Source organism: Pseudomonas sp. GW821-FHT07F05, from assembly GCF_059418765.1.
The window spans coordinates 1-46399 of record NZ_JBWKQL010000023.1; the positions used below are offsets into that span (position 1 = coordinate 1).

38 protein-coding genes are annotated in these 46399 nt (G+C 61.3%); 1 reads left to right on the forward strand and 37 read right to left on the reverse strand.

Translation table 11 applies throughout. The features are described from left to right. Positions 1–84 precede the first annotated feature (84 nt). The 32 genes from fliJ to AC07RO_RS26665 all read right to left on the reverse strand — a co-directional run bounded on the left by fliJ (position 85) and on the right by AC07RO_RS26665 (position 40220). The gene (gene fliJ / locus AC07RO_RS26510; RefSeq protein WP_192174142.1) at positions 85–534 is read right to left on the reverse strand and encodes a flagellar export protein FliJ; all 450 of its coding nucleotides are present in this window, start codon (positions 532–534) and stop codon (positions 85–87) included. Between the two features lie 6 nt (positions 535–540). Beyond that, entirely contained in the window at positions 541–1899 is a 1359-nt protein-coding gene (gene fliI / locus AC07RO_RS26515; protein ID WP_192174141.1) for a flagellar protein export ATPase FliI, read from the reverse strand. Next, the gene (gene fliH / locus AC07RO_RS26520) at positions 1889–2704 is read right to left on the reverse strand and encodes a flagellar assembly protein FliH (RefSeq protein ID WP_192174140.1); all 816 of its coding nucleotides are present in this window, start codon (positions 2702–2704) and stop codon (positions 1889–1891) included. The genes fliI and fliH overlap by 11 nt, the downstream gene beginning before the upstream one ends. Before the next feature lie 15 nt (positions 2705–2719). Further along, positions 2720–3736, reverse strand: coding sequence for a flagellar motor switch protein FliG (gene fliG, locus AC07RO_RS26525; RefSeq protein ID WP_065987292.1), 1017 nt, complete (start codon positions 3734–3736; stop codon positions 2720–2722). Further along, complete coding sequence (gene fliF / locus AC07RO_RS26530; protein ID WP_192174139.1) at positions 3729–5507, reverse strand: flagellar basal-body MS-ring/collar protein FliF; 1779 nt, start codon at positions 5505–5507, stop codon at positions 3729–3731. Before fliF ends, fliG begins: the two co-directional genes overlap by 8 nt. 14 nt (positions 5508–5521) lie before the next feature. Continuing rightward, positions 5522–5851 (reverse strand): flagellar hook-basal body complex protein FliE, encoded by a 330-nt coding sequence (fliE, locus tag AC07RO_RS26535; protein ID WP_065987290.1) that lies wholly within the window; start codon positions 5849–5851, stop codon positions 5522–5524. 317 nt (positions 5852–6168) lie between these two features. Then, entirely contained in the window at positions 6169–7575 is a 1407-nt protein-coding gene (locus AC07RO_RS26540) for a sigma-54-dependent transcriptional regulator (protein ID WP_495087509.1), read from the reverse strand. Next, on the reverse strand, positions 7572–8825 hold the full coding sequence (locus AC07RO_RS26545; RefSeq protein ID WP_495087510.1) for a sensor histidine kinase: 1254 nt from the start codon (positions 8823–8825) through the stop codon (positions 7572–7574). Before AC07RO_RS26545 ends, AC07RO_RS26540 begins: the two co-directional genes overlap by 4 nt. A gap of 139 nt (positions 8826–8964) precedes the next feature. Further along, positions 8965–10440, reverse strand: a complete 1476-nt coding sequence (gene fleQ / locus AC07RO_RS26550; RefSeq protein ID WP_192174136.1) for a transcriptional regulator FleQ — start codon at positions 10438–10440, stop codon at positions 8965–8967. Between the two features lie 169 nt (positions 10441–10609). Then, the gene (fliT, locus tag AC07RO_RS26555; RefSeq protein ID WP_133775902.1) at positions 10610–10906 is read right to left on the reverse strand and encodes a flagellar protein FliT; all 297 of its coding nucleotides are present in this window, start codon (positions 10904–10906) and stop codon (positions 10610–10612) included. Positions 10907–10917: 11 nt separating this feature from the next. Further along, positions 10918–11313, reverse strand: a complete 396-nt coding sequence (fliS, locus tag AC07RO_RS26560; protein ID WP_122534871.1) for a flagellar export chaperone FliS — start codon at positions 11311–11313, stop codon at positions 10918–10920. A gap of 120 nt (positions 11314–11433) precedes the next feature. Next, positions 11434–12861, reverse strand: a complete 1428-nt coding sequence (gene fliD, locus AC07RO_RS26565) for a flagellar filament capping protein FliD (protein WP_192174135.1) — start codon at positions 12859–12861, stop codon at positions 11434–11436. A 78-nt stretch (positions 12862–12939) separates the two neighbouring features. After that, positions 12940–13329, reverse strand: coding sequence for a flagellar protein FlaG (locus AC07RO_RS26570; protein WP_192174241.1), 390 nt, complete (start codon positions 13327–13329; stop codon positions 12940–12942). 73 nt (positions 13330–13402) lie between these two features. Beyond that, positions 13403–14254 carry a flagellin domain-containing protein gene (locus AC07RO_RS26575; protein WP_192174134.1) on the reverse strand — a complete coding sequence of 284 codons (852 nt, stop codon included), beginning with the start codon at positions 14252–14254 and terminating at the stop codon, positions 13403–13405. 298 nt (positions 14255–14552) lie between these two features. Continuing rightward, positions 14553–15563, reverse strand: a complete 1011-nt coding sequence (locus AC07RO_RS26580) for a flagellin N-terminal helical domain-containing protein (protein ID WP_495087519.1) — start codon at positions 15561–15563, stop codon at positions 14553–14555. A 287-nt stretch (positions 15564–15850) separates the two neighbouring features. Then, positions 15851–16099 carry a hypothetical protein gene (locus AC07RO_RS26585; RefSeq protein ID WP_495087511.1) on the reverse strand — a complete coding sequence of 83 codons (249 nt, stop codon included), beginning with the start codon at positions 16097–16099 and terminating at the stop codon, positions 15851–15853. Further along, positions 16096–17391 (reverse strand): motility associated factor glycosyltransferase family protein, encoded by a 1296-nt coding sequence (locus tag AC07RO_RS26590; protein WP_495087512.1) that lies wholly within the window; start codon positions 17389–17391, stop codon positions 16096–16098. The genes AC07RO_RS26585 and AC07RO_RS26590 overlap by 4 nt, the downstream gene beginning before the upstream one ends. 101 nt (positions 17392–17492) lie before the next feature. After that, positions 17493–18425: a ketoacyl-ACP synthase III gene (locus tag AC07RO_RS26595; RefSeq protein WP_495087513.1), complete on the reverse strand. Its 933-nt coding sequence runs from the start codon at positions 18423–18425 to the stop codon at positions 17493–17495. A 599-nt stretch (positions 18426–19024) separates the two neighbouring features. Then, positions 19025–20077 carry a pseudaminic acid synthase gene (gene pseI, locus AC07RO_RS26600; RefSeq protein ID WP_495087514.1) on the reverse strand — a complete coding sequence of 351 codons (1053 nt, stop codon included), beginning with the start codon at positions 20075–20077 and terminating at the stop codon, positions 19025–19027. A gap of 70 nt (positions 20078–20147) precedes the next feature. Next, entirely contained in the window at positions 20148–21239 is a 1092-nt protein-coding gene (gene pseG, locus AC07RO_RS26605) for a UDP-2,4-diacetamido-2,4,6-trideoxy-beta-L-altropyranose hydrolase (protein ID WP_495087515.1), read from the reverse strand. After that, positions 21236–21934, reverse strand: a complete 699-nt coding sequence (gene pseF, locus AC07RO_RS26610) for a pseudaminic acid cytidylyltransferase (protein WP_346628746.1) — start codon at positions 21932–21934, stop codon at positions 21236–21238. Before pseF ends, pseG begins: the two co-directional genes overlap by 4 nt. A 30-nt stretch (positions 21935–21964) precedes the next feature. Beyond that, positions 21965–23143 (reverse strand): UDP-4-amino-4,6-dideoxy-N-acetyl-beta-L-altrosamine transaminase, encoded by a 1179-nt coding sequence (gene pseC, locus AC07RO_RS26615; RefSeq protein ID WP_495087516.1) that lies wholly within the window; start codon positions 23141–23143, stop codon positions 21965–21967. Then, entirely contained in the window at positions 23140–24141 is a 1002-nt protein-coding gene (pseB, locus tag AC07RO_RS26620) for a UDP-N-acetylglucosamine 4,6-dehydratase (inverting) (protein WP_192174127.1), read from the reverse strand. The genes pseC and pseB overlap by 4 nt, the downstream gene beginning before the upstream one ends. A 25-nt stretch (positions 24142–24166) precedes the next feature. Continuing rightward, on the reverse strand, positions 24167–27091 hold the full coding sequence (locus tag AC07RO_RS26625; protein WP_495087517.1) for a glycosyltransferase family 2 protein: 2925 nt from the start codon (positions 27089–27091) through the stop codon (positions 24167–24169). A gap of 961 nt (positions 27092–28052) precedes the next feature. After that, entirely contained in the window at positions 28053–31628 is a 3576-nt protein-coding gene (locus AC07RO_RS26630; RefSeq protein WP_346628743.1) for a glycosyltransferase, read from the reverse strand. A gap of 120 nt (positions 31629–31748) precedes the next feature. Further along, positions 31749–33338 carry a flagellar hook-associated protein 3 gene (locus AC07RO_RS26635; protein ID WP_346628742.1) on the reverse strand — a complete coding sequence of 530 codons (1590 nt, stop codon included), beginning with the start codon at positions 33336–33338 and terminating at the stop codon, positions 31749–31751. 13 nt (positions 33339–33351) lie between these two features. Then, entirely contained in the window at positions 33352–35394 is a 2043-nt protein-coding gene (flgK, locus tag AC07RO_RS26640; protein ID WP_192172643.1) for a flagellar hook-associated protein FlgK, read from the reverse strand. 10 nt (positions 35395–35404) lie between these two features. Then, complete coding sequence (gene flgJ, locus AC07RO_RS26645; RefSeq protein ID WP_282371627.1) at positions 35405–36697, reverse strand: flagellar assembly peptidoglycan hydrolase FlgJ; 1293 nt, start codon at positions 36695–36697, stop codon at positions 35405–35407. A gap of 12 nt (positions 36698–36709) precedes the next feature. Continuing rightward, on the reverse strand, positions 36710–37819 hold the full coding sequence (locus tag AC07RO_RS26650; protein ID WP_074893047.1) for a flagellar basal body P-ring protein FlgI: 1110 nt from the start codon (positions 37817–37819) through the stop codon (positions 36710–36712). A 13-nt stretch (positions 37820–37832) separates the two neighbouring features. Then, positions 37833–38546, reverse strand: coding sequence for a flagellar basal body L-ring protein FlgH (gene flgH, locus AC07RO_RS26655; protein ID WP_282371631.1), 714 nt, complete (start codon positions 38544–38546; stop codon positions 37833–37835). A gap of 97 nt (positions 38547–38643) precedes the next feature. Beyond that, positions 38644–39432 carry a flagellar basal-body rod protein FlgG gene (gene flgG / locus AC07RO_RS26660; RefSeq protein ID WP_065987266.1) on the reverse strand — a complete coding sequence of 263 codons (789 nt, stop codon included), beginning with the start codon at positions 39430–39432 and terminating at the stop codon, positions 38644–38646. A gap of 47 nt (positions 39433–39479) precedes the next feature. Further along, positions 39480–40220 (reverse strand): flagellar basal body rod protein FlgF, encoded by a 741-nt coding sequence (locus AC07RO_RS26665; RefSeq protein WP_192172647.1) that lies wholly within the window; start codon positions 40218–40220, stop codon positions 39480–39482. 271 nt (positions 40221–40491) lie between these two features. Here AC07RO_RS26665 and AC07RO_RS26670 point away from each other — a divergent pair, with 271 nt between their 5' ends. Next, positions 40492–40671, forward strand: a complete 180-nt coding sequence (locus tag AC07RO_RS26670; RefSeq protein ID WP_346629199.1) for a hypothetical protein — start codon at positions 40492–40494, stop codon at positions 40669–40671. Between the two features lie 482 nt (positions 40672–41153). Here the strand turns inward: AC07RO_RS26670 and AC07RO_RS26675 are convergent, their stop codons facing one another. The 5 genes from AC07RO_RS26675 to flgB all read right to left on the reverse strand — a co-directional run bounded on the left by AC07RO_RS26675 (position 41154) and on the right by flgB (position 46105). Further along, positions 41154–42890, reverse strand: coding sequence for a flagellar hook protein FlgE (locus tag AC07RO_RS26675; RefSeq protein WP_495087518.1), 1737 nt, complete (start codon positions 42888–42890; stop codon positions 41154–41156). Positions 42891–43146: 256 nt separating this feature from the next. After that, positions 43147–44481, reverse strand: coding sequence for a flagellar hook protein FlgE (flgE, locus tag AC07RO_RS26680; protein WP_192172650.1), 1335 nt, complete (start codon positions 44479–44481; stop codon positions 43147–43149). 28 nt (positions 44482–44509) lie between these two features. Continuing rightward, positions 44510–45235, reverse strand: a complete 726-nt coding sequence (locus tag AC07RO_RS26685) for a flagellar hook assembly protein FlgD (RefSeq protein ID WP_282371640.1) — start codon at positions 45233–45235, stop codon at positions 44510–44512. A 15-nt stretch (positions 45236–45250) separates the two neighbouring features. Beyond that, entirely contained in the window at positions 45251–45694 is a 444-nt protein-coding gene (gene flgC, locus AC07RO_RS26690; protein ID WP_133775926.1) for a flagellar basal body rod protein FlgC, read from the reverse strand. 3 nt (positions 45695–45697) lie between these two features. After that, positions 45698–46105, reverse strand: a complete 408-nt coding sequence (flgB, locus tag AC07RO_RS26695) for a flagellar basal body rod protein FlgB (protein WP_192172652.1) — start codon at positions 46103–46105, stop codon at positions 45698–45700. Positions 46106–46399: the final 294 nt, after the last annotated feature.

Genomic DNA, 46399 nt, shown 5'->3' on the forward strand with positions numbered 1-46399 from the left:
CTTGGTTACTTGGGGTGCTTTTCCAAGTAACTCGCCGAAGGCGAAACAGTCTGCCCCCAGGCAGACGCTCTTGATCTCAAGCTCCTAAAACTGCTCCGTCCTGGGCAACCTCTGCACCAGCTCATCCAGCAGCTTTTGCTCGCGTTTATCTTCCAGCGCACGCGCCTCATCGATATACCGCTGCACCAGCTTGCGCAGCCCCTCCACCCGCGCATACGCTTTTTGCCACTCGCCGCGCGCCTTGTTCAGATTATTCTCATGCCACGCCAGACTCTGACGCTGCTGCGCCACCGCCGTCTCCAACTGATTGAGGAAGCGCTGATAATTCATCAGCCACTGACCCGACACCCCATGGGCGCCCTTGTCGATCCACTGCTGCTGATAATCAGAGCGAAACTTATCCAGCTCACCCAGCTTGGCCTCAGCCAGCCGCACCTGACCCTGAAAATGCCCCAGGCGCTGCACGGCGGCCTTCTCGACCTTCTCGGCCATCTCCACCACCGGCGCCAGACGGGCTGCGCGACTGACTGCCATGACCGATTAACCCCCAGCCTGAGGATTGAAAATCTTCGCCAACTGCTCCTCACTGCTCTGCATGCTCTCGTTCTCCTGCAAGCCCTGGCGCAAATACTTCACCAACTGTGGCTGCAGTGAAATCGCCAGGTCAGTCTCGCGATCGCCGCCGGCCACGTACGCACCGACGCTGATCAGATCGCGGCTCTGCTGATAACGCGACCACAATTGCTTGAAATACTGCGCCTGAACCATGTGCTGCGGATCGACCACGGACGGCATCACCCGGCTGATCGACGCTTCGATATCGATGGCCGGGTAATGGCCCTCTTCGGCCAGTCGCCGCGACAGCACGATGTGGCCGTCGAGCACGCCCCGGGCCGAGTCGGCGATCGGGTCCTGCTGGTCGTCGCCTTCGGACAAAACGGTGTAGAACGCCGTGATCGAGCCACCGCCCGCTTCCGCGTTACCGGCGCGTTCCACCAGCTTGGGCAGCTTGGCGAACACCGACGGCGGATAACCCTTGGTCGCAGGCGGCTCGCCGATGGCCAGGGCGATTTCCCGCTGGGCCTGGGCGAAACGGGTCAGGGAATCCATCAGCAACAGGACGTTCTTGCCCTTGTCACGAAAATATTCGGCGATGCGCGTGCAATACATTGCCGCGCGCAGACGCATCAACGGCGCGTCATCCGCCGGAGAGGCCACGACGACAGAGCGCTTGAGGCCCTCCTCGCCCAGGCTGTGCTCGATGAATTCCTTCACCTCGCGACCCCGTTCGCCAATCAGCCCGACGACGATGATGTCGGCCTCGGTGAAGCGGGTCATCATCCCCAGCAGCACGCTCTTGCCCACCCCGGTACCGGCGAACAGACCCAGACGCTGACCGCGGCCGACCGTCAACAAACCGTTAATGCAGCGAATGCCCACGTCCAGCGGCTGGCTGATCGGATTGCGATTGAGCGGGTTGATGGTGGGGCCGTCCATCGGCACCCAGTCTTCGGCTTTCATCCCGCCCTTGCCGTCGAGGGGGCGACCGGCGCCGTCGAGGACGCGGCCCAGCATGGTCATGCCCATCGGCAGACGGCCGGTGTCCGGCAGTGGCACGACGCGGGCGCCCGGTGCAATGCCGGAGACGCTGCCAACCGGCATCAGGAACACCTTTCCACCGGAGAAGCCCATGACCTCGGCTTCCACTTCGACCGGGTGATGACTGCCGTCGTTGATTACCATGCAGCGGCTGCCCATGGCCGCGCGCAGGCCCTCGGCTTCGAGGGTCAGGCCGACCATGCGCAGCAGTCGTCCTTCGACGATCGGCTGCGTAGGCAGGGAGATGGCGTCAGGGTAGGTGCTCAGACGCTTGGCGAAACTGGTGCGTTCAAGGCGCATCGACAGCACCCAGCGGGTAAGTGGTTTTCTCGGCGCTCTGGATCGCCTCTTCCAGTTCGATGGTCACATCGGGCGGCGCCGGGTGCAGGGCCTGCTCGTGCAACTGATCGAACATTTTGCCGAGGGCCTGACTGATCCGCGCCTCGACCGTGGCGTCGATGCGGCTGTGCTCGCTCTCGACCCGGCAACCGCCGGGCTGGATCGTATCGTCCTCGAGAATGCGCCAGGTTTCTTCGTGACGCTCACGCATGGCTTTGACCAGCGCGAAGTCCTGCGGGTTGACCAGAATGCGCACGTTGGCCGCCCCCATCGGCAACAGTCGCAACGCTTCGCGCAGCACCGTGCCGATCTGGCTGGAGTCGGTTTTCAGTTCGCGCTGGATGACCTGCCGGACCACGTGTTCGACCAGTGACACCATGGCTTTCTCGATCTGTGCGTCCTGATCGGCGATGGGTTCGAACAGATGCCCCATCAGGGTTTCCATGCTTTCGAGCTTGGCCGCCAGGGCCACTTCCGCTTCCTGACGAACCTTGAGCTGGGTGCTGTGGAAACCCTCTTTTTCGCCGATGGCAAACCCTTCGTTGTAGGCGTCCTGGCGGATGCTTTCCAACTCTTCCAGGGTCATCGGCTGGACTTCCTCCAGCGGCACTTCTTCGCTTTCGGCGAGCTCGGCTTCTTCGATGACCGGTTCCGGCTCGGGCGTTTCCACCTGCGGGTCGAAGCTGGGCAAGGCCCAGACGTCGAGGCCGCGCAAATCCTGGGCGCGGATGAGCTCACTGGGTGCTGCTTTATCGGAGCTGGACATCAACGACACCTACGCTTAAATCATTTCCTCGCCACCTTTGCCGCCAAGAACGATCTCCCCGGCCTCCGCCATACGACGGGCAATGGTGAGAATTTCTTTCTGGGCGCCTTCCACGTCGCTGACGCGAACCGGGCCTTTGGCTTCCAGGTCGTCGCGCAGCAGTTCGGCGGCACGTTTGGACATGTTCTTGAAAATCTTTTCCTTGATGGCGTCGTCGGAGCCCTTCAGTGCCAGGACCAGCACATCGGAGGAGACTTCGCGCAGCAAGGCCTGAATCCCGCGGTCGTCGACGTCGGACAGGTTGTTGAAGACAAACATGAGGTCTTCGATCTGCGTCGACAGGTCTTCGTCCACTTCGCGGATCGAATCCATGAGCTGGCCTTCGATCGAGCTGTCGAGGAAGTTCATGATATCCGCCGCACGCTTGATACCACCCAAGGTAGTACGGGACGTGTTGGCGTTGCCCGAGAACTGCTTCTCGAGGATCTGGTTCAATTCTTTCAGCGCCGCCGGCTGCACGGTGTTCAACGACGACACGCGCAGAATAATGTCCAGACGCACCTTGTGGTCGAAGTGGCTCAGCACTTCACCGGCCTGATCGGCGTCCAGGTAGGCCACGACGATCGCCTGAATCTGCGGGTGCTCGAAACGGATGACGTCGGCCACCGCGCGCGGTTCCATCCACTTCAGGCTGTCGAGACCGCTGGTGTTGCCGCCCAGCAGAATCCGGTCGATCAGGCCGTTGGCCTTGTCCTCGCCCAAGGCCTGGGTGAGCATCTTGCGGATGTAGCCGTCCGAGCCGATGCCGACACCGGTCTGATCGCCGACCACGTCGACGAACTCGCTCATCACCTGCTCGACCTGCTCGCGGTGCACATTGCGCATCTGCGCCATGGCCACGCCCACACGTTGAACCTCTTTCGGCCCCATGTGGCGCAAGACCTGCGCGGCATCGGTCTCACCCAGGGTAAGGAGCAGAATCGCGGCCTTGTCCACGCGGGTCAATTTAAGCGCAGCAGCTCTATCACTCATCAGCGTTGATCCACTCTTTGACGACCTGCGCTACACGCGCCGGGTCCTCGGCCACAAGGCTCTTGATTGCGTTGAGCTGTGCGTCATAGCCCTCGGTAGGGCTCGGCAACAGAATACTTTGCGGACCGCCCAGACTGACGCGGTCGTTTGCCAGTTCACCGTCCATCCCGATCATGCCGCCCAGCTCGGAGTCACCGTCAAGGCGCTTGCCTTGAGGATTGGTGATGCCCTTGAGCACCGGACGCAGTACACCGAACACCAGCACCAGGATGAACAGCACGCCCATGGCCTGTTTGACGATGTCCCAAAACCACGATTGCGAATAGAACGGAATGTCCGGGATCACTTCGCCGCGATCAGTAGAGAACGGCACGTTGATCACGCTGACGCTGTCACCACGGCTGGCGTCGAAGCCGACGGCGTCCTGCACCAGACGGGTGAAGCGCGCCAATTGATCGGCGGTCCACGGCACCATCGTTGTTTCGCCGTTGGCCGGGTTGACCTTGACCTGATCATCCACCACCACCGCAACCGACAGGCGATTGACCCGGCCCTGCTGCTGCTTGGTGTGGCTGATGGAACGGTCGAGCTCGAAGTTCTTGGTCGACTGGTTACGCTTGTCGGCCGGGTATGGCGCCAGCATCGGCTGACCGGTGGCCGGGTCCATGATCTGTTGACCGTTGGCGTCCAGCAGCGGTTGGCCCGGGGCGATGGCGCCCGCGGCACCTGCAGCACCGGCGGTGGCGTTCTGTGGCGCAGTCGCCGGGCCTGGCGGCTGGTTGCTCAAAGCACCCGGTACGCCACCTGAACCGCTGCCGCTGGAGCGTTGTTCGTTGACGGTCTGCTCGCTGCGCAACGCAGGCTGGTCCGGGTTGAAGCTTTCGGCGGTGGATTCGACAGCGCTGAAATCAACGTCTGCCGACACTTCTGCCTTATAGCGGTCATTGCCCAGCACCGGCTGCAGGATGTTCTGTACACGCTGGGTCAGCATGCTTTCCATGCGACGGGTGTAATCGAATTGCTTGCCGGCCATGGACAGCTCGGAGTTCTCGGCCTGATCGGACAGCAGGTTGCCCTTCTGATCAACGACAGAAATCTGCGACTTGCTCAGTTCCGGCACGCTGGTGGCGACCAGGTTCATGATCGCCAGCACCTGACCCGGCTCCAGCGAACGACCGGCATACAGCTCAACCAGAATGGAAGCACTGGGCTTGCGATCGTCACGCACGAACACCGAGCTCTTCGGGATCGCCAGGTGAACGCGGGCGCCCTTGACGTTATTGAGGCTGGAGATGGTCCGCGCCAGTTCGCCTTCCAGGCCACGACGGTAACGAGTGGCCTCCATGAACTGGCTGGTGCCCAGGCCTTGATCCTTGTCGAGGATTTCGAAGCCGACGTTGCCATCGCTTTGAGCGATGCCGGCGCCGGCCAGCTTGATGCGGGCACGGGACAGGTCATCGGACTTCACCAGCAGCGCGCCGGAATTAGGCTCGACGGTGTATGGAATGTCGGCCTGAGCCAACGTGTCCATCACCTGCTTGGTGTCGACACCCGACAGGCTGCCATAGAGCGGCTTGTAATCAGGCTGTTGCGACCAAAGCACGACGGCGAAACCAATCGCCACGCTGGCAGCCAGACCGACCATGAGGCCGACCTGACGCAGCATGGTCATCTCGGAGAGATTTTGCAGGAACGCCAGCCCGAACATCGGCGGCTTGCTTCCTGGCGCACCCGTTTTGGCGGGTACGTTATCGACGGCGGCTTCGGCCATGACTTAAATCGTCCTCAAACCGGCATTTGCATGATGTCTTGGTACGCCTGAACCAGCTTGTTGCGTACCTGGGTCAGCGCTTGAAACGACACGCTGGCTTTTTGCGAGGAGATCATCACGTCGGTGAGGTCCACGCCGCTCTTGCCCATCTCGAAAGCGGTCGACAACTGATTCGACGCCTGCTGGGTGTCGTTGACCTTGTTCACCGCCATGCCGAGCATGTCAGCAAAACTGCTCGCACCGGCCTGTTCTGGCGCTGCGATGGCCTTGGGCTGAGCCATGGCGTCCATTTGCATGGAGCGCATGTCCAACATCAAGCGATTAAATTCAACACCTTGGGTCATGACGTTTCTCTCAAAAGGGCCGCAGATTTTTGACACGGATTCAGCGGTTACCTAAGCATTAGCAACAAGGGTGCCAGACCAATAGCGGCGATGTGCCACGTTTGATGAAAGTGTTCGGATGAGTATTTGAACGGACACATAAACGCAGAGGCGCTTCACGCATTGACACCGCGCGATGCCCTATCAGACGCGGTCCCTGTGGGAGTGAGCTTGCTCACGAAGACGGCATCACACCCACTGAAAAATCAGCGGGTTGTCGGATATCGGTCGTCAGCTCAAATCAGGCAGGCATCCATTTCACCGACACGCGCGCCTGCTCAGGAGGCAAACAGAAACCCTTCGACATCCATCCCCGCATCACGCATCTGCGCCAGCTTGTAGCGCAACGTACGCGGGCTGATACCGAGACGTTCGGCGGCCTCTTTGCGACGACCGCGCTCGGCACGAAGGGTGTCGATGATCATCTGGAACTCCCGGCGACGCAGGTCTTCACCCAGGGCGCCGGCCCCTTCCCCGCTGCCGATATCGGGCGACACTTCCATGGCGCCGGTCGCGACCGCCGACACCTGAGGGGTCGGCGCGGCGGCGAACGTGACCGGCCCGGCAAGGCAGAAGTCCTCGGCCTGAATGACACCGCCCTGCTGCAGAATCAGCGCCCGCTGTACCGCGTTGTCCAGCTCGCGGACATTGCCCGGCCAGGCGTAGCTGACCAGACACTTCTGCGCCTCGGCCGACAGCCGCACCGGCCCGTGCTTCATTTTATTGACGTGCTTGGCCAGCAGACGCTCGGCCAGCGGCAGAATGTCGGCGGGACGCTGGCGCAAGGATTGCCACGCGAGCGGGAACACCGACAGTCGATAAAACAGGTCTTCGCGGAAACGCCCGGCCGCTACTTCGCCCGCCAGATCGCGGTTAGTGGTGGCCAGCACGCGGATGTCCAGTTCGATAGGCTTGCGCGCACCGACCCGCTCCACTTCCCGCTCCTGCAGCACACGCAACAGCTTGGCCTGCAGGCCCATGGGCATTTCGGAAATCTCGTCGAGCAGCAGGGTGCCGCCTTCGGCCTGCTCGAACTTGCCGGCCTGAGAAGCAATGGCCCCGGTGAACGAACCCTTTTCGTGGCCGAACAGGGTGGCTTCGAGCATGTTGTCCGGGATGGCCGCACAGTTGATCGCAATGAACGGCTTGCCGGCGCGCGGCGACTGCTGATGAATGAAACGCGCCAGCACTTCTTTACCCGTGCCCGATTCGCCGGAAATCAAGACCGTCGAATCGCTCTTCGCAACACGACTGGCGAGGCTGAGCAACTGCACGCTGGCAGGCTCGACCGCGATCGGACCCTCGCCATCGGCCGGCCCGAGGCGACCCAACGCATGGCGGGCAACCAACGCCACCAACGCCTTGGGCTCGAACGGTTTGACCAGATAATCGGCCGCGCCCTGACGCATCGCCTCCACCGCGCGGTCGACCGTGCCGTGGGCGGTCATCAACAGCACCGGCAACTGCGGGTAGCGGCTGCGCAACTGGCCGAGCAATTGGTGACCGTCCATGCCGGGCATATTGACGTCGCTGACCACCAGGCTGAACGACGAATCGGCAGCGGCGATCAGCGCCTCTTCCGCCGAGCCAACCGCCTGATAATCATGGCCGGCCAGCGCCAGGGTTTCGCCCAAAGCTTCGCGCAGAGACGGGTCATCCTCAACCAGCAGCACCTTGATGGTCATGAGCGCTCACCTGCCGTTATCACCGACGGACCAGACGCCGTGTCACTCCCAGCGCCAGGAACCAAAGGCAAGGACACGATGGCGCAGGTGCCACGGTCCGGACGCGAGCGGAATTCGACACGCCCCTGATGCGCCCGCGCCACGGCGGTGACAACGGCCAGACCGAGACCGGTGCCGGTGGTTTTGGTGGTGAAGAAGGGCTCGCCGATGCGGGCTAGCGCCGCAGGCTCGATGCCGCTGCCACTGTCGCTGACACACAGGCGCAACGTGTTGCCGCGGTTGTACGCATGAATCTTGAGGCGGCGACGCCCGTCAGCCTGGCCGGCACTGGCCTGGACCGCGTTTTCAATGAGGTTGAGCAGCGCGCCAACCAGCGTGTCGCGGTTGCACAGCAACTCACCCGACGGACTGTCGCACTGCCAGCGCACGGCCACATCACGCACATGGGTCTGGGCGGCGGATTCGAGGGCGGCCACCAGCGCGGCCGGCGTCACCCGGTCAGTCAGCGGCAATTCGCCACGGGCAAACACCAGCATGTCGCGGACCTGATGCTCGAGCTCGTGCAAACGCTCTTTAAGACGTCCGGCAAAGCGCTGTTGGGTTTCGACGTTCAAGGCCTGTTCGGCCAGGTGGCTGGCGTAGATCATGGCGGCGGACAGCGGCGTACGGATCTGATGGGCCAATGACGCGACCATGCGGCCCAGGGACGACAAACGCTCATGGCGCGCCAGCTGGCTTTGCAGATGACGGGTTTCGGTCAGGTCGTTGAGCAGCACCAATTGGCCCGGCTCGGCGTCCAGCGAACGGGTGGCAATGGAAAGCCGGCGCCCGTCCTTCAGGGAGATTTCGTGGCCATCGTCCTCGCGCGGCGCAAAGCAGCGGGCGATGACGTGGCGCCAGAGCATGCCGATCAACGGCTCGCCCAGCAGATCCAGTGCGGCAGGATTGGCCTCGCGGACCATGCCGGTGCCGTCGATAACAATGACGCCGCCGGGCAGCAGATCGAGCAGATGCTGCAAGCGGTTCGCCAGACGCTCTTTCTCCGCCAATTCCTCCATGCGCTGGGCGCTGACCACGGCCAGCTCGCCCTTGAGCTCGGTGACCCGCGCTTCGAGCAGGCCGTAGGAATCGGTCAATTGAGTCGACATCTGGCTGAACAGCGCGAAGGCCTGTTCAAGGCCTTGCCTGCTCGCCACTTCCGGGGACTGCTGCACTAACGAACCAATGGCTGAACCGGGTTCGGAAGACATCTGAGCGGCCTGGGGCATAGTTGATCTCTCGGGTAGCGAACCGTCAGTAAACGGTATGTTCCCAGAGACATAGCAATCCCCGTGCCGAAAAAAAACCGCTGAAAAATCAGCGGTTTATTTTTGACGCGTCAAACGACAGTCAGTCTTCGACCTGTTCGTCGCCTTCGCGACGGCTCATGCCGTACTTGCGCATTTTCTCTACCAGCGTGGTGCGGCGGATACGCAAACGCTCGGCGGCGCGTGCCACGATCCCGTTGGCATCGTCCAGCGCCTGCTGAATCAGGCCCTGCTCCAGACCACCGAGGTAGTCCTTCAGGTCCAGGCCTTCAGGCGGCAGCAATGCGCTGCTGGCGAAGTTTGGCGTATGGCCGTTGATGGCCACGCGCTCTTCGAGATCGCTGCGCAGGCTGTCGACCAGTTGCTCGTCTTCGTCGTCGACGTAGCGGAATTTCTTCGGCAGCTCGGAGACGCCAATGACACCGTACGGATGCATGATCGCCATGCGCTCAACGAGGTTGGCGAGTTCACGCACGTTGCCCGGCCAACCGTGACGGCACAGGGACATGATGGCAGCGGAATTGAAGCGGATCGACCCGCGCTTCTCATGCTCCATGCGCGAAATCAGCTCGTTCATCAGCAGTGGAATGTCTTCCACACGCTCACGCAACGGCGCCATCTCGATCGGGAACACGTTCAGACGGTAGTAGAGATCCTCGCGGAAACTGCCGATGACGATCATGTCTTCAAGATTTTTATGCGTCGCAGCAATGATCCGCACGTCGACGCTCTGGGTCTTGTTGCTGCCTACGCGCTCGAAGGTGCGTTCCTGCAAGACGCGCAGCAGCTTGACCTGCATCGGCAGCGGCATGTCGCCGATCTCATCGAGAAACAGCGTCCCGCCGTTGGCCAGTTCGAAGCGCCCTGCCCGGCTGGTGATGGCGCCGGTGAAGGCGCCCTTCTCGTGGCCGAACAATTCGCTTTCGAGCAGCTCGGCCGGAATCGCGCCGCAGTTGACCGGCACAAAAGGCGCATCGCGGCGCTTGGAATGGTAATGCAGGTTACGCGCGACGACTTCCTTGCCGGTCCCGGATTCACCGAGGATCAGCACGCTGGCGTCGGTGTCGGCGACCTGCTGCATCATCTGGCGCACGTGCTGGATCGCACGGCTGGTGCCGACGAGGCTGCGGAAAAGATTGGGTTCGCGCTGACGCCCGCGTTCACGGGCCTGGTCGTACATCTCGCGATAGACCTGGGCGCGGTGCAGAGAGTCCAGCAGTTTGCTGTAGCTGGGCGGCATCTCGACGGTGGAGAGGACCCGGCGGCGCAGATCGTCCGCCAGTTCGGCCGAAGAATTCTCGCCCATCAGCAGGACCGGGAGAAACTCGTCCCACGCGGCCACGGTTTTGAGCAGGCCTTGAAGGCTGCCCGGGGCGTTCACGCTGCCGACCAGCACGCAAAGCACTTCTCGGGTGGATGTCAACGAACCCACGACTTGCTGCCAGTCTGTGCTGGAGCAAGACAGGTTCTCATCACCCAGAAAATTCAGGATCACCGCCATATCACGGCGGCGCTGGCTATCGTCATCGATCAGCAGGATTTTGATTTCACGCCACATGCAATAGCAACTTCCCTAGTCAACTCGATGCCCGATCACGGGCAAGCTTGGCTTTCGTATCGTCCGTTGAGACGTGTCAATCACCGAAATTAGTGAACTTCACTAGTTAAGTCAAAAAACCGTACACAGTCAAATTTATGGCGTACTTATTTTGGCTATGGACCAAGTGTCAACCGAACAGATGGTAAACCTTTGCCGCGCTTTTCGCTCGCTGGATCTGCGACATTTCGTCGACGATCGCTTGACGTTCGCCCACGGCAACGTCAATAAGCTTGCGATAGACGCCTAGCAGCTCTTCCAGATTATTTCGCAGCTCAGGCTCATCGTTGCTTGCCTGGCTGATGACCTCATCGACACAGGCCCGGCAGGCCATATCGAGCTGGCCGATCGCCTCCCAGTCACGCTGCTCGAGGGCATCGACCAAGGCTTCACGGGTTTCTTCGATTCGCTTGAGTGCAGCGCTCATGGGGTTCTCCTTCAGAGCACGGGTTGCTGTTCGCCGATCCCGTCCCAGCCTTCCTTGACCGTGGTCAGCAAGCCGCTGACTTCATCGAGGATCTTCGGATCGGATTTGATGTTCGCTTCCGCCAGACGCTTCATCAGGTAGACATACAGGTTGTCGACATGGGCCAGGGCTTCTGCCTGCTTTTCCATGTCCAGACCTTCACGCAGGCCGCCGATGATTTCAATCGCCTTGCCGATCAACAGTCCTTTGGCGGGGATGTCCTTGCGCTCGATGGCGCCTTTGGCCTGGGCGATACGGTCCAGGCCGGCTTCCATCAGCATCTGTACCAGACGGTGTGGCGTGGCCACGGCGGTCTGGGCGTGTGAGTTAACCTTCTGATACTGACGAAGGGCTGCCATACGGTTCATTGTCTTACCTCGCGCAACGAAGTTTCTATAGTGAGGGTATCGACACGGCCCGGGAAAACTTTAAGGCCAGATGCCAAAAACCCGGCACTGGGGGCCGGGTCTTGATCAGCTCGTCAACGGTCAGCCGCTTTGCTGGGCATTGAGCGAGTCGAAGAACGAGGTAATGCTCGTCGCAGAGGCTTTCAACTGCCCCACCAACAAGTCCATCGCGTTGTATTTGGCGGTCAGCGTGGCGGTCAGCGTGGTCACGCGCAGGTCGAGCGCCGTCTGCTGGTTCTGCAGATCAGTCTGCTGTTTGTTGAGGCTGCTGGTGCGCGTGGACAAGATGCCGCCGGTCTGGGTGTACGGCGTGATGGCCGCCTTCATCCGAGACAGCAAGCCGTTGGTGCTGTCAGTGCCGCTGAAGAGCTGCTGCACGTCGCCCGCAAGTCCCTGATCCATCGCGGCGGAAAACTTCTTGGCATCAAGGCTGAGCGTACCGTCGGACTGACCGGTGGTAATACCCAATTGAGAGAGCACGGAAATACCGCCGGGTGCCCCTGACGTTACCAACTGATCACGAATCGCCGAAAGGATCGAGCGCGGCAACGCATCGCCGGTCAGTGCGGCCGGGGTCACTGTTGCACCGGTGGTTTTATCCGGGGTGTCGCTGATGGTGGCCTTGGTGACACTGGCCACGGCTTTGACAACGGTGTTGTAGGCATCGATGAAGGTTTGCAGCGAGGCTTTCAGGCCATCGTTGTTGCCGGTCACCGCAACGGTCGAAGCACCCGGCGCCAACAGGGTCATGGACAAGCCACCGAGGCTCTTGTCGATGGTGTTGCTGGCGCTGGTGATGGTCAGGCCGTTGACGGTCAGACTGGCGTCGATCGCTTGGGCGCCAATGTAACCCGCACTGGTTTTGCTGGCCGGATCGAGCTTGGCGCCAGCGACGATATTGAATTCGCTGGACGTCGTGCTGGAGGCCGTGATATCCGTGCCCTTGCCCGTCACCGTGGAGCTGAATACCAGGCGTGAGCCATTGTCATCGGTGATGATGTTGGCGCTGATGTTTGACGTCGCGGTTTGCGCATTGATCTGCTTGGCGACCGACGCCAACGTGGCGCCGGTCGGGATGGTGATCTTGGTGTCAATGCCATTTTGAGTGAGGGTCAAATCGCCACTCGGAATAGCACTGGTGGTCCCGCCGGCAAAAGAAGCACTGGCGACACTCGAAGCCGTTGCAAGGTCTTTGACGGTGATGCTGTAGGTACCGGGTACGGCCGAGTTGTCGGACGTGACGGTTAGCTTGGTCGCATCGGAAGCTTTTGCTGCATAACCGGCGAACGCAGGGGTGTCGGTCTTGCCGAGGTTGGTCAGCGCGGTCTGAAAGGCGGTCATCGCACTCGTCAGCGTGCCAATGCCGGAGATTTTGGTGGTGACCAGCTTGGTCTGGGTGGTGATCTGAGTTTGCTTGGCCAGCTTGTCGGAGTTGACCAGCGCAGTGACGATGTCACCGATTGCCAGGCCCGAGCCGAGGCCGGTGGAGGGGGTAATAGGACTAGCCATGTGAGTCTCCTTTCAGTTGTAGTCGGCATTTTGACGAGCACGCGATGCCACATGCACAGCGTTCACCTTTCATGCCATTTAAACTTTCGCGTCGAATAACAGGCTGTTTGCATTCTTCAGGCTGTCGGCGAGCTTCAAGGCTTCGGCAGACGGCAATTGCCGCACCACTTCACCGGTTTCCGTGGCGATCACCTTCACCACCACTTTCCCCGATTTATCGTCGATGGAAAATTCCAGGTTGCGATGAACCGACTGAAAGAACTTTTCCATTTGTTTGACGGCTGCTTCCAGTTCTTCGGTTTTCTTTTCCGGGTCTGAGTCTTTACTTGTCGACGTGCCTGACTGCGATGAAGCCGCCGGAGCAGGAACGACTTGAGGCGCCACGGCAGGCTTGTCAGCAACCACAGGCACCGCGGGCAACGACTGGACCATCGAATAAGACACGTTCAGCCTGCTACTTATGTCCATGTCCACTCACCTCTTGAAAGTAAAAAGCGGGAGAGCACGCAAGCATACTCCCCCGCCAAAACTCTAGCCGTTATTACTGAAGCAGTTTCAGAACAGCGGATGGCAGCTGGTTAGCCTGGGCCAGAACAGAGGTGGAAGCTTGTTGCAGAGTCTGTTGTTTGGTCAGGTTAGCGGTTTCAGCGGCGAAGTCGGTGTCTTGAACGCGGCCCAGTGCTGCGGTGGCGTTTTCGTTAACGTTTTGCAGGTTGGAGATGGTGCTGGTCAGACGGTTTTGCGCGGCACCGAGGCTCGAACGGGTGCTGTTGATTGTTGCCAGAGCCGCGTCGATTGCCGAGATAGCGGCGTCGACGTTGGTGTGAGCAGTAGCGTTATCCGCGCCGCTGATCGAAGTAGAGCCGCTTGCAACGCCCAGAGCCGAAGCAGTGAAGCTGCCAGTCAGAACCAGGTCGATGTGGTTCGAAGTACCGGTGTTGGAACCGACTTGCAGGGTTACGGTGCTAGCCGAACCGTCCAGCAGGTTCTTGCCGTTCAGGTTGGTCGAACCGGCGATACGGGTCAGTTCGTCCGACATTTGGGCGTATTCGGAGTCCAGTGCGCCACGGTCAGCAGTACCGTTCGTGTCGTTTCGGGACTGAACAGCCAGTTCACGCATACGCTGCAGAATGTTGGTCGATTCTTGCAGAGCGCCTTCAGCGGTCTGAGCGATCGAGATACCGTCGTTGGCGTTCTTGATGGCAACAGTCTGGCCGCGGATTTGCGACGTTTCGCGGGTTGCGATCTGCAGGCCGGCTGCGTCGTCTTTAGCGCTGTTGATTTTCAGACCGGAAGACAGACGAGTCATCGAAGTCGACAGTGCATCGGAAGCTTTGGACAGGTTCTTCTGAACAGCCAGGGAAGCTACGTTGGTGTTTACGCCTAAAGCCATGATGAATTCCTCGTGAGTTGTTTGCTGCGGCTATCCGGCCCTGGCAAGCGCCGGGTGTGGCCTAGAGAACCTACGTAATGTTTATCGTCGCGGTTGCCAGGAGCTTGAGGGCTTTTTCAAATTTATTTGCCACCAGAGCGCCACCCCCGCAGTTTGTTGTCCGGGGATACACAGCGTTTCGGCGCAACCCCTGGAAGCTTTAACCTGACTCAGCGATTTGTTAACCAGTTCTCATAAACCCGGGCGCTTCTGCGGCGCGCCCGGACTTTGCTTGGCCTTATCTATAGAGGCGTGTGGGTTATTGCAGCAGCTTCAGCACGGCGGCGGGAAGCTGGTTGGCTTGGGCCAGGATGGCGGTGGACGCTTGCTGAAGGGTCTGTTGCTTGGTGAGCTCGGCGGTTTCGGCGGCGAAGTCGACGTCTTCGATTCGACCACGTGAAGCCGTCACGTTTTCCACGATATTGGAAATGTTAGAAATAGTAGATGTCAGCCGGTTTTGCTTGGCCCCAAGCTCAGCAGTGGCTGCAGAGACCGTGGCCAACGCCTTATCAATTTGAATAATCGCGTCATCGATATTTTTTGCCGTTACAGCGGACTCCAGCTCAAGCTCTTCCTTGGTGGGCTGCAATGGGTTCGCTCGCGCCAGCCCTTCATAGATGCCGGTTCCATCAATTTTGGGGGTGATGTTATCTCCAATCTTTACATCTCTGTTACCCACCACGAGAGGCTTGTTATTGGTGGTATCCGGGAGTGCCGCTGCAAGCACTGGAATATCTGCTTTTGCAGTAAACAGCGCTTTACCGGAAAAGTCTTCTGTAAGAGCGATATCAATCTGCTCATCAGGTCCAGTGTTCGCCCCTACATGGAAGGTGAGGATACCTGCACTTCCGTCAAGCAGCTTCAAGTCCTGCCCAAACTTCGTACTGCCGGCAAGACGATTGAGCTCGGCAACTTTCTCGTCAAATTCCTTATTGGATGCAGCACGATCGCTCGAGCTGTTTGTGCCATTTTTCGCCTGAACGGCTAGTTCGCGCATGCGCTGCAAGATACCAATCGACTCTTGCAATGCACCCTCGGTTGTTTGAATTACCGAGATCGCATCATTCGCATTTCTCGCTGCGACAGTGAGCCCTCTAATTTGGGTTGTAAGCCGGGTCGCAATCTGCATGCCAGCTGCGTCATCTTTGGCACTGTTGATACGCAAACCTGAGGAAAGCCTCGTCATGGCGGTGCTTAGGGAGTCGGAAGAGCGGCCCAGATTCCGCTGAACAGACAGCGACGCAATATTGGTATTTACGGTTAAAGCCATTTTGAATTCCTCGTTGATAGAAACGGAGGGCTCTCTAATATCGGGGAAGTCCATTTCTCCCGGAGAACCTACAGTCCCGGTATCGACGATTTGCATAGTGGCTTTAACAACAAACATGGCGCACGGGTTGCGCCATCACGACAGTTGAAGGGTAATAAATTGGCTAACGCATTAATTGTAATAGATATTAAAAAAACATAAAAAAACGGCCGCTGCGGGCCGCTTAATTCAGATCAAACTGAAACTAATGTAGGAGTTTTCTCTAACTTCCCGACAATAGGAAAGTGTCAGACTTCAAGAAACTCGACTTCAAGCCAATCCGCCACCCCCAACCAATCCTGCCGCTCCTGGCACACCAGAATCGCACTCAACACCCTCCCCCATTCAGCCTGTCTATCAGCAGAAACCCCATCCATCAGCGGCAGCGATCGATCAATCAACTCGACCATTTTCAAGGCCCCTTCGATATCCCGGCCAAGACGAAACAGCTTCGCGCAGTCGCGGGCTTCTTCTACAACGTGTTCAGGCAGGGTCATGGCGCGGTCCAGTCCGGGTCGAAGTCGGCGCCGGCGATCAAAGCACCGTCGCGGCTGGTGTTGAGGAACGTGACCTCGGGGTGGCGGGCGATGAAGCGTTCCAGTTCGATGAGGTAGCTGCGGAAATTGAGCTGCGTCTTGACCTTGTTGCCCCGGCCGTCGCGCACCCAGTGTTTGGCGATGCTCAGGGCAGGCCCCAGATCGCCGTCCTGCCACCCGGTGTGGGTCTTGCCGCCGGGAAAGGCGAAGTCGGCGCCGAAGAGGGTGATCCGCGCGGCGCCCATTTTGACCGCGAGATCGACGGCCGGATGAATGACGCTGCCCCCCACATGCAAGGTGGCCTTGGGAATCTGCTCGCGCAGCCGCGCATACAGCGGGCTGGTGGAATAGCCGACGTAGCGCGGGCCTTGCCAGCTTCGCAGCATCTCGGCGTCCTGGCCCGGCACATAGACCAGCGTGATGTGCGCCGAATCCTCGGCGGGGAGATGTCGCGGGGTGATGCGGTGGTCGATGCTCACCACCACATCCGGGGTGATGCCCTGATTGCGCAGCGGCACGTAGGCCGTATCGACACAAATGATCAGGGGCCGGTTGGCGCTGTTTGACGTGCTCAAGAGACGCGGCAAATGCTGTTGCAGACTCGGCCCCGTGGCGATGACGAACACGTCGCACCCGGATTGAGTGTCAAACAGCTCGGCGACATCGGCGTCCTGTTGCAGCAGCGCCCTGCCCTGCTCCAGCAAACGCGTGTTGTCGGGGGTGTCGGCGGCGAACGCCTGATTGTTGAAGTCGACATGCACCTCGCTGACCAGCCGATCGCGGATCCGCGCGCTGCTGTCGTCGGCCAGCACCAGTTCGGCCGGCAGCGCGAAGAATGGCAGGAGGATTTCGCTCCGGGCATCGGCGTACGCGAGGTTCACGCGGGGGTCGGACAGCCAGTCATCCTGTTCCAGCAGTTGCAGCACCAGGGCGAACAGCGCGCCATTGAGGATGTGAACGTGCAGCGTTTGCAGGGAAGCGTCGGCCAGCAATACCCGCTGCAGATCGCCGAGGGCGGTGCCGTAAAGGTGAACGACGGGGCTGTTGCCGGGGAGGCTTTGTGCCTGGGTGTGCGCTTCGGCGAGGCGATCATGGCGGCTGGTGAGCTGGATCCCGCCAATGCTGAGGGTCGATTGTCGGCCTTCGATCAACTGCGCAGGAATGGATTCGATGTGTTCGGCGCTCAACCGCTGCGCCACGTCAGGCCAGCGCTGTTGGATCACGGCGAGGTTGCGCTGGAAAAACTCGCTCATGACGGCAGTCCTTTTCCTATTGGAAGTGCAGAACGCACAACGGCGACCTGATAAATCAGCGTCGCCGTTGTGCAGGCTGGGATCAGCCTGGTGACGCGATGTCAGGGACGATAAAGGATCGCCGAGCCCCACGACAAGCCCACGCCGAAACCACTGACCGCGATGCGCTTCCAGGTGGCGTTCATGACGTGTTTTTCCAGCAGCAGCGGAATGCTGGACGACACCGTATTGCCGGTCTCAAGCATGTCCTTGACGAATTTCTCCGGCGACTTGCCGTCCTCGAACCGACGGGCGACCGCATCGACGATGGCCGCGCTGCCCTGGTGGATGCAGAACGCATCGACGTCGGAGGATTGCAGGCCGGAGTCTTCGAGCAATTCGTTGAGGTGCGCCGGCACTTTGACCAGCGCGAAGTTGAACACCTGACGCCCGTTCATGTAGAACGCGCCGTCGGTGGTCTTGAGGAACTCCGCCCCCGAGCCGTCGGTGCCGAACTTGGATTTGCCCAGCTGCCACGGCGCGTCATCGCTCATCCAGGTGGCGGTGGCGGCGTCGCCGAAGAGCATGGTGGTGTTGCGGTCTTCCGGGTCGACGATCTTCGAATACGGGTCGGCGGTGACCAGCAGGCCGTTTTTCAACCCGGTCGCTTCCATGAAGCCTTTCAGCGCATAGATACCGTAGACATAACCCGAGCAACCCAGGGAAATGTCGAACGCGGCGATGTGGGTCGGCAGGCCGAGTTTGTGTTGAACGATGGCGGCTGTGTGGGGCAGGCCCTCTTCGTCGCCGTTCTGGGTGACGACGATCAGTGCGTCGACGGTGTCCCGCGACAGACCGGGGTTGTTGGCGAACAGCTGGTTGACCGCTTCGACGCACAGGTCCGAGGTTTCCTGGGTGTCGTCTTTGCGCGGCAGAAAAGCAGAACCGATCTTGCCAAGGATGAAGTCTTCATCCTTTCCGAATTTGGCACCCTGGGCGTAATTGTCGACGCCGGCTGTGGGCACATAACTCGCTATGCTCTTGATGCCAATCATCATGGCTTCCCAATAAAAAACTGCTGAACATCACCCGGCGCGGTTAGGCGGGGCGTTGAAAATCCGGGGCTTGCGGCCTGAAAAAAGGGCAACGTACAGGTCGGGGCAGTACCAGAATCGCTCTGGAATCAGCCCGACGACGTCACGGCCCGCCAACACGATACAGTGAAGATGCCCGTTATGACCCACAGGTCACCAAAAGTTTTACAAGCTTTTAGCTGACCGACAGGTACGGCGCAACATCAGATCGCCGGTCAGACAGGCAATTGACATGAAGATGTCACGGGATTGTGGCGGGTGGTTGAACGTCCGCGAGGCTTCAGTGAGACCGGCTTCAGCCGGGAAGAGGCCCTGATATGCGCCGTCAATTTCGCGGCGTGACGAATGCCGCCTTCCCGGCTAAAGCCGGTCCCACATTTGCGTTCACATCCAATCTCACTGACTGCATGCGTTGTTTTAGTGGGACCGGCTTTAGCCGGGAAGAGGCCCTTGTGTGCGCCGACAATTTCGCGGTGTGACGAATGCCGCCTTCCCGGCTAAAGCCGGTCCTACATTCGCGTTCACAGCCAATTGGCGGCTAAGGCCGGGCCCGTATTTGCCTAACCCACCACATCCCAGCTCAGCGCCGAGCCGCGTTTCAGCGCGTGTCGGGCCTTGCGCCCGAGGACGGCGTCGATGTGTTTGGGCGCCAGGCCAAGGCCGGGGCGGATGGCGCGGATGTTGTCCGGGGTGAAAGCCTCGCCCTCGGCGATGTCCCGCACCACATACAACGAGCGGCGGTATTGCAGCGATTTCTGTTCGGCTTCAGTGGCGCCGTATTGCACGTGGCCCATGCCTTGCCAGGCGCGCTCGGTTTCAATGACCAGGCTGGCCATTTCTGCTGGCTCCAGCGAGAAACTGGCGTCGACCCCGCCGTCGGCGCGGTCGAGGGTGAAGTGCTTTTCGATGACCGTCGCGCCCATGGCCACCGCCGCCACCGACACGCCAACGCCCATGGTGTGATCGGACAAGCCGACCTGGCAGCCAAACAGCCCGGCCATATGCGGAATTGTGCGCACGTGGCTGTTGGCCGGTGTCGCCGGGTAGGTGCTGGTGCATTTCAGCAGCACCAGATCCTTGCAGCCCGCCGCACGCGCAGCGCGCACGCTTTCGTCCAGCTCGGCGATGCTGGCCATGCCGGTGGAGATGATCATCGGTTTCCCTGTGGCCGCCACCTTGCGAATCAGCGGGATGTCGGTGTTCTCAAAGCTGGCGATCTTGTAGGCCGGCACGTCGAGGCTTTCGAGAAAGTCCACGGCGGTCTCGTCGAAAGGCGTCGAAAATGCCAGCAGCCCCAGTTCTTTCGCACGGGCGAAGATCGGCGCATGCCATTCCCAAGGCGTATGCGCCTGTTCATACAGCGCATACAGCGAGGTCCCGGCCCACAAGCTGTTGGGGTCTTTGATGAAGAATTCGCCCTCGGCGATGTCCAGGGTCATGGTGTCGGCGGTGTAGGTTTGCAGCTTGAGGGCGTGGGCGCCCGCCTTGGCCGCCGCCTCGACGATGCGCAATGCCTGATCCAGCGACTGATTATGGTTGCCGCTCATCTCGGCAATGATGAACGGCGGCGCGTCGGGGCCGATGGTTCGGGAACCGATCTTGAAAGAATTCATCGTTGCTCACTCGCTGCACTGACATCGGCCGGCACTAGGCCAAACGATGAAAATAAGAACGGGCAGTGGCTCATGCGCCCTGCCCCTTTGCCGCGTTATCGGCAACTGTCGCCAATGCATCAGCGATGCGCCGGGCACCTCGGCCATCCACCAACAACCTCGATTGATCGGCAAATGACTGGCGTAACGGGGCATCACCGCAAAGCCGCTCGATGGCGTCGTGCAAACGCCCGGGCTCAAGCTGCACATGGGGCCCGAGAAACTCATGCACACCGGCCTCGGCCAGCAATTGCGCATTGAGCTGCTGATTGTTCGCCACCGAAATACAGATCGTCGGCAAGCCCAGCGCTGCACGCTCCCAGGTGGTGCCGCCGCCGGCGCCGATAAACAGATCGGCCGCCTGCATCAGCGCGAAAAAATCACCGGTCAGCGTGTGCAGCCGCCACTCAGGTCGAGAGGCCGCCAGCTCGCTCATCGCCTGCCAGTGGGGGTTGTGCAAACCGGCGACGAAATCCACCTGCAGATCGTCGAACCCCTGAAGCGCCTGCATCGTGGTGTAAACCTGACCGGCCGCATCGAAGCCGCCAAAATTGACCAGCACCCGCTCCACCCGAGGCTTGATCGCGATGGGCTCGCACTGAAACTCCTCGCGCAGCAACGCAAATCTCGGCCCCAGAAAGGTCTGGCACTCAGGACCAACCCAAGCGGCATAGGGCTGATCCAGGGCCTGAGCGCTGTAATTCTGGTCCAGCAACACTTCGACCGCATGGGGCCGATTGGCCAGATCGTCGATCGCCATGACCCGATGGGCGAGACCGCGCGCCGCCGTTTCCCAGCGTGCATCCAGCCCGTAATGGTCGACGATCAGCCAGTCAAAGGGCGGCTCATCTTCAATCTCTTCGGCCAAGGCGGACAGGTCCGCCTGCCACGGCAACGCCGCTTCGATGTCCGAGTCTTCTTCAGCACCATAGCGGGCGGGCAGCACATGGGTGACATAGCCCTGATCCGCCAGCCGCTGGAGTAAATGGCCCGGCAATTCGCCGCAGGCAAAATGCACATCGGCGCCATCTGCACGTAGCGTTTTCGCCAGCGTCAGGCAGCGGGCAATGTGGCCGCTGCCGATGGTCACCGAGGCGTCGGCGCGGATCAGCACGCGCATCATTGCAGTTCCCCGCCGGCCTTGAGCGCCGCGTACAAATATTCTGCGCGCAGCCAGTCTTCCGGGCTGTCGATGTCCTGCACCAGATGCCGAGGCAGGATCACCGGCAGGCTCAGTTCGGAAAACACCGTGTCGCCGCGCCGCCAGGCTTCGCTGCGGCCCCAGTAGAACTGGCCGGCGTCCTGATACGCGACGGGCAGATCCTGGGAGCGCACGCTGCGAAATTCCGGGTGCATCGCGCCCAGGCAGCCGTCGCTGTCGATCAACAGCGCACGCTGCACCGGGAAGCCGAAGCTGCACACCGAGAACGCATAGGATTTTTCGGCTGCTGCTTCGAGCGCTTCTAGGCCCTGACGCAGATAACGCGCCTGCAACAGCGGCGCGGTGGCGTAGATGCAGCAGGCGTAATCAAAGGAATAACTGAGGGCGCCGAGGGCATGCTGGATTACCGCCGCCGTGCCGGTGAAGGCATCGGCCAGGTCCGCTGGGCGCATGAACGGCACCTCGGCACCGTAATGGCGGGCGACGTCGGCGATCTCTTCATCGTCGGTGCTGACGACAACCTGATCAAACACCCCGCTCGCCAGCGCAGCACGAATGGAATGGGCGATCATCGGCTCGCCGTTGAACAGCTTGATGTTCTTGCGCGGGATGCGCTGGCTGCCGCCCCGTGCGGGAATGATGGCGACGGCGCTCATGCTCGTGGGCCTGTCATGGGTTCGTTCGCATCAGTCGCTGGCCCGCGCTGTTTCGCAGAGCAGACGGCCAAGCTGATCAACCACGTAATCCTGTTGCGCGTCGGTCATCGCCGGGTACAGCGGCAGGCTGATGGCCTGGGCGTAATAGGCTTCGGCCTCGGGAAAATCACCCGGTTTGAAGCCCAGGTCGCGGTAATAGGGCTGAAGATGAACCGGGATGTAGTGCACGTTCACGCCGATGCCCGCCGCGCGCAGCCCTTCGAACACCTGACGATGGCTCACCGAAAGCATGTCGGTGTGTACGCGAACGACGTACAGGTGCCACGCCGATTCGGCCTCGGCCTGGATGGTCGGCAAGGTCAGCGGCAGGTCGGCCAGCAGCGTCTGATAGCGCGCCACCAACGCCCGCCGACGGGCCAGAAAACCGTCCAGTTTGTTCAGCTGCGAAAGCCCGAGCGCCGCCTGCATGTCGGTCATGCGGTAATTGAAGCCGAGTTCGACTTGCTGGTAATACCAGGGGCCGTGGCTGGGCTCGTCCATCTGCGCCGGGTCACGGGTCATGCCGTGGCTGCGCAGGCGGCGCAGATGTTCGGCCAGCTCGGGCCGATTGGTCAGCACCATGCCACCTTCGCCGGTGGTCACGATCTTCACCGGATGAAAGCTGAACACCGTCATGTCAGCGAACTCGCCGCAACCCACCGGACGCCCGGCATAGTGCGCGCCGACCGCGTGGGAGGCGTCTTCGATCACCACAAACCCGTAACGTCGGGCCAGTTCGCCGATGGCGCGCATGTCGCAGCTCTGGCCGGAAAACGCCACCGCCACCAGCACCTTGGGCAGCGTGCCGGTTGATTCAGCCACTTCAAGCTTACGCGCCAGGGCGTCGGTGTCGAGGTTCCAGGTCAGCGGGTCGATGTCGACAAAATCCACGTTGGCGCCGCAATAGCGCCCGCAGTTGGCCGAGGCCAGAAAGGTATTCGGGCTGGTCCACAGCCAGTCGCCCTGCCCCAGTCCGGCCGCCAGACAGGCAATGTGCAGCGCCGCCGTGGCGTTGCACACCGCCACCGCGAAACCCGCTTCACAGCGCTCGGCCATCGCGGCTTCGAAGCGCTCAAGGGTCGGGCCCTGGGTCAGCCAGTCCGACTTGAGCACCTCGACGACGGCATCGATATCAGCCTGATCGACGCTCTGCCTGCCGTACGGAATCATGGCTTTACGTCAGCGTGCAGCTCGCCGATCTGGCGGATCGACAGAAAGTCCGGGTTGGTGTCGGAGCGGTATTCGAACTCGTCGTGGACCGCTTTGCCCTGTGCGCCGGTGGCGTCAACGGCAAAATCGGTGTCGACGTTGTTGAAGCGGATCGACGGCACGATGGTGTAGTGGTCGTCGAATTCCAGGGTCATGCGCGCGTCGTCCTGGGGCACCATCAGCTCGTGCAGTTTCTCGCCGGGACGAATGCCGACGATCTTGTGCGGCAGGTCGGGGGCCATGGCCTGGGCCAGATCGACGATGCGCACCGACGGAATCTTCGGCACGAACACTTCGCCGCCGTGCATGCGCTCGAAGCTCTGCATGACGAAATCCACACCGTGGTCGAGGGTGATCCAGAACCGCGTCATGCGCGGATCGGTGATCGGCAATTCAGCCGCGCCGCCGGCCAGCAGCTTGTTGAAGAACGGCACGATGGAGCCGCGGGAGCCGGCGACGTTGCCGTAGCGCACCACGGAAAACCGCGTCTGCTCCTCGCCACCGATGTTGTTGGCGGCGACGAACAGTTTGTCCGACAGCAGCTTGGTGGCGCCGTACAGGTTGATCGGGCTGGCGGCCTTGTCGGTCGACAGCGCGACGACCTTTTTCACGCCGTTGGCGATGGCCGCCGAAATGATATTTTCCGCGCCATTGACGTTGGTGCGGATGAATTCGGTCGGGTTGTATTCCGCCGCCGGCACGTGCTTGAGCGCCGCCGCGTGGACCACGTAATCGATGCCGCGCATGCCCTGCTGCAAGCGGTCGGCATCGCGCACGTCACCAAGGAAATAGCGCATGCACGGGGCGTTGAATTCCTGCTGCATTTCGTATTGTTTGAGTTCATCGCGGGAGAACACCACCACGCGCCGAGGCTGATAACGCGCCAGCAGCGAGCGGATGAACATGCGACCGAACGAGCCGGTCGCGCCTGAGATGAACACTGATTTGCCGTTGAACATGATGGTGTCCTTTAACCCGGAGGCCTTAAGCGAGCAGCTCGGCCCAACTGGAACCGTCGGCCTGAGCGAGGGTGAAGCCCTTGCCGGTCAGTTGCAGATTCTTGTTGTACGCCAGGTCGTGGGCGAACGCACCGGACCATTTGTCCTGCAGCGCCGCGAGTGTCTGTGGCGCGTCGGGCAACGACCCCGAATGGACGAACTGCACGTGAGGCGTCCACACCGTCAGGTAGCCGGCCTGGGCCACTTTCAGGCAAAGATCAACGTCGGCAAAGGCGTCGGCAAAATGACCTTGATCCAGGCCGCCGACGTCGTCGAACAGCGCCTTGCGCACCATCAGGCAAGCGTCGGACACCGCCGAGTAATTCTGGTCCAGCAGCAAACGGCTCATGTAACCGGCAGCGTCTTTTGCTTCGCCGACGAACGCTGAACCGACGCCGCCGTTCATGCCGAGGATCAACCCTGCCTGACTGACCGTGCCGTTGCGTTCAATCAGCTTGGCGCCGACCACGCCGACTTCCGGGCGCATTGCCTGATTGAGCAAGGCGTCGATCCAGTTCGGGCTGATGACTTCACCATGGGCCGAGAGCAGCGCCAGGTATTCGCCCGTGGCCTGCGCGCCCACGGCGTTGATCAGCGCGGCGTGGTTCAGCGGTTGATCGAAGCGAATCACCCGCACGCGGCCTTTTTCCTGACGGCCCAGCCATTCACTCAGCTCCGCCGACACGCTGTGATCGTCCGCAATCAGCACTTCGTAATTCGCGTAGCGCGTGCGCAGCAGCACACTGGCCAGGCAGCGCTGCAGCACCGGCAGGTCGTCGATATCATGCAGGATGATCGACACCAGCGGGCGCTGGATGTGGCGGTAATCGATGCGCCAGGCGCCGGTCGCCGCCGGACTGATCTGGGCCTTGAAGCCGCGATTGTTCAGGTGCCGGGTCAGGGCCAGACGCTGCTGGGGGTTTTCTTCCAGCGGTTGCGCGTCGGTGACCAGCAGCGGCTCGTCCAGATGGGCCAGCCAGCCCATGCCGCCCTGCTCGATGATGCGCAGCAGCAGTTCGAATTCGGCAGCCTGGGCGAAGTCGGCGGAGTAACCGCCGGCCTCGACCAGCACGTCGCGGCGGACCAGCCAGTGGCGGGACATCAGCGCAGGGTTGCTCAGCAGCAGGTCGAGGTTGAAGCCCGGGCGCATGACATGGGTCAGCGCACCGCTGGCCTCACGTTGAACTTCATCGGCGAACACCGCGCGGCACTCAGGGGCGGCCTGCAGCTCCAGCGAGGCGCGCAACAGGCCGCCGGCGGTGAAGGCATCACCGACTTCCGCCAGCATCAGCCAGTGGCAGGTGGATTGGCGGGCGGTCTGGTTGACCTTGTCGACCCAGTTGCTCTTGCTGACCTTGACGAAATGCAGGGTGTTTTGCGCGCTGGTGGCGGCCGGCGGCTCGCCGCTGGTGAACACCACGACCTTGAACGTCTTGCAGTGGCCTTCGACCAGGCTGTCCAGGGTGACCTGGAGTTTGGTCATGTCATCGTTGAGGTCCAGCAACAGAATGCCGAACTGCGGTGCGCCGCCAAGGCTGTCGATGCGGTTGAGGATGGCCTGCGCGTCGCCCGGGCTCGGCTGGCGTGCGTCCAGCCACTGCAACAACTGGCCCGACGGCATGTCGGCCAAGCGTTCACGATGGTCCTCGCGATGGACCGAGTTCAGGCGCTCGAGCCAGCGCGACATTTGCGCGGCTTCTTCGGGGTCGCCCTGCCGCGCCATCAGACCGGCCAGCGGCTCGACGATGTGCGGGTTGAAGATGTTCAGGGCCATCGCTTCCCACATCCGGTTGGCGATGGTTTCGGGGTTGTCGTTGGTGTGGGTGCGCAGCAGCACTTCCTGCTGAACCCAAGTGCCTTCGAGCTGTTCCATTTGCAGCTTGCCGGCTGGCAGCGCGTGGATCAGGAATTCGATCTCGGTCAGCACATCGAAAAAGGCCTGGTTGTAAAACGGCATCTCAACGAACTGCCGGGGCCCGAACTGACGGTCCACGGGTCTGAAGACATCGTTCCAGTAGGACAACACGATGCTGGTCAGGCCCAGGGAATGTTGATCTTCGAGACAGACCTGCAGGGCGGTGTAGGCCTTTTTGACCTGCTCGATGCCGTCGGCTGCATTCAGGTCGCGGTCGGCCGTGGTCAGGGCTGTCAGAAAACCGGCGAATTCGTGGCGTTCGAGGACAGCTGACGGATCGCTGTCACTCAGCTTTTTCAGCATGTGGGTCGGGCGGTCGGAGAGCCGGTGGTGGAGTTCGCGGACCACGTAGGGGATCGGCAGGATTCGCGCCTTGGCGGCCGAGAGCAGGAAGTAGGCGTGGCCGAACTCTTGCAGTTCGCCGCTGATGCTCTGGGGCAACGCGGCAAACCACTGTTGCAGCAGCGCCGTGCGGGTGACGGCGTAGAACGGCGGAATGTAGTGATCCATGAAGCTCAGGACGCGCTCGCCGCTGTCGTCGGCGGCGAAGTCTTCCTGGCCCTTTTTGTCGCGGCGGAAGTATTCAACTTTGTCGCCGTGGGCCTGGTACATCAGGCAATAGCCGTGGCACAGGCCGTAGGCGGGGTTGGCGGCAAGGAATTCCACCGACCGGGCCAGGCCGTCATGCATCAGAAAATCTTCGTCGCCCACGAACGCCATGAACGGCGTAGCCACCTGGGTCACGCCGTGGGCGATCCTGCTCTGGACCCCGCTCTCGGCGAACTGAGGCACGTGGCGGTAATCCACCTGCGGGAACAGCGCGCCGATGTCTGCGGCTGACTGCTGCGAAGCATCGAGCACCAGCACCCGAGCCGACGAAGAACTGTAGTACTGCAATGTCCGGCGCAGGAGCGCGGGCCGGTCATGGGTGAGGACCACAAGCGTCAGTTGGGCATCGAGCGGCATGGTGTTTCCCGGAGATGAATGAGGGTGCATTACGTTTTCCCTGTGATGCGGCCAGGCGTCAAAAAGATGATCAATGGCGATATCGGGGAGACGAAGCAGGAAGCACGCCAACTCTGCATGGCGGGACTGCGCGCAATGGGCAGGATGGGCTTTGGCCGGGAAGGTGGCTGGCAACGATGCGGCGGACACCGGTCATGTGGGAGTGAGCTTGCTCACGAAGGCGGCATCTCTACCGATGGATATTCGGCGGGTGTGCCGGCTTATTCGCGAGCAAGCTCGCTCCCACACGTTCTTCATCTGCCGGAAGATCGGCGACGTCAGTAGGACCGGCTTTAGCCGGGAAGGCGGCATGCGTCACACCACAAAATTGAGGGTGCAGGTGCGGGCCTCTTCCCGGCTGAAGCCGGTCCCACGTTCACACCGCGTACCGTCTGTAGGACCGGCTTTAGCCGGGAAAGCGTCAGGCGTCACACCACAAAATTGAGGGTGCACATTCAGGCCCCTTCCCGGCTGAAGCCGGTCCCACATTCACACCGCGTACCGTCAGTAGGACCGGCTTTAGCCGGGAAGGCGGCATACGTCATGCCGCAAAAGTGAGGGTGCACATGCGGGCCTTTTCCCGGCAGAAGCCGGTCCTACATTCACACCGCGTACCGCCAGTAGGACCGGCTTTAGCCGGGAAAGCGTCATGCGTCACACCACAAAATTGAGGGTGTGCATGCGGGCCCCTTCCCGGCTGAAGCCGGTCCTACATTCACACCGCGTACCGTCAGTAGGACCGGCTTTAGCCGGGAAGACCTCAGACGTCACACCGCAAAAGTGAGGGTGCACATTCAGGCCCCTTCCCGGCTGAAGCCGGTCCCACGTGCACACCGCGTACCGACTGTAGGACCGGCTTTAGCCGGGAAGGCGGCATACGTCATGCCGCAAAAGTGAGGGTGTGCATGCGGGCCTCTTCCCGGCTGAAGCCGGTCCCACTAAAACACCGTGCTTAATCCGCCAGCCACCCGTTGACCCAGTGCTGGAGGTTGTCGCCGCGCAGGACGTAGTCGCGCATGACCACTTCTTTCAGCTCATCGCCCATGCGGTAGCTGGCGTCCGGGTCGGCCAGGTGCATGCGGATCGCTTCGAGCCATTCGGCGGTGCTGTTGGTCATCACGCGGGTGCACGGCAGGTAGCCGTCGTACGCACGGGTGTCGGTGCAGATCACCGGGTAGCCGCAGGCCCCGTATTCCAGCAGGCGCAGGTTGCTTTTGCAGTCGTTGAAGATGTGGTGTTCCAGCGGCGCCAGCGCGAGGTCCAGGTTTAGGGCCGCCAATTTGGCCGGATAGGCCAGCAAGCCCACTGACGGATAAAACTCGTGCACGTACGGGCGCAGCGACTCGGGGCACATGCCGAAGAACACCCAGTCGACCTGATCGGCCAGCTCGCGCACGACCTCGGCGATGATTTCCAGATCGCCGGCATGGCTGGTCCCGCCGCCCCAGCCCACCCGAGGCTTCTTCGAGGTCCGGCGCTGGCTGCGCAGGCCGGTCCAGAGCTGTGAAGCCAGCATGTTCGGCACCACGCGGATGTCGTGGTGCATCCCCGACAGCGCATCGGCCAGCGTCACCGTCGACACCACCACCCGATCACACAGGCTGGTGCCCAGACGCACCATCGCTTCCATGTTCGACGGCATGCTGCGCAAGTGGCCGTTCTTTTTCGGCACGCTGATCACGTAGTCGTCCAGCTCGTAAATGCGCCGGGCGTTGGAGTACGCCTTGAGGCTGGCGACCTGATCGATGGAATTCTGGCTGTAGCGGCACTGCACGACGATCACGTCCGGCGACTGACGCTCCAGCTCGATGATCGACGGCAGGTCGTAACTCATCCGCCCTTCGATTCGGCCATCGGCTTCCAGCTCCAGAAACGGCTGGGACACGCGGTAATGACCCACCGCCGTGCTGTTGACCGGGATCGCCAGCACATTGGGCAGGCGCCGCGATGAATAAGGGTTCCAGCCTTTTTTAAGGCCCGGTTCCAGGCTATAGAACGAACCGGTCAGGCGCAGGTTCGGGTTGTAGGCCGGGTCGCGGGCGAGGATCGGCAGCCAGCGTTTGTAGAAGGTGTGTTGATCGTCGACCTGGGATTGTTTTTCGCGCACCTGTTCCGCCGGTGTCGAGGCGCCGATCGCCAGCACGGCACGGGGTGCCCAGACCACCAGATGGCCGGATTCGCGGACGCGCAGGCAGAAATCCACTTCGCTCAGGCTGCCGGTGAATTCATTGCTGTTCAGGCCACCGAGCTGCTCGAACAAGGCCCGGCGCACCAACAGGCAGTGGCCGCCCACCGCGCTCAGATCCTGGGCCGCTTGCAACCGCAGCAGATGACCGGGCGCGTGCAGTGGCTCGCCAAAAAACGCAGGGCCGGCCGGGCCGTGGTAACCCAGAATCAGCCCGGCCTGCAGGATGTAGCCTTCGGGGGTGAACAGCTTGGCGCCGACCACGCCGACTTCTTCCCGCCGGCCGTGATTGACCAGTTCGCCCAGCCACGCGGAATCGGCCACCACCGCGTAGATGCTGAGCATCAGCAGGTGCTCGCCGCGGGCGTGGGCAGCGGCGAAGTTGCGCACGTCGGCGCCGTTGCCCTGCCCTTCGTAATGCAGCACGCGCAGGGTATCGCCGCCGATCTGCTGCATGTCCGCCAGCCAGGATCGCGCTTCCGGGTTTTGACTGGCGCAGTCGACGATCAGTACTTCGAACGGCGCGTAAGCGGTCTTCGACAGCAGCGATTCGATGCAGCGCTGCAACGCCGCCAACTGGTCCTGATGGACGATGATGATCGACACCAGCGGACGCGCGTCGCTCAGGTAATCAATGTGATTGACCCACTGCCCTTCCACCTCGCGCAGCTGATGGGCGATGCCCATGCGGTGCAGATGCGCATCGAGCACCGGAGCGTTTTGCGCCATGACCTCATCCAGCGCGAGCCACGCCTGGAAGGGAAACTGCGACTCGACGAGGATTTCCGAAACGTGCTGAACCACCACGCCATGGGCTTCGGTCAGTCGCCAGATGGCGTCGTGGGGCGCCAGTTCGCCGTAGGCGGAATCGAAACCGCCAATCCCGGCCAGCGCGGCGATCTGAAACGCCAGCACCCGGCCAACGTAGGGGTAACTGCGCAGCAGGTCGAGGTTGAAGTCAGGCCGGAACACCGGCTCGGCCGACTCGCCTTCGTGCAGCGCGCCTTCGTCGCCGTACAGGCACAGCACGTCCGGCGAGTGGGCAACGCGTTCGGCGAGGATCAGCAGCGCGCAATCGGTGAGCCGATCCCCCGCCCGCAGCAGGTAGCACCAGTCGCCGCGCTCAAGCTGAGGCAACAGGTCATTGAGTTGCGCCAGCCAGTCGGGCTGCAGCGGCAAGGTGAACACACGGCCGTCGAGCACCGGCGCGTCACAAGCGCTGGACAGCACCAGAGTCAGTTCGGCGGCGTACAACTGCGCGTCGAGACTGGCCAGGGTCAGCGCCACACCGGCGGCACTGGCGTGTTCGTCGAGCACCACCGCCACCATCTTCGGCTGCGACGGCCATGTCGCGACGTTATCCGCCACGCGCAGGCGATCGGCGCCAAACAGGGTGCGGAAGCTCAACCATTGCTGGTACAGCTCGGCAAAACTTTCGCTGTCGGTGCCGACCCGCCACGGCAAGGCGGCCTGTCGGTCACCGAGCATGCGGCTGAGGGGCAGTTCTTGCCAGACACGGGGCTGCTCCAGCGCCTGAGTCAGCGGCACGAAGCGCACCCAGCCGTATTCGGGAGCGTCTTCGCCGGTGCGCGCCTTGAGCATCTTGCCCAGCCATTGACGCTCGTCGGTGATCAGATCCCTGACCCACTGCTGACGGCTGAAGCGCTCCGGGTGCAAGCGCTCGGCGCTGAGCACGTCGTTGAGCATGACCATGTTGCCGCGCTTGAGCAGACAGACGTAGAGCACGAAATCCACCAGCGCGGTGAAGCCGTCGCCCACTTCACGGAGCGCCGGCAGAATCACCTGCACATCGCTGCGGCGCATCAACGAGCTGCTGAAGCCGCCGAGGAAGTTGGTCGGCGAAATATCGAATACGGAGAGCAGATCGGCGCCGTAGAACACCGAGCTGGATTCGGCCAGCGGCGCGTTCTCGATGCGCACCGGCAGCTGAATGTCCTGGGGGTCGCAGAAATAACGCTGGGCCAGCACCAGGCTGACGTCGTCATGCTCGACAAGCACGCTGGCCTGACGCGCCACCGCCGCCGGAAAAAGCCGGTCGTCGTCGCAGAAAAACTTGATGAACTCGCCCTGCGCTTCGTGCAGGCACACCAGCAGATTACCGACGAAACCCTGACGCGTAGGGTTGCGCACGTAACGCAGGGTGACCGGGCTGGAGTCCAGGTACTTTTCAACGATGCCCTGGATCTCGTCGGTCTGGCTGTCGTCGCAGACCACCACTTCAAGGGGCCTATAGGTCTGGGCCAGGGCGTCCTGAAGCGCTCGCTGAAAGAAGCGCGGGTTGTAGGCGGGAATGACGAGGCTGACGAGAGGAGCTGAATTCACGGGCGGGACTCACGAGCGGCGCCGTTCCCCGGGGAGAGGATCGGCATAACCGCTGACAATACGGTTGACGCTCAACGGTGGCGACCCCTGTTGATCAGGGGCCGCCCGCCGCTGGGCCGATTACAACTTGCTGAACAGGTTCAGCGCAGACAGCTGGGTAAACACCAGCTGCGACGCCTGCAGCATGGTTTTTTGCAGGGTCAGACGGGCGATCGCATCGACCGGATCGGATGCGGTAATCGTGCCCGATTCGGTGGTGCCGTTGTCGATCATGTTCTGGTTGGTCACGCCCTGATCGGTCGCCGTTTTGGCCCGGGCACCGCCGTCGCTGGTGGCATTGATGATCTGCTCGGCCGCACTTTTCAGGTTACCGATGGTGGAGGTCATCGTGGCCTGCAGTTTCTGCTGGGCAATCGGGTCGCCATCGACCTTGCCGTTGAGCGCGGTAATGACCTTGGACAAGGTGTTCAGCACGTTCTGGCTTTGCTGGGTCGAAGACTGCGCGGTGAACTGGTCACCTGCCGCCATCGCCGGCGGCGTGCCGCTGAAGGTGAACGTCACGCCGGAGGCCGTCGCCGTGTTACCGCTCAGCGTGCCGGTGGACACCGCTTTGCTGGTCGCCGGGTCATAGGGCGCTGCGTACAGATTGAAGTTGGTGGCATCCGTAAAGCGCACGACAGCGCCGCCCGACGGGAAGGTTTTGTCGAACGCGGCCTGATCGGTCACCACCGAGCTGGTGATCACATCGGTCGAGGTGTTGGCCGGCAGACGCGAAGTGCTCACGGTGCTGGGGGAAACACCCAGCTGGAAGGTGTGGTCCTTGACGGCCGCGTCGGCGGCGCTGGTGCTTGCGTACTGATCTTTGGTCAAGTTGATGTTCAGGTTCAGTTCCAGGCCCCGGAAGGTGATGGCCTGGTTCGCCGAACTGGTGGACGCAAACTTGCCGGCGGCCGACGCCTCACCCGTCACATCCTGGTTGTTTTTGTCCAGGATGGTATAGGCCGTGCTGCTGGTGAAGGAGATCTTGTAGGGCTGGCCGGCGGTGAAACTGGTGTCGTAGGTGGAGGCATTGCTGACGCTGCCGCCGGACAACGAGATCACGCCGTCATCCGCGCCAGCGACCAGGGTCGTTGAGGTGCGCGTGGTGTTGGTCGCTTGTTCGAATGCATCCCAGCCGGTGGTGTTGCTGGCCATGGAGATGCCCGTGCCAACGGCCAGCAGGTTGCGCGTCTGGTCGCCCTGATAGCTGTAGGTGCCGTCGGAGCTGACGGCGTATGGCGCGGTGGTGCCCTTGGACCCGGAGAACAGGTAGGTGCCGTCGGCGTCCTGGCTGTTCATCAGGCCGAGAATCTGCCCCTGCAACTCCTTGAGCTCGGAGGCGTTGGCCTGGCGGTCCTTGTCGGTGAACGAGGTGTTCGCCGCCCCCAGTACCAGCTCTTGCGCGCGCTGAATCGCCGAGGTGATCGACGTCAAGGCCGTCTCGGTCTGCACGACGGTGGTATTGATCGTGTCGATGTTGGATTTGTACTGATTGAGCATCGTGCCCTGCTGCTGCAACTGCAGCACACGGCCCGCGCCGACCGGATCATCGCCGGCCGTGTTGAGCTTGACCTGGCTGGCCACTTCGTCACCGGTTTTGGTGACGTTGGCGTAACTGCGCGAATAGTTCGTGGCGCTGGTTTCGTAAAACTGGGTCGTTGAGATACGCATGGATTACGATTCCTTAAAGACTGTTGATCAGCGTGCTGAAAATGGCTTGAGCGGCTTTGATGATCTGCGACGAAGCGGTGTAGTACTGCTGATACTTGACCAGGTTGGCGGCTTCTTCATCCAGCGAAACACCGGAAACGCTGTCGCGCGCACTCTTGGCCTGGGTAAGGACGGCGGTGGTGGCCGTCGAATCATTCTTGCCCTGCGCCGCCTTGCTGCCGACGGTGGTAATCATGTTGGCGTTGGCGCCGCTCAGGCTCATGCCCGTGCCATTGCCGGCTGCGCTGTCGAGGGTCTGTTTGGTCTGCAGGGTACCGACCGAGGTCGCGTTGCGGTTGTCCAGAGACCCGGCGCCGGTCATGGCGATGCTGTAGGTGTCGCCACTGTTGGCCGATCCGGCGAGGGTCATGCCAAACTTGAACGACTGCGCAGCACCCGACGAGTCGGTGTAACCCACTTCCAGACTGATGTCGTTGGACTGGCCTTGAACAATCGACCCCTTGATTGCATTGCCGGACTTGTCTTTGACCGCCGCGCCCTGCGCATCGACCAGCGTATAGGCTTGAGCACCATTGGTGACATCGCCCATGAGCAAACGCATCGGCGTCGAGGCGGTGAGCGCGTTTCGCAGATCGGCCGTCGCGGTCGGGTTGTAGATGTCGGCCTGGGTCGACAAGACAGGCTGGGTGAACGTGCCCGAGCCTTTGCTCACGATGGAGCTGCCGGTCAGCGGACTGGCCGAGGCGATGGCTTTCGGGTCGGTCATCACCACCTTGATACCGTCGGCACCGGTCTTGGTCGGGCTGATCTTGAAGCTGTCACCCTCGGTGGAGGTGCCATTGAATTTCAGCGAGAAGCCGTCGATGACCGGCGCAGTGGTGGCGCTGGTGTTGTACGAACCCATGTCCCTGCCGTCCGGCAGCCGCTTGACGCTGTACTGGCCGCTGGCATCGGTGAAGGTCACCTGATAATCGTTGGTCTGCAGCGCGCCGCTGTTGGCAATGGACACCGCGAAGTTGCCCGAGGACTGATCGTTGGTCGTGTTGGCAAGGCTGCGCTGGCTGGTCAGGCTCGGGTCATTGACGCTGATAAACAGGTTGCTGCCGAAGTTGCCGTTGGCGTCCACACCCTGGTTGAGCTGGCTGTTGATCTGGTCGGAAGCGACCACCGCCAGACGGCCCAGCTCGCTGGCGGCCGGCTGCAGCACGTCGCTGCGATAACGCAGCAACCCGCCAAGCGAGCCACCGGTTACCACACTGGAGACATCAACTTCGTTGTTCTGATATTTCAGTTTCAGCGCATACACGCTGGGGTCGCTGTCACTGGGCACGGCGCTCAGGGTATTGGCGGTGGTGCCGGTGACCAGCGGCTGGCCGGTGCCGATGTAAACGTCATAGCTGCCGTTGTTTTCAACGACCTTGGCGCCGACCAGTTCATTGAGCTGACGTACCGCCTCGGTGCGCGAATCGAGCAGCGTGTTGGGCTGACCGCCGGAAGCCTGGGTCTCGGTGATCTGCTTGTTGAGGACGGCAATGGACGACGCCAGTGCATTCACCTGCCCTGTTGCCGTGGTCAGCTGGGTATTGATGCTGGCGTTCTGGTCCTTCATCTGCGCCGAGATGGTGTTGAACTGACCGGCCAGCGCCGATGCACTGGTCAGAAATGTCGTGCGCGCAGCCGTGTCGGTCGGCCCGGACGCCAGGGCGCTCAGGTCAGTGAAAAACTTCGCCAGCACCGTGCTCACGCCGGTCGAGCTGTCGGACAGCATCGAGTCGAGCTTGCTGGCCTGGCTCAGGTACGCGGTGGCGTCGGCGTTGAGCGATGTGCTGGTCTGCAACTGGTTATCGAGGTAGCCGTTGTAGATGCGGCGCACGTCGGACAACGTCGTACCGGTGCCGATGAAACCGACGCCGATGTTCTGCTGAGCCCCGGCGGCGGTCATCACTTGCTGACGCGAGTAGCCCTGCGTGTCGACGTTGGCAGTGTTGTTGCCGATCGTCGTCAATGCTGCGCTGCTGGCGGTGAGTCCCGAAAGCCCGATTGAGATCAGTGACATGGTTCAAACCTTATAAAGTCGTGGAAGAGCCCGAGGCGGATGCGTAGGTCTGGTAACTCTTCATCTGTTTCGCTATCTGAGAAATCTTGCTGGCATAGGACGGGTCGGTTGCGTAGCCGGCCTTCTGCAGCTCTTTCACAAACTGTTCCGGGTTATCGGCGGATTTCAGGGTTTCTTGATAGCGATTGTTGTTCTGCAGGAAGCTCACCAGGTCGTGGAAGCTGCTGGCGTACGAGTCGTAGGCGCGGAAGTCCGCGGTCTCCTTGACCATCTGGCCGTCACGGAACTCGCTGGTGATCGCGCGGGCTTCCGGTCCTTTCCAGCCGCCCTGGGCCTTGATGCCGAACAGGTTGTGGCTGCTGCCGCCGTCGGACTGACGCATGATCGATTTGCCCCAGCCGGTTTCCAGCGCGGCTTGTGCGACGAGCACGCTTGGATCGACGCCGATACGCGCGGCAGCGTCCTTGGCCAGCGGCATCATCGTGGCGACGAAGTCATCACGGTTGGCGAATGCACTCTTGCCCGGCGCCAGCGGTGTCTGCACGCGACTGCGCACATAAGCGTCAGCGTCGGCGGCGTACTGAGGCCCGACGGTCCAGTCGCCATTGCTCTGAGACCCTGCGCTTTTCGCGGCGGCCACGGCATTGGAAACGGCGATGCGGTTCTTCAGTGTGGTAGCGCTGGTGCTCGCGTCCTGGCCGGCGGCGGTGGCGGTGTTCGGGACGATGCCGGCCATGATGCGGTCGCTGAGTTTGCTCGGCAGCGACAGGCGACGGGAATTCAGCGCTGCCACGTCGCTGTGCGCGGTGCCGTCGGTTGCGGCGGGCGCAGTCACCGAACGGGTGGCCCACAGCGGACGCTGAGCGATGTGCGTGGCCAGACCGGTCTGGGCAGGCGCGTCGGCTTTGCCGTCGACCTTTGCCGTGGTCTTGTTGTTGCCGGACACAAGCCCGGTGGCCGGCGCGACTTCAGCGCCCTTGTTTTTCGACAGCTGACGCATGAGCACGTCCTGCAGACCAATGCCGCCACCCTCGCGAGACATGCTCACCGACAGCTGCTGGTCATACATGTCCTGATACTGCCGCGTCGCCGCGGTGTTCATCGGGTTGTCCTTGGCCAGCACTTCGTTGGCCGAACGCATGGCCTTGAGCATCTGGCTGACGAACAGCGACTCGAATTCCTGCGCGACTTTCTTGAGGTTGCCCTCGCTGTCGCGATCACCGGTTTTCATGGCCGTCAGACGATTGAGGTCGGTGTACGCCCCTGAATCACCTGAAGAAACGCCGCCGCTTGGAATGCTCATTCAGTTTGCCTCTTAAATCACGATCAGGTCGGCTTGCAACGCGCCGGCCTGTTTCAGTGCTTCGAGAATCGCCATCAAGTCGCCCGGCGCTGCGCCCACCTGGTTAACCGCGCGGACAATCTCATCCAGCGTGGTGCCCGGACCGAACTTGAACATCGGGTGCATTTCCTGCTGGGCGTTGATCTTCGAACGCGGGACCACGGCGGTCTGGCCGTTGGAGAACGCGCCCGGCTGGCTGACGATCGGGTCTTCGGTGATGGTCACGGTCAGGCTGCCGTGGGTCACGGCTGCCGGCGACACCTTGACGTTCTGGCCGATAACGATAGTGCCGGTCCGCGAGTTGATGATGACTTTGGCGGACGTCTGGCCCGGATCGATTTCCAGGTTTTCCAGCACCGACAGGTAATCAACACGCTGGTTGGGGTCCAGCGGCGCGGTGACTCGCACGGAGCCGCCGTCCAGCGCCTGAGCGACGCCAGGGCCGAGCATGTCGTTGATCTTGTCGACGATGCGCTTCGCGGTGGTGAAGTCGTTGCGATTGAGGTTCAGGGTCAGGGAGTTGCCCTGGTTGAAGCCACTTGGCACGGCACGTTCAACCGATGCACCACCTGGAATGCGACCGGAAGACGGCACGTTGACGGTGATCTTCGAACCGTCGCGGCCTTCGGCATCAAAACCGCCGACCACCAGGTTGCCCTGGGCCACGGCATAGACATTGCCGTCGATACCCTTCATCGGGGTCATCAACAGGGCACCGCCGCGCAGGCTCTTCGAGTTACCAATGGACGATACGGTGATGTCGATCTGCTGACCCGGTTTGGCGAACGGCGGCAGGTCGGCGTATACGGCCACGGCCGCGACGTTTTTCAGCTGCACGGTGCCCGAACCCGCCGGCACCTTGATGCCGAACTGCGAGAGCATGTTGTTGAAGGTCTGCAGGGTGAACGGCGTCTGGGTGGTCTGGTCACCCGTGCCGTTGAGCCCCACCACCAGACCGTAACCGATCAACTGGTTGGTCCGTACGCCGGAAATGCTGGCGATGTCCTTCAGGCGCTCGGCGTGGGCGCCCAGTGCGGTGGTGAACAGCAGCGCTGCCGCTATCAGTTGCTTGAACGTGATCATGGCTATCCCGCTATCAGAAAGGGAACAACGGGCTGAGGAAGAATCGGTCGAACCAGCCTGGCTGACTGGAATCGGCAAACGCGCCTGTACCGGAATAAGTGATGCGTGCGTCGGCGATGCGAGTCGACGACACGGTGTTGTCAGTGGCAATGTCGTCGGCGCGAATCAGGCCGGCGATGCGCACCAGTTCGTCACCGGTGTTCAGGGTCATCCACTTCTCGCCGCGCACCAACAGAATGCCGTTGGGCATGACGTCAGCGACGGTCACGGTGATCGAGCCGGTCAGGCTGTTGCTCTGCGCCGCCTTGCCGTCACCCTTGGTGGCGCGGTCGCCGGTGTATCCGGCGTCCAGGCTGAGGTTGCCACCGCCAACCGGGTTGTTGGTGCTGACGCCTGCGCCAAACAGCGAGGTCAGGCCAAGGCTGGTTTTGCTGGTCTTGCTGATCCCTGAGCTGGCGGCCTTGCTGGCAGCCATCTTCTCGGAAAGCGTGATGGTGATGATGTCGCCGACCCGATAGGCCTTGCGGTCGCCGTACATGTTCTGCTCGAAACCGGCCTGATAAATCGAACCGTTGCTGGCCGCTGAAGGCAGCGGCGTGCGCGGCAACACCGGCGCGTAATAAGGGTCATTGGGTTTGGCCGCAGGCGCAACGCAGCCGGTCAGCAGCGCGATACCGCACACAGGAGCTGCCAACAGGGAAAGCCGCAATACAGAGAGCCGTTTCATGACACTTAAAACCTCGCGGTGTAGCAGGCGTTTTTCAGGCGCCCCTTGGAATTGATCAGGTGTTTCGCAACAGGACATCAGGCGTTTCAAACAGGGCTTACAGGTTCTGGGTCACGTACTGGAGCATCGAGTCAGCGGTGGAGATCACTTTGGAGTTCATCTCGTAGGCACGCTGGGTGGTGATCATGTTCACCAGCTCTTCAACGGTACTGACGTTGGAGTTTTCCAGGGTGTTCTGCTTGACCACGCCCAGACCGTTGAGGCCCGGCGTACCGACCTGAGGCGCGCCGCTGGAAGCGGTTTCCAGGTACAGGTTGCCGCCCTGGGATTGCAGGCCGGCCGGGTTGATGAAGTCCGCGGTCTGCACGTTACCGATGATCTGTGGCGTGGCGGTGTTGGCCGAGGTGGTGATCGACACGGTGCCGTCTTCGCCGACGGTGAAGGTCTGCGAGTCTTGCGGAACGACGATCGCAGGCTCCAGCGCGTAACCGTTTGCAGTCACGATCTGGCCGTTGCTGTCCAGGTGGAACGTACCGTCGCGGGTGTAGGCCAGGGTGCCGTCAGGCTGACGGATCTGGAAGAAACCGCGACCGTTGACCGCCATGTCCAGCGGCTGGTTGGTGGTCTGCAGGCTGCCGGCGGTGAAGTTTTTCTGGGTGCCGACGATGCGCACACCGGTACCCAGTTGCAGGCCCGATGGCAGCTCGCTGTCCTGAGTGGACTGGGCGCCTGGCTGACGCTTGATCTGGTAAAGCAAGTCCTGGAATTCCGCACGGTCGCTTTTGAAACCGGTGGTCGAAACGTTGGCCAGGTTGTTGGAAATGGTCGTCAGGTTGGTGTCCTGGGCGGCCAGACCGGTTTTAGCAACATAGAGTGCCGGAAGCATGTTTGAATCTCCTCGAGCGCCTGTTTATCGGCGCAAGCTGTCAGTCATTAGCCCATTTGCAAGACGCGAGCCATCGACTCGTCATCCTGCTCGGCGGTCTTCATCATCTTGATGTGCAGTTCGAATTGGCGGGACAGCGCCAGCACCGAGGTCATCTCGTCGACGGCGTTGACGTTGCTGGCCTGCAGAAACCCGGATTCGACCTGCACGTCAGCATCGGCCTGGGCCGGTCTGCCGCTTTTGGTGTGCATCAGACCGTCGGGGCCTTTTTCCATGGTGGTCTGGTCGCCCTTGACCAGCTTGATGCGGTCGATCTGCGCCATCACCTGAGGGCTCTCGCCCAGCGAGCGAACGCTGATGGTGCCGTCGGCGCCGATCTCGATCTGCTGCTGCGGAGGCACGGCAATCGGCCCGCTGTTGCCCATGACCGGCAAACCATTGCCATCACGCAACACGCCGAGGGCGTCGATGTTCATGCTGGAGGTGCGGGTGTAGGCTTCGCCGCCGTCGGGCGTCTGCACCGCCATCCAGCCGTTGCCTTTGACGGCGACGTCCAGATCGCGACCGGTGTCGACCATCGCGCCCTGGCTGAAGTCAGTGCCGGGACGTTCGCTCATGGCGTACGCCCGGGACGGGTTAACCTCGCCGAACACCGGCATTGAGCGCGCCTGTTCGAGGTCGCGCTGAAACCCGTTGGTAGAAACGTTCGCCAGGTTGTTGGCATGGGCCTTTTGGGCGATGGCGTTTTCCGACGCTCCGCTCATGGCCACGTATAGCAACTTGTCCACAGTCTTCCTCCTCCGACAGACGCTTGCCGCCTGTAGCTGTACTGAACAGGTCATAGCAATAATCGAACCAGTTTTTCAGCGGTGATACAAAGCGTTGATTCTTCAATGATTCCGGCCGCATTTGGCGGACCGGGATCCGGTTTGGGCCGCCGCGCGACAGCGGACTGCCGGTTTCCTGCACATCGACGGCAGCGAGCGCCAGAAAACTCTCCATGGGGTGCGAAACTTGCAGCGTTTTATGAATTCGCTTGAGTCGCTACGGAAAACTGTCATGGGTCTGCGCATCGCCCTGCTCTTTACATTGATGGCCTGCTCGTTTGCCGTGTGGGCGGCGCCGGCGCCTTACTTCCTTTGGCAAGGCGCCCACCGTACCGTCTGCGCCCAGACCAGCCCGGGCAAAGGCTGGACCCGGATCAGCGCCGCGTATGTGAAGTCGGATTGTTCGATTTGACGGGTTTTGATCTGCTGCAGCTTGATTGCCTGACACGCCGCCTTCCCGGCTGAAGCCGGTCCTACAATGATCTCGGCACAACCGGCTATCCCTGCTCGACGCAAGACCTGTAGGAGTGAGCTTGCTCGCGAAGGCGGTTTGTCTGCGCCACCCCTCTCGTCTGACCCACCGCATTCGTCAGCAAGCTGACTCCCACAGGTTATGCGCATGACGCTGAAATCCCGGCGAACGCCGAGCCTGTAGGAGTGAGCTTGCTCGGGAAGGCGGTTTAGCTGCGATGAATCAACTGTCTGACACGCCGCCTTCCCGGCTGAAGCCGGTCCTACACTGATCTCGGCGCAAGCGGATATCCCTGCTCGACGCAAGACCTGTAGGAGCCAGCTTGCTCGCGAAAGCGGTTTGCCTGTGATGAATCAACTGTCTGACACGCCGCCTTCCCGGCTGAAGCCGGTCCCACCTTCGCGTTCACGCTAAATCCCGCATCAAGTCGCGCGTATCAGGGTCTGCATCAGTTCCGCCTCCGTCGACAGGGTTTTCGAGTTGGCTTGATAGGCCGTCTGCGCCTGGATCAGCTCCACCAGCTCATTGGTCAACATGACGTTGGAGCCTTCCAGCGAGTGCCCGATGACGCTGCCCAACGTGCCGACACCCGGCGAGTCGTAATTGGCGACGCCGGAGGCCAGGGTTTCGACCCAGCGGGTGTCACTCACCGGCTGCAGCCCCTGGTTGTTGGCGAAGCTGGCGAGCATGACTTGACCGACATTGCGGTGCAGACCATTGCTGAACCCGATCATCAGCATGCCGCTCTTGTCGATCGTCAGCTGGGTGGCCTGCCCTGCCGTGTGCCCGTCGATGACGATGTTGCTGCTGCCGGTGGCGGCGTTGTGCTGACTGATCTTGTTGAAGTCCATGACAATCCCGTCGGCATTTCCCACCGCGCCGTTCGCGCCCCAACGCCCGCCCGGTTTGTTGCCGTCCAGCGGTTTGGCCGGCACCCAGCCTTCGAGGGTCAGGGTGTTGTTGGCAGCGGTCAGCCATTGACTGCCGATCAGCGATTGCAGCGAGCCGCCGGAGTCAAACAGCATGCTTGCCGTCGACGGCGCCGTACTGGTCGGGTCCTGCGGGTTACGCCCGTCGATCAGCGTATGCATCTTCCAGCTGTTGCTGCCGTCTTTGACAAAGTACTGGGTAATCTCGTGACGCATGCCGAGGCTGTCGAACACGCCGTAGGTGGACGCCTTGGTGTAAGTGGTGATGTCTGCCGGATTGAAGGTCGGCACGGGCCGCGGCATGAGCGAATCGGCCGGGTCGAGCACGGGCAGGCCACCGTCCAGCAACGGCAGTGAGATAGGGCCCGGCGCAGGCGCGGGGCTGGCGGTCCAGCTGCCGTTGACGTTGATCGCCGGACGCCACTTCTGCAGGGACAACTCGGTGTCGGAAATCATCTTCACCGCCGCCGTCGAACCCGTGACCGAGAGCCTCCCCGCCGCAGACACCTGCAAACCGATCTCCAGCGGAGCGGTGCTGGTGGGGTCCAGCGGATTGACGCCGTCGACGAGAATGTACGACGTCCAGTTGTCGTCTTCAGTCTTGACGAAGTACTGCTTCAGTTCGTGATCCTGTGGCGGAACGCCGGCGTCCTGAATCAGCCGCCCCGTTACCCGCGTGTAGGTGGTCGGGTCGCCAGGGTCGAAGCGCGGGATGGCGCCGAGTGACGGCGACGCCGCATTCAGGTTGAGGGTCTGCTCCATCTTGCCGGTGGCCTTGGGCGACATGTCGGCAGCGTCGATCTTCAGGTCCGTGCGAACGCCGCTGATCACCTCCCCCGCATCTGTCACCCCATAGCCCTGCAAGCGGCTGCCGTGGGAGTCCACGACAAAATTCTGTGCATCCTTGATGAAGGCCCCTGACCGGCCGTAACTGATGGAACCGGCGTCACTCATGACAAAGAAACCGTTGCCCTGAATGCGCATATCAAGCGCCCTGCCCTCGCTGGTGATGACGCCGCCGGGCGCAAAGTTCTGCGAAACGTTGGCCACCTGCACCCCATCACCCGAGGCCGTCCGGCTGCCCCCGAGCATGGATGAGGAATAGACCGCCGAGAACTCGGCGCGTGAGGATTTGAAACCGGACGTGTGGACGTTGGCAATGTTGTTGCCGGCCACTTCCATGCGCTTGTGCGCCGCGTGCAACCCTGAAACCGCTGTGTTGAATGACATGAACACTCCCTGCGCCGTTGTTCAACGACACGCTCGTCAATGCATCGAGATCGCGGGCAAAGGAATGCAATCGAACGGACCGCGTAAACGACGCCGCTCAATGGCATTTATTTGTCAGCGAACTTGATTCTCGCAAAGACGAAAGTAGGAAGTTTCCAGTTGTAGAGTGGGACGGCTCTCGATATTTCAGTCAAAAAAAAGGCATAAAAAAAGCCCCTCAGAGAGGGGCTTCAGCGAGCGTATCCAGGGACCTTTATCAGGTCATCTGAATGATCGTCTGCATGATGGTGCTTTGCGTCGAAATGGTCTTGGCGTTTGCCTGGTAGTTGCTTTGCGCCTTGATCAGGTTGACCAGTTCACCGGTCAGGTCGACGTTGGATTCTTCCAGCGCCTGCCCGGTCAAGTAACCCAGCGTACCCGACTGTGGAGCGCCCGTGACCGGGATGCCCGACGAGGCCGATTCGCGCCAGTTGGTGCCGCCCGCCGGTGCCAGACCCTGAACGTTGGCGAAGTTGGTCAACGACACCTGACCGATCACCTTTGACTGCCCGTTGGTGTAGGTCGCGAACATGTTGCCGGTGGCGTCGATGTTCATCGCCGTGATCTGGCCAGTGGCGTAACCGTCCTGGGTCTTGGTGATTGCACCCGAGACCGCGTTGGTCTGGGTGGTCGCCAGCATGTTGAGCTTGATCCCGCCCGCGTTGGCGGACGCGCCGTTGCTTGACCAGGTGGTGGTGCTGCCGACGGTGGTCTTGGCGGCCGGTACCCAGTTGTTGATCGAGAAGACGCCGTCAGTACCCACGCTCACGTTTGGCGAATTGGTGGTATCAGGCGCGCCGGTGCCGCTGGTGATCAAGCCACCCGACGAATCGAAGGTCACTGCGGTCGCGTCAGCAGTAGTGGAGTTTGGATCGCTGATGCTGCGGCCATCGACCAGGCTGTACATCGTCCAGGTATTGGTGCCCGTCTTCGAAAAATACTGGTCGAGGGTGTGTTCGTTACCCTGACTGTCGTACAGCGGCGTGCTGTAGGTGGTGGTGTAGCTGTTGGTGTCGGACGGCGAGAACGTCGCAACCGTCGGAACCGTCGACGAGGAGTTCAGGTTGGAAGCGACAGTGATCAAGCTGGTGCTTTTCGGCGCCAGGTTCGACGAATCGACACGCAGGTTGCTCAGCACGCCGGTGGAGACATTGCCCTGACCGTCAACGCTGTAGCCCTGCAGGTTATTGCCCGCTTCGTTGATGATGTAGCCGGCGGAGTCGGTGTGAAATGCGCCGGCACGGGTGTACAGCTTTTCGCCGTTGTTGCTCAGCATGAAGAAGCCGTTGCCGTTGATCGCCAGGTCCAGGCTGCGGCCGGTACCGGTGTTCAGCGTGCCTTGGGTGAACTGCTGCGAAACCGCGGCGGTGGTGACGCCGCTGCCGGTGTTGGTGCCGCCGGAGGTGCCGCGAATCGATTGGGCGTACTGGTCAGCAAATTCCGCACGGGAAGATTTGAAACCGGTGGTCGCGACGTTGGCAATGTTGTTGCCGGTAACGTCGAGACTTTTGTTTGCGGCGTAGAGCCCACTAAGACCAACATTGAAAGACATGATTAACTCCTGCGCCGTCTAGTCGGCTCTAAATTCCGATTTGCTTGATTTTTGACAGTGCCACCTGGGTGCCGCCGGCAAGGTTCAACGTCATGTCAGAGCCCGTTGTGCCCATGGTCACGCTGCTCACTGTCGCCGGGAGATAGGTGCTCAGATTAGTAGCGGTGCCGTCCAGATTGCCGTTGGCGACGAAGCTGTAATTGCCCGCTGCCACCGCTGCGCCGCTGTCGTCCAGGCCATCCCAGCTGAAGGACGTGGTGCCAGCCTTCTGAGTGCCCAGATCGATGGTGCGCACGACGTTGGTACCGGTGCTGTCGTAGATCTTCACCGTGGTGTCGGCGCTGGACGATGGCAGCACCACCGAACCGGTCATGGCCTTGCTGGTGTCGACGTAGGTGGAACCTGCGTCCACGGTTACCGAGCGGCCAACCAGCGACGAGGCCTGCAACGCCTGGGACGACTGATACATGGTGCTGATCGAGTCGACCGAGGTGCTCAGGTTCTGCATGGTTTCCAGGCTGCTGAACTGAGCCAGCTGGGCCACGAACTCGCTGTTGTCCTGAGGATCGAGCGGGTTCTGGTTCTGCATTTGCGTGACCAGCAATTGCAGGAATGAATCCTTACCCAGCGAACTTGAGCCGGTGAGGCTGCTGGTGTCGGTGCTGGATTTGGTGCTGGTGCCTGTAGTTCCGGGGGTCGTGCTTTGCAGCCCTTTGAGGAACGTCGAGGTAGCGTCTGTGCTTGAGACCGTCATGGATTTCGCCCTTTATCACTGACCCAAGGTCAGGACCTTCTGCATCATTGTTTTCGCGGTGTTCATGATTTCCGCGTTGGTCTGGAACGAACGGCTGGCCGAGATCATGTCGGCCATCTCGTTGACGACGTTGACGTTCGGGTAATACACGTAGCCGTTCTTGTCGGCTGACGGGTGATTTGGCTCGTAACGTGCTTCGAGGTTGGAGGCGTCTTCGACGATGCCGGAAACCTGTACGCCGGTGCCGGCCTGACCCTGGTCTTCGAACAGCGAGGCGCTGCCGCCGGATTCCTGGCCCTGGAAGACCGTGGCGAACACCGGATGGCGGGCGCGGTAGGTCTTGTCCATGCTGGAGGACACGGTTTCGGCGTTGGCGATGTTGCTGGCCACGGTGTTGAGTCGGGTGTTCTGGGCACTCATGCCGCTACCGGCAATATTGAAAACACTGGATAGGGACATGGATTACTCTCCGCGCAGGGCTGCAACCAGCCCTTTGAATTTGCTGTTGAGCAAGGTGAAGCTGGCCTGAAAACCGATGGCGTTTTCGGCGTAGTTGGCGTTTTCGACCTGGGAGTCGACGGTGTTCTGATCGAGCGACGGCTGCGACGGGGTGCGGTAGAGCAGGCTGGCTTCGCCATCGCTCATGCCTTCGGCTTCGATGTGACGGCTGTTGGTCATGTCGAGGGCGAAGTGGCCGTTGTTGCTTTTGTCGCTTTGGGCGGCCAGGACTTTGGAGAAGTCGAGGTCACGCGCCTTGTAGTTGGGGGTGTCGGCGTTGGTGATGTTGTTGGCCAGCACTTCAGCACGCTGGGCGCGGAAGTTGAGCGCTTTTTCGTGGATGCCGAGGGCGTTTTCAAAACTGATGCTCATGTCGGGACCTTTGAGGGCTGACCAGATGTACGTGCAGGAGTTATAGCAAGGTGCGTGCCACTTGCTGGAAGTGCCGTTTTTCGCGGGCTGCAGGGGTGTTGGTGCAAGGGGATGACAGAAAAGCGGCAAGGGATTTCCGCTCGATGGGAGGAAAGCGGCAAGAGCAGTGCCGTTTTTTTGCCGTATTGCGCTTTCGCTCGTGACATGAAGATCAAGGGCGTCTGCCTGGGGGCAGACGTTTCGCCTTCGGCGAGTTACTTGGAAAAGCACCCCAAGTAACCAAGGGTGCTTGCT

What these genes read in the sequence shown, in the direction of transcription:
- AC07RO_RS26625 (WP_495087517.1), bottom strand. Translation starts at nt 27,091, where the DNA reads ATGCACCCTCATTCATCTCCGGGAAACACCATGCCGCTCGATGCCCAA.
- fleQ (WP_192174136.1), bottom strand. Translation starts at nt 10,440, where the DNA reads ATGTGGCGTGAAATCAAAATCCTGCTGATCGATGACGATAGCCAGCGC.
- AC07RO_RS26590 (WP_495087512.1), bottom strand. Translation starts at nt 17,391, where the DNA reads ATGAGCGAGTTTTTCCAGCGCAACCTCGCCGTGATCCAACAGCGCTGG.
- flgG (WP_065987266.1), bottom strand. Translation starts at nt 39,432, where the DNA reads ATGCTTCCGGCACTCTATGTTGCTAAAACCGGTCTGGCCGCCCAGGAC.
- AC07RO_RS26595 (WP_495087513.1), bottom strand. Translation starts at nt 18,425, where the DNA reads ATGATTGGCATCAAGAGCATAGCGAGTTATGTGCCCACAGCCGGCGTC.
- flgK (WP_192172643.1), bottom strand. Translation starts at nt 35,394, where the DNA reads ATGTCACTGATCTCAATCGGGCTTTCGGGACTCACCGCCAGCAGCGCA.
- fliF (WP_192174139.1), bottom strand. Translation starts at nt 5,507, where the DNA reads ATGGCCGAAGCCGCCGTCGATAACGTACCCGCCAAAACGGGTGCGCCA.
- fliI (WP_192174141.1), bottom strand. Translation starts at nt 1,899, where the DNA reads ATGCGCCTTGAACGCACCAGTTTCGCCAAGCGTCTGAGCACCTACCCT.
- AC07RO_RS26635 (WP_346628742.1), bottom strand. Translation starts at nt 33,338, where the DNA reads ATGCGTATCTCAACGACCCAGTTTTACGAAACCAGCGCCACGAACTAT.
- pseC (WP_495087516.1), bottom strand. Translation starts at nt 23,143, where the DNA reads ATGATTCCGTACGGCAGGCAGAGCGTCGATCAGGCTGATATCGATGCC.
- fliT (WP_133775902.1), bottom strand. Translation starts at nt 10,906, where the DNA reads ATGAGCGCTGCACTCAAGCGAATCGAAGAAACCCGTGAAGCCTTGGTC.
- flgC (WP_133775926.1), bottom strand. Translation starts at nt 45,694, where the DNA reads ATGTCCCTATCCAGTGTTTTCAATATTGCCGGTAGCGGCATGAGTGCC.
- AC07RO_RS26670 (WP_346629199.1), top strand. Translation starts at nt 40,492, where the DNA reads ATGGGTCTGCGCATCGCCCTGCTCTTTACATTGATGGCCTGCTCGTTT.
- AC07RO_RS26575 (WP_192174134.1), bottom strand. Translation starts at nt 14,254, where the DNA reads ATGGCTTTAGGCGTAAACACCAACGTAGCTTCCCTGGCTGTTCAGAAG.
- AC07RO_RS26685 (WP_282371640.1), bottom strand. Translation starts at nt 45,235, where the DNA reads ATGACGGTCTCAAGCACAGACGCTACCTCGACGTTCCTCAAAGGGCTG.
- AC07RO_RS26540 (WP_495087509.1), bottom strand. Translation starts at nt 7,575, where the DNA reads ATGACCATCAAGGTGCTGCTGGTTGAGGATGACCCGTCTCTGCGCGAA.
- flgB (WP_192172652.1), bottom strand. Translation starts at nt 46,105, where the DNA reads ATGAGCATCAGTTTTGAAAACGCCCTCGGCATCCACGAAAAAGCGCTC.
- AC07RO_RS26580 (WP_495087519.1), bottom strand. Translation starts at nt 15,563, where the DNA reads ATGGCTTTAACCGTAAATACCAATATTGCGTCGCTGTCTGTTCAGCGG.
- AC07RO_RS26545 (WP_495087510.1), bottom strand. Translation starts at nt 8,825, where the DNA reads ATGTCTTCCGAACCCGGTTCAGCCATTGGTTCGTTAGTGCAGCAGTCC.
- fliG (WP_065987292.1), bottom strand. Translation starts at nt 3,736, where the DNA reads ATGAGTGATAGAGCTGCTGCGCTTAAATTGACCCGCGTGGACAAGGCC.
- flgJ (WP_282371627.1), bottom strand. Translation starts at nt 36,697, where the DNA reads ATGAGCATTCCAAGCGGCGGCGTTTCTTCAGGTGATTCAGGGGCGTAC.
- fliE (WP_065987290.1), bottom strand. Translation starts at nt 5,851, where the DNA reads ATGACCCAAGGTGTTGAATTTAATCGCTTGATGTTGGACATGCGCTCC.
- pseF (WP_346628746.1), bottom strand. Translation starts at nt 21,934, where the DNA reads ATGAGCGCCGTCGCCATCATTCCCGCACGGGGCGGCAGCCAGCGCATC.
- pseG (WP_495087515.1), bottom strand. Translation starts at nt 21,239, where the DNA reads ATGATGCGCGTGCTGATCCGCGCCGACGCCTCGGTGACCATCGGCAGC.
- pseI (WP_495087514.1), bottom strand. Translation starts at nt 20,077, where the DNA reads ATGAATTCTTTCAAGATCGGTTCCCGAACCATCGGCCCCGACGCGCCG.
- flgE (WP_192172650.1), bottom strand. Translation starts at nt 44,481, where the DNA reads ATGTCTTTCAATGTTGGTCTTAGTGGGCTCTACGCCGCAAACAAAAGT.
- fliD (WP_192174135.1), bottom strand. Translation starts at nt 12,861, where the DNA reads ATGGCTAGTCCTATTACCCCCTCCACCGGCCTCGGCTCGGGCCTGGCA.
- AC07RO_RS26675 (WP_495087518.1), bottom strand. Translation starts at nt 42,890, where the DNA reads ATGTCATTCAACACAGCGGTTTCAGGGTTGCACGCGGCGCACAAGCGC.
- AC07RO_RS26570 (WP_192174241.1), bottom strand. Translation starts at nt 13,329, where the DNA reads ATGGACATAAGTAGCAGGCTGAACGTGTCTTATTCGATGGTCCAGTCG.
- AC07RO_RS26650 (WP_074893047.1), bottom strand. Translation starts at nt 37,819, where the DNA reads ATGATCACGTTCAAGCAACTGATAGCGGCAGCGCTGCTGTTCACCACC.
- fliS (WP_122534871.1), bottom strand. Translation starts at nt 11,313, where the DNA reads ATGAACCGTATGGCAGCCCTTCGTCAGTATCAGAAGGTTAACTCACAC.
- flgH (WP_282371631.1), bottom strand. Translation starts at nt 38,546, where the DNA reads ATGAAACGGCTCTCTGTATTGCGGCTTTCCCTGTTGGCAGCTCCTGTG.
- AC07RO_RS26585 (WP_495087511.1), bottom strand. Translation starts at nt 16,099, where the DNA reads ATGACCCTGCCTGAACACGTTGTAGAAGAAGCCCGCGACTGCGCGAAG.
- fliJ (WP_192174142.1), bottom strand. Translation starts at nt 534, where the DNA reads ATGGCAGTCAGTCGCGCAGCCCGTCTGGCGCCGGTGGTGGAGATGGCC.
- pseB (WP_192174127.1), bottom strand. Translation starts at nt 24,141, where the DNA reads ATGTTCAACGGCAAATCAGTGTTCATCTCAGGCGCGACCGGCTCGTTC.
- fliH (WP_192174140.1), bottom strand. Translation starts at nt 2,704, where the DNA reads ATGTCCAGCTCCGATAAAGCAGCACCCAGTGAGCTCATCCGCGCCCAG.